This window comes from Citrobacter sp. U14242 (assembly GCF_046555775.1).
Taxonomy (GTDB): Bacteria; Pseudomonadota; Gammaproteobacteria; order Enterobacterales; family Enterobacteriaceae; genus Citrobacter.
Genome location: NZ_JBKGLW010000010.1, coordinates 1 through 57,407, shown reverse-complemented (window position 1 = coordinate 57,407; position 57,407 = coordinate 1). Strand labels below are relative to the sequence as shown.

General features: G+C 51.0%; 56 protein-coding genes, 1 pseudogene and 1 riboswitch (1 of these 58 running past the window's edge). Of the genes and pseudogenes, 30 read left to right on the top strand and 27 right to left on the bottom strand.

Going from position 1 to position 57,407, the window contains the following annotated elements; translation table 11 throughout:
* The 19 genes and pseudogenes from pduV to pduA all read right to left on the bottom strand — a co-directional run.
* Positions 1-180, bottom strand: a pseudogene (gene pduV, locus ACLJXE_RS17320) (propanediol utilization protein PduV) (it extends 272 nt beyond the left edge of the window).
* A 4-nt stretch (positions 181-184) separates the two neighbouring features.
* Positions 185-535 (bottom strand): propanediol utilization microcompartment protein PduU, encoded by a 351-nt coding sequence (gene pduU, locus ACLJXE_RS17315; RefSeq protein ID WP_048212006.1) that lies wholly within the window; start codon positions 533-535, stop codon positions 185-187.
* Positions 535-1,089, bottom strand: coding sequence for a propanediol utilization microcompartment protein PduT (gene pduT, locus ACLJXE_RS17310; protein ID WP_040231922.1), 555 nt, complete (start codon positions 1,087-1,089; stop codon positions 535-537). Before pduT ends, pduU begins: the two co-directional genes overlap by 1 nt.
* 2 nt (positions 1,090-1,091) lie before the next feature.
* Entirely contained in the window at positions 1,092-2,447 is a 1,356-nt protein-coding gene (gene pduS / locus ACLJXE_RS17305; protein ID WP_410751509.1) for a cobalamin reductase PduS, read from the bottom strand.
* A complete protein-coding gene (locus tag ACLJXE_RS17300; RefSeq protein ID WP_410751508.1) occupies positions 2,444-3,556 on the bottom strand; it encodes a 1-propanol dehydrogenase PduQ in 1,113 nt (370 codons plus the stop codon). The genes pduS and ACLJXE_RS17300 overlap by 4 nt, the downstream gene beginning before the upstream one ends.
* 10 nt (positions 3,557-3,566) lie before the next feature.
* Positions 3,567-4,952 (bottom strand): CoA-acylating propionaldehyde dehydrogenase PduP, encoded by a 1,386-nt coding sequence (gene pduP, locus ACLJXE_RS17295; RefSeq protein WP_410751507.1) that lies wholly within the window; start codon positions 4,950-4,952, stop codon positions 3,567-3,569.
* Positions 4,949-5,956, bottom strand: a complete 1,008-nt coding sequence (gene pduO, locus ACLJXE_RS17290; protein WP_410751506.1) for a two-domain cob(I)yrinic acid a,c-diamide adenosyltransferase PduO — start codon at positions 5,954-5,956, stop codon at positions 4,949-4,951. The genes pduP and pduO overlap by 4 nt, the downstream gene beginning before the upstream one ends.
* Positions 5,953-6,240 (bottom strand): EutN/CcmL family microcompartment protein, encoded by a 288-nt coding sequence (locus ACLJXE_RS17285; protein ID WP_410751505.1) that lies wholly within the window; start codon positions 6,238-6,240, stop codon positions 5,953-5,955. Before ACLJXE_RS17285 ends, pduO begins: the two co-directional genes overlap by 4 nt.
* A gap of 3 nt (positions 6,241-6,243) precedes the next feature.
* Positions 6,244-6,735: a microcompartment protein PduM gene (gene pduM, locus ACLJXE_RS17280; RefSeq protein WP_410751504.1), complete on the bottom strand. Its 492-nt coding sequence runs from the start codon at positions 6,733-6,735 to the stop codon at positions 6,244-6,246.
* A complete protein-coding gene (locus ACLJXE_RS17275) occupies positions 6,732-7,364 on the bottom strand; it encodes a phosphate propanoyltransferase (RefSeq protein ID WP_410751503.1) in 633 nt (210 codons plus the stop codon). The genes pduM and ACLJXE_RS17275 overlap by 4 nt, the downstream gene beginning before the upstream one ends.
* Positions 7,364-7,828 (bottom strand): BMC domain-containing protein, encoded by a 465-nt coding sequence (locus ACLJXE_RS17270; RefSeq protein ID WP_410751502.1) that lies wholly within the window; start codon positions 7,826-7,828, stop codon positions 7,364-7,366. The genes ACLJXE_RS17275 and ACLJXE_RS17270 overlap by 1 nt, the downstream gene beginning before the upstream one ends.
* 24 nt (positions 7,829-7,852) lie before the next feature.
* Positions 7,853-8,128 (bottom strand): propanediol utilization microcompartment protein PduJ, encoded by a 276-nt coding sequence (pduJ, locus tag ACLJXE_RS17265; protein WP_001057752.1) that lies wholly within the window; start codon positions 8,126-8,128, stop codon positions 7,853-7,855.
* 19 nt (positions 8,129-8,147) lie between these two features.
* Positions 8,148-8,498: a glycerol dehydratase reactivase beta/small subunit family protein gene (locus ACLJXE_RS17260; RefSeq protein WP_410751501.1), complete on the bottom strand. Its 351-nt coding sequence runs from the start codon at positions 8,496-8,498 to the stop codon at positions 8,148-8,150.
* Entirely contained in the window at positions 8,488-10,320 is a 1,833-nt protein-coding gene (locus ACLJXE_RS17255; RefSeq protein WP_410751500.1) for a diol dehydratase reactivase subunit alpha, read from the bottom strand. Before ACLJXE_RS17255 ends, ACLJXE_RS17260 begins: the two co-directional genes overlap by 11 nt.
* 15 nt (positions 10,321-10,335) lie before the next feature.
* Positions 10,336-10,854 carry a propanediol dehydratase small subunit PduE gene (gene pduE, locus ACLJXE_RS17250; RefSeq protein ID WP_410751499.1) on the bottom strand — a complete coding sequence of 173 codons (519 nt, stop codon included), beginning with the start codon at positions 10,852-10,854 and terminating at the stop codon, positions 10,336-10,338.
* A 14-nt stretch (positions 10,855-10,868) separates the two neighbouring features.
* Positions 10,869-11,543 (bottom strand): propanediol dehydratase medium subunit PduD, encoded by a 675-nt coding sequence (pduD, locus tag ACLJXE_RS17245; protein WP_410751498.1) that lies wholly within the window; start codon positions 11,541-11,543, stop codon positions 10,869-10,871.
* A 10-nt stretch (positions 11,544-11,553) separates the two neighbouring features.
* A complete protein-coding gene (gene pduC, locus ACLJXE_RS17240; protein WP_286628075.1) occupies positions 11,554-13,218 on the bottom strand; it encodes a propanediol dehydratase large subunit PduC in 1,665 nt (554 codons plus the stop codon).
* Between the two features lie 18 nt (positions 13,219-13,236).
* Positions 13,237-14,049: a propanediol utilization microcompartment protein PduB gene (gene pduB, locus ACLJXE_RS17235; protein WP_410751497.1), complete on the bottom strand. Its 813-nt coding sequence runs from the start codon at positions 14,047-14,049 to the stop codon at positions 13,237-13,239.
* Complete coding sequence (gene pduA / locus ACLJXE_RS17230; protein ID WP_003030255.1) at positions 14,049-14,330, bottom strand: propanediol utilization microcompartment protein PduA; 282 nt, start codon at positions 14,328-14,330, stop codon at positions 14,049-14,051. Before pduA ends, pduB begins: the two co-directional genes overlap by 1 nt.
* 525 nt (positions 14,331-14,855) lie before the next feature.
* On the opposite strand from pduA, the gene pduF reads away from it, so the two are divergent.
* The 23 genes from pduF (at position 14,856) to ldtA (ending at position 34,910) form a co-directional block, all read left to right on the top strand.
* Positions 14,856-15,665 carry a propanediol diffusion facilitator PduF gene (gene pduF / locus ACLJXE_RS17225; protein WP_410751496.1) on the top strand — a complete coding sequence of 270 codons (810 nt, stop codon included), beginning with the start codon at positions 14,856-14,858 and terminating at the stop codon, positions 15,663-15,665.
* A gap of 202 nt (positions 15,666-15,867) precedes the next feature.
* A complete protein-coding gene (pocR, locus tag ACLJXE_RS17220; RefSeq protein WP_202038924.1) occupies positions 15,868-16,779 on the top strand; it encodes a transcriptional regulator PocR in 912 nt (303 codons plus the stop codon).
* Positions 16,780-17,111: 332 nt separating this feature from the next.
* Positions 17,112-17,287, top strand: a riboswitch (cobalamin riboswitch).
* An 87-nt stretch (positions 17,288-17,374) separates the two neighbouring features.
* Positions 17,375-18,754 (top strand): cobyrinate a,c-diamide synthase, encoded by a 1,380-nt coding sequence (locus ACLJXE_RS17215; protein WP_410751495.1) that lies wholly within the window; start codon positions 17,375-17,377, stop codon positions 18,752-18,754.
* Complete coding sequence (gene cbiB / locus ACLJXE_RS17210; RefSeq protein WP_410751494.1) at positions 18,751-19,710, top strand: adenosylcobinamide-phosphate synthase CbiB; 960 nt, start codon at positions 18,751-18,753, stop codon at positions 19,708-19,710. The genes ACLJXE_RS17215 and cbiB overlap by 4 nt, the downstream gene beginning before the upstream one ends.
* Positions 19,711-19,720: 10 nt before the next feature.
* Positions 19,721-20,353 (top strand): cobalt-precorrin-8 methylmutase, encoded by a 633-nt coding sequence (locus ACLJXE_RS17205; protein WP_286628069.1) that lies wholly within the window; start codon positions 19,721-19,723, stop codon positions 20,351-20,353.
* Positions 20,350-21,489, top strand: coding sequence for a cobalt-precorrin-5B (C(1))-methyltransferase CbiD (gene cbiD / locus ACLJXE_RS17200; RefSeq protein ID WP_286628068.1), 1,140 nt, complete (start codon positions 20,350-20,352; stop codon positions 21,487-21,489). Before ACLJXE_RS17205 ends, cbiD begins: the two co-directional genes overlap by 4 nt.
* The gene (locus tag ACLJXE_RS17195) at positions 21,483-22,088 is read left to right on the top strand and encodes a cobalt-precorrin-7 (C(5))-methyltransferase (protein WP_286628067.1); all 606 of its coding nucleotides are present in this window, start codon (positions 21,483-21,485) and stop codon (positions 22,086-22,088) included. The genes cbiD and ACLJXE_RS17195 overlap by 7 nt, the downstream gene beginning before the upstream one ends.
* Positions 22,078-22,647 (top strand): decarboxylating cobalt-precorrin-6B (C(15))-methyltransferase, encoded by a 570-nt coding sequence (locus tag ACLJXE_RS17190; protein ID WP_410751493.1) that lies wholly within the window; start codon positions 22,078-22,080, stop codon positions 22,645-22,647. The genes ACLJXE_RS17195 and ACLJXE_RS17190 overlap by 11 nt, the downstream gene beginning before the upstream one ends.
* Positions 22,640-23,413, top strand: coding sequence for a cobalt-precorrin-4 methyltransferase (locus ACLJXE_RS17185; RefSeq protein ID WP_005123046.1), 774 nt, complete (start codon positions 22,640-22,642; stop codon positions 23,411-23,413). Before ACLJXE_RS17190 ends, ACLJXE_RS17185 begins: the two co-directional genes overlap by 8 nt.
* Complete coding sequence (gene cbiG, locus ACLJXE_RS17180; RefSeq protein WP_410751492.1) at positions 23,394-24,449, top strand: cobalt-precorrin 5A hydrolase; 1,056 nt, start codon at positions 23,394-23,396, stop codon at positions 24,447-24,449. Before ACLJXE_RS17185 ends, cbiG begins: the two co-directional genes overlap by 20 nt.
* Positions 24,449-25,174, top strand: coding sequence for a precorrin-3B C(17)-methyltransferase (locus tag ACLJXE_RS17175; protein WP_048211983.1), 726 nt, complete (start codon positions 24,449-24,451; stop codon positions 25,172-25,174). Before cbiG ends, ACLJXE_RS17175 begins: the two co-directional genes overlap by 1 nt.
* Positions 25,171-25,956, top strand: coding sequence for a cobalt-precorrin-6A reductase (locus ACLJXE_RS17170; protein ID WP_286628064.1), 786 nt, complete (start codon positions 25,171-25,173; stop codon positions 25,954-25,956). Before ACLJXE_RS17175 ends, ACLJXE_RS17170 begins: the two co-directional genes overlap by 4 nt.
* A gap of 10 nt (positions 25,957-25,966) precedes the next feature.
* Positions 25,967-26,761: a sirohydrochlorin cobaltochelatase gene (cbiK, locus tag ACLJXE_RS17165; protein WP_410751491.1), complete on the top strand. Its 795-nt coding sequence runs from the start codon at positions 25,967-25,969 to the stop codon at positions 26,759-26,761.
* On the top strand, positions 26,758-27,471 hold the full coding sequence (locus tag ACLJXE_RS17160; RefSeq protein WP_410751490.1) for a cobalt-factor II C(20)-methyltransferase: 714 nt from the start codon (positions 26,758-26,760) through the stop codon (positions 27,469-27,471). Before cbiK ends, ACLJXE_RS17160 begins: the two co-directional genes overlap by 4 nt.
* The gene (gene cbiM / locus ACLJXE_RS17155; protein WP_271441833.1) at positions 27,468-28,205 is read left to right on the top strand and encodes a cobalt ECF transporter S component CbiM; all 738 of its coding nucleotides are present in this window, start codon (positions 27,468-27,470) and stop codon (positions 28,203-28,205) included. Before ACLJXE_RS17160 ends, cbiM begins: the two co-directional genes overlap by 4 nt.
* Positions 28,206-28,207: 2 nt before the next feature.
* The gene (locus ACLJXE_RS17150; RefSeq protein ID WP_137382353.1) at positions 28,208-28,489 is read left to right on the top strand and encodes an energy-coupling factor ABC transporter substrate-binding protein; all 282 of its coding nucleotides are present in this window, start codon (positions 28,208-28,210) and stop codon (positions 28,487-28,489) included.
* Complete coding sequence (locus tag ACLJXE_RS17145) at positions 28,476-29,153, top strand: energy-coupling factor ABC transporter transmembrane protein (protein ID WP_410751603.1); 678 nt, start codon at positions 28,476-28,478, stop codon at positions 29,151-29,153. The genes ACLJXE_RS17150 and ACLJXE_RS17145 overlap by 14 nt, the downstream gene beginning before the upstream one ends.
* Before the next feature lie 8 nt (positions 29,154-29,161).
* Positions 29,162-29,977 carry an energy-coupling factor ABC transporter ATP-binding protein gene (locus ACLJXE_RS17140; RefSeq protein ID WP_005123032.1) on the top strand — a complete coding sequence of 272 codons (816 nt, stop codon included), beginning with the start codon at positions 29,162-29,164 and terminating at the stop codon, positions 29,975-29,977.
* Positions 29,974-31,494 (top strand): cobyric acid synthase, encoded by a 1,521-nt coding sequence (locus ACLJXE_RS17135; RefSeq protein WP_286628061.1) that lies wholly within the window; start codon positions 29,974-29,976, stop codon positions 31,492-31,494. The genes ACLJXE_RS17140 and ACLJXE_RS17135 overlap by 4 nt, the downstream gene beginning before the upstream one ends.
* On the top strand, positions 31,491-32,036 hold the full coding sequence (gene cobU / locus ACLJXE_RS17130) for a bifunctional adenosylcobinamide kinase/adenosylcobinamide-phosphate guanylyltransferase (protein WP_410751489.1): 546 nt from the start codon (positions 31,491-31,493) through the stop codon (positions 32,034-32,036). The genes ACLJXE_RS17135 and cobU overlap by 4 nt, the downstream gene beginning before the upstream one ends.
* Entirely contained in the window at positions 32,033-32,776 is a 744-nt protein-coding gene (gene cobS / locus ACLJXE_RS17125) for an adenosylcobinamide-GDP ribazoletransferase (protein WP_286628059.1), read from the top strand. The genes cobU and cobS overlap by 4 nt, the downstream gene beginning before the upstream one ends.
* 24 nt (positions 32,777-32,800) lie before the next feature.
* Positions 32,801-33,865 carry a nicotinate-nucleotide--dimethylbenzimidazole phosphoribosyltransferase gene (gene cobT, locus ACLJXE_RS17120; protein WP_410751488.1) on the top strand — a complete coding sequence of 355 codons (1,065 nt, stop codon included), beginning with the start codon at positions 32,801-32,803 and terminating at the stop codon, positions 33,863-33,865.
* A gap of 118 nt (positions 33,866-33,983) precedes the next feature.
* Complete coding sequence (ldtA, locus tag ACLJXE_RS17115; RefSeq protein ID WP_286628057.1) at positions 33,984-34,910, top strand: L,D-transpeptidase; 927 nt, start codon at positions 33,984-33,986, stop codon at positions 34,908-34,910.
* Positions 34,911-34,933: 23 nt separating this feature from the next.
* Here ldtA and ACLJXE_RS17110 read toward each other — a convergent pair whose 3' ends face one another.
* The 4 genes from ACLJXE_RS17110 to ACLJXE_RS17095 form a co-directional block, all read right to left on the bottom strand.
* On the bottom strand, positions 34,934-35,623 hold the full coding sequence (locus ACLJXE_RS17110; RefSeq protein WP_410751487.1) for an ABC transporter ATP-binding protein: 690 nt from the start codon (positions 35,621-35,623) through the stop codon (positions 34,934-34,936).
* A 10-nt stretch (positions 35,624-35,633) separates the two neighbouring features.
* Positions 35,634-37,322, bottom strand: coding sequence for an ABC transporter permease (locus tag ACLJXE_RS17105; protein WP_410751486.1), 1,689 nt, complete (start codon positions 37,320-37,322; stop codon positions 35,634-35,636).
* A complete protein-coding gene (locus ACLJXE_RS17100) occupies positions 37,306-38,343 on the bottom strand; it encodes an extracellular solute-binding protein (protein WP_410751485.1) in 1,038 nt (345 codons plus the stop codon). The genes ACLJXE_RS17105 and ACLJXE_RS17100 overlap by 17 nt, the downstream gene beginning before the upstream one ends.
* Positions 38,344-38,578: 235 nt before the next feature.
* Positions 38,579-39,451 carry a LysR family transcriptional regulator gene (locus tag ACLJXE_RS17095; protein WP_410751484.1) on the bottom strand — a complete coding sequence of 291 codons (873 nt, stop codon included), beginning with the start codon at positions 39,449-39,451 and terminating at the stop codon, positions 38,579-38,581.
* Positions 39,452-39,558: 107 nt separating this feature from the next.
* Between ACLJXE_RS17095 and ACLJXE_RS17090 the strand changes: the two genes are divergently transcribed.
* The 4 genes from ACLJXE_RS17090 (at position 39,559) to yiaA (ending at position 45,442) form a co-directional block, all read left to right on the top strand.
* Entirely contained in the window at positions 39,559-40,746 is a 1,188-nt protein-coding gene (locus ACLJXE_RS17090) for an MFS transporter (RefSeq protein WP_410751483.1), read from the top strand.
* 149 nt (positions 40,747-40,895) lie between these two features.
* Entirely contained in the window at positions 40,896-41,105 is a 210-nt protein-coding gene (locus ACLJXE_RS17085; RefSeq protein ID WP_286628051.1) for a 4-oxalocrotonate tautomerase family protein, read from the top strand.
* A 617-nt stretch (positions 41,106-41,722) separates the two neighbouring features.
* Complete coding sequence (locus ACLJXE_RS17080; RefSeq protein WP_410751482.1) at positions 41,723-44,530, top strand: inverse autotransporter beta domain-containing protein; 2,808 nt, start codon at positions 41,723-41,725, stop codon at positions 44,528-44,530.
* A gap of 462 nt (positions 44,531-44,992) precedes the next feature.
* Positions 44,993-45,442, top strand: coding sequence for an inner membrane protein YiaA (yiaA, locus tag ACLJXE_RS17075; protein WP_410751481.1), 450 nt, complete (start codon positions 44,993-44,995; stop codon positions 45,440-45,442).
* A gap of 1,043 nt (positions 45,443-46,485) precedes the next feature.
* Here yiaA and brnQ read toward each other — a convergent pair.
* From brnQ to ACLJXE_RS17055, 4 genes are all read right to left on the bottom strand, one after another.
* Positions 46,486-47,655 (bottom strand): branched-chain amino acid transport system II carrier protein, encoded by a 1,170-nt coding sequence (brnQ, locus tag ACLJXE_RS17070; protein ID WP_410751480.1) that lies wholly within the window; start codon positions 47,653-47,655, stop codon positions 46,486-46,488.
* A 130-nt stretch (positions 47,656-47,785) separates the two neighbouring features.
* A complete protein-coding gene (locus tag ACLJXE_RS17065) occupies positions 47,786-48,592 on the bottom strand; it encodes a PhzF family phenazine biosynthesis protein (RefSeq protein ID WP_410751479.1) in 807 nt (268 codons plus the stop codon).
* The gene (locus tag ACLJXE_RS17060; RefSeq protein WP_410751478.1) at positions 48,582-49,235 is read right to left on the bottom strand and encodes a transcriptional regulator; all 654 of its coding nucleotides are present in this window, start codon (positions 49,233-49,235) and stop codon (positions 48,582-48,584) included. Before ACLJXE_RS17060 ends, ACLJXE_RS17065 begins: the two co-directional genes overlap by 11 nt.
* Before the next feature lie 10 nt (positions 49,236-49,245).
* Complete coding sequence (locus ACLJXE_RS17055; protein ID WP_286628043.1) at positions 49,246-49,611, bottom strand: RidA family protein; 366 nt, start codon at positions 49,609-49,611, stop codon at positions 49,246-49,248.
* 775 nt (positions 49,612-50,386) lie between these two features.
* Here ACLJXE_RS17055 and ACLJXE_RS17050 point away from each other — a divergent pair.
* The 3 genes from ACLJXE_RS17050 to ACLJXE_RS17040 all read left to right on the top strand — a co-directional run bounded on the left by ACLJXE_RS17050 (position 50,387) and on the right by ACLJXE_RS17040 (position 57,199).
* Positions 50,387-54,637, top strand: a complete 4,251-nt coding sequence (locus ACLJXE_RS17050) for an autotransporter outer membrane beta-barrel domain-containing protein (protein ID WP_410751477.1) — start codon at positions 50,387-50,389, stop codon at positions 54,635-54,637.
* A gap of 99 nt (positions 54,638-54,736) precedes the next feature.
* Positions 54,737-56,191, top strand: a complete 1,455-nt coding sequence (locus ACLJXE_RS17045; protein WP_410751476.1) for an EAL domain-containing protein — start codon at positions 54,737-54,739, stop codon at positions 56,189-56,191.
* Between the two features lie 252 nt (positions 56,192-56,443).
* On the top strand, positions 56,444-57,199 hold the full coding sequence (locus ACLJXE_RS17040) for a response regulator transcription factor (protein WP_410751475.1): 756 nt from the start codon (positions 56,444-56,446) through the stop codon (positions 57,197-57,199).
* Positions 57,200-57,407 lie beyond the last annotated feature (208 nt).

The window sequence follows — 57,407 nt, the reverse complement described above, 5'->3', positions numbered from 1 at the left end:
GCTGGTCAGCAACGCACTGTACAGGCAGCGGTTCTCAAGATATTCACCCGGCGTGTCTATTGTCGTTGGCGACCAGACAATTGCCTGAGTTTTCTGGTAATGAAGTGCTTCTCCACGCAAACATTGTGTGAGTGATGTTTTACCGCACTGGCTGGGGCCAATTAGCATGATGCGTTTCATGTGGTTACGTCCGGGTAATAGGGCACGCAGTAAAACGCATCATTTCGCCAAGCGTTCTGGTTACCTGTTTCAGCGCGTACTCAACGGCTGAAACATCACCCGTCAGTACGACGGCACCGGTAAAACGATCGAGAAATCCAATCTCTACCGCACCAGATTTCGTGGCGATATCACAGGCGATAATTGAGGCTTCACTGGGCGTAATGGTTAAAATACCAATGGCCGAGACTGAATCCTGCAACCCCAGCTTTTTGAATAAATCCTTACCTGGATTCGCAATAAGGTGCGCCAGCGTGACCTGCTTGCCGGGTACGTATTCCTGGATCATGCGATCCGTCGGCGGTTGTCTGTCCATTATCCCTCCACTATTTGCCGCCACATGCTTTCATGCGGGCGTGGTATGACGGAGCGATAAACCAGCAGACCTTTTTCCCCGGCGCTTTCGCTGGCGACGGTCACGGCGTTATTGACATCGGAAACATCGCCAGCGACAACCATGTAGCATTTACCACCGATACCGAATGCCATATGTACCCGTACCAGCGTGACATTGGACGCTTTAACTGCACGATCGGCGGCACAGATACAAGCCGCTACGCTCCAGGTTTCAACAATCCCGACGGCCTGATGCTTATCCACACTGTTAAGTCCGCTAATTGCCGGGAGAACGCTGGCATGAATGTTTGGGAGCACCAGACTGTCGACGAGCATATCGCCTGCAAGAGACGTCCCTGTTGCAATGGCCTGCTGTACTGCACCTACGTCCCCCCCGAGCATCAGTAAAAACTTTCCAGGGCAAATGGTTTTGCTGACCAGCAAATTCACATTTGCGCTTTTTAGCATCGCATCACCGGCTTCCATCCCTTTGGCGATGCTGGTGAGTTCTAAAATCCCTATAGCCTGAGACATGATTAACCTCTTATTACCGTGATGGATTGCCCGGTTATCTCGCTGACAAGACCGTCAATACTGGCGTGGACAGGTGCGCCTAACGCGCCCTCGGGTACATCAGCAACACATTGGCCGCGAACAACACGTTCACCTTTTTGCACGCAGGGGATAGCGCTGGCGCCAATATGCTGGCGTAACAGCAGTGTTGTTTCGTCTGTGGGGTAATCTGCCTCAGACAAGGGCGCGTCGTGATACCAGTCGCTGAGGCCAAGTTTGGTGATAAGCCGTTTAACCGGAATCAAACGGTACTTCGCCATTTCGTCTTCAGGATTTAGTGGTCCCTCATAACGATGGTTAAGCGCCCGTAGTTCACGTTTGAGCATACGGTTGATACGCATGGGCGAAATGCCTACCGGACAAGCCACACTTTCACAGACATTGCATTCTGAACAGGTCAGGGCAGTGAGCAGCAACTGCGGTGTGGCTGCCTGTTGGTAGTTCACTGCGCGAACCAGCAGATGCGGTGAGAGTTCATGACCGATTAAGTGTCTTGGGCATAAATCAGTGCACAGACGACACTGCTCGCAAACGGTTTTTGCAACCGAAAGCACGGTGCGTTCGTCCTGCATTCGTCGTTGGATCAGCGCGTGGGATTTGGGTAATACCAGCAGCCCCCCGGTAGTCTTGCTCACGGGGGTATCCAGCGAAGTAATCAGGCCACCCATCATCGGACCGCCGTTGATAAAACCTGGATCGTCAACGGTGGCGCCACCCGCCAGTGTCAGGACTTCGCGTAACGACATACCGATGGGAACACTCAGCGTTAACGGTCTGGCGACCGCACCGTTGACGGTCAGAGTGCGACGGGTGACGGGATACTGCTGTTCAACCGCTCTGGCGATATTGAGTACGGTCTGGACGTTATTGACCACCACGCCTACGCTAACGGGCAATGCGGCCGGAGGAACCCGCCGTCCCGTTGCCATCCAGATGGTCAGCACCTCGTCACCAGCCGGATACACATCGGGTAAAATATGTAACCTGATGTTGGCGGGTAAAAGCGGTGTTAACGCATTGATGGCCTTCTGATACTTTTCTTTGAGGGCAATAATGCCTGTATTGGCCCCTGTTGCTGTCATGGCATACTGAACGCCACGTACCAGCCTCGCCGCTTGCACCGCCATTAATTGTTGATCGACTTTCAGCATTGGCTCGCATTCTGCAGCGTTTACCAGAAACGTATCAACCTGCGCCTGAAGCTTAACATGTGCAGGAAATCCCGCACCGCCGGCCCCAACCACGCCCGCTGCACGCACGCGATCGCGTATCGTTTGTGCGTCATAAAGAACATGTTCTGCCGTCATGGCTGTATTCATAATAATTCCTCAAGCAGTTCCTGAATGGCACTGGCATCAGCTACGCGGGGATTGGTTTGCAACGTGACATCAGCCAGCGCGGCCTGAACCATCGACGGTATACGTTGCGACCAGGTATGCTTCTCGTCTTTCAGTGCATCAATAAATGTCGGTAATGCACACTGTTTTTTGAGTTGTTCAATATGATGAATGAGCGCATTGAGTGCCGCCGTATCATTCGCACTATCCGGGCATAAATGGCAGGCTTTCGCGAAACGGGCGTAGCGCTTTGCCGCCCGCGGGTCGCGTGCATTAAACTGAATGACACGAGTGAGTAACAGCGCGTTAGCCAGTCCATGGGGTAAGTGAAACTGCCCACCGAGCTGATGGGCAATGGCGTGATTGATACCCAACCCCGCCTGGCTAAATGCCATCCCTGCCAATGTAGAGGCATTGTGCATTTTCCCCCGAGTTGCCAGGCAATCGCCTTTGCGAACCGCAACAGGTAGGTACTGGAAGACAATTTGCGCGGATTTTTCCGCCAGAGCATCCGTGAAATCACTGGCTTTCGTCGATACATAGGCTTCCAGTGCATGCGTCAGGACGTCCAGTCCGGTATTCGCAGTAATGGCGGGGGGAACGCTGACAACCAGCATAGGATCAAGAATGGCCATGTCAGGGTAGAGCGCGTTATTAAATAGTGGATATTTAATACCTTTCTCTGGATCGCTGATCACGCAGGCACTGGTCACTTCCGAGCCTGTACCGCTGGTGGTGGGAATTGCCACACAGGTTTCGATTTCAATACCAAACTGACGGCTGAACCAGACGATAGCTTTGGCGGCGTCAAGTGCGGAGCCACCGCCAAAGCCAATCACGACATCCGGTTGCAGGGACTGCATTTGTGCAATCCCTTGAACTACCGTACCAATGGTTGGATCGGGTGTGATATCACTGAAAATACTGATGCGGTTATCCGCGGGCAGAGCATTTCGCAGCTTTTCAATCAGGGGTGAACGTGCGAGAAAACCGTCGCAGATAATCCAGATATGCTTACTGGAGAAACGCTTGAGCACATCCAGACTTCCCTGGCCGCTGTACAATTGTGTTTGCAGTGAAAAGCTATTCATAACGGCCTCATTAGCGAATAGAAAAACCGTTGGTTAGCACGCAACGACGAGAGCGCGCGAAAGTTCGCGCTGACGTTGTGCCTTCACCGGTTGGTGTGGCAATAGTAAAGGTGGTAAAGCCTTCTCCACCGACACCAATACCGGCGTAAGAGGGGCCATTCTTCACAAAGATGGAGGTCTGAAGGGTGCGGGCGGCAAGATTCAGACGTGACACGTTTTGTGAATGCATAATGGCAGTGTGATGCAATCCCTCTTCAACTTTCAGTGCCAATGCCAGTGCACTGTCAAAATCCTTTACGCTCACGATGGGCAGCATTGGCATCAACTGTTCGCTGGTGACCCACGAATCGTCAGCATTGACGATGCCAATCAACAGGCGAGGTGTTTTTGCCGGAACCGGTATGTCCGCAGCTTCAAGCAGGGCTGCCGGGCTCTTTCCAACCAGTTTTTTATTGGCTATGCCTTCAGGCAGACAGACGGCGCGCAGTTTGTTAATGTCTTCGTCGTGCAGAAGTAACGCGCCAAAAGACTGCATTTGTTGGACCAGCCGTTCAGCAACAGCATCGACAACAATCAGGCTTTTCTCAGCAATACAGGGCAGGTTGTAATCAAACGATGCGCCGTTGATGATATCTTCAGCTGCTTTAACCAGATCGGCAGTTTCATCAACAATACAGGGCGGGTTTCCTGCGCCAGCACCAATAACTTTTTTCCCGCTTTTCATACCCATAGCAACAATGCCAGGGCCGCCGGTAATCGCCAGAACTGCGATTTTAGGGTGAGCCATCATCTGCTGGGTAGCTTCAAAAGTAGGTTCTGTGACCGTGACGACAAGATTCCGGATCCCGCAGCAGCGGAAGGCAATATCTTCAATCATGGCAATCAGTTTCAGTGATACCGCTTTTGCGCCAGGGTGCGGACTGAAGTAAACGCTGTTTCCCGCAGCCAGCATACTGATGCTGTTATTGATGATGGTTTCCGTGGGGTTCGTACTTGGTGCAACGGAGCCAATCACCCCAAATGGAGAGTATTCAAACAACACCATGCCACCGTCACCGGTAAGTGCAGTGGTGGTGAGGTCTTCGATGCCTGGGGTGTTGTCGAGCGCGGCTTTATTCTTAAGAAATTTATCCTCTTTGTTACCCATTCCCGTTTCTGTTGCGCTTTCAGCGGCCAAAGAAGCCAGATGAGGCGTCAGCTCTTCCCGAAGGGCATTAATGATGGCGCTGCGGGTTTTTAGCGGACATTGTTGATAGCGCAAAAAAGCCTGATGAGCCGCATCGATTGCTTCACCGACGGACGGAAAGATACCCTTGCCTTTAACGTCTGTTTTTGCCGGGGCGAGTTGCTCAGTCAAAATGTTGCGGATAAGGGTTTCAAGTTCTGAAGTATTCATTGATGTGTTCTCACGTTAATCGCCGCAATGGCCGTTTCTGCAATGTCCATATCCTGCTCAACGCTTCCTCCGCTGATGCCAAGACCCCCAAGGAGTAAACCTTCGCGCCATAATGCGTAGCCGCCTCCAAAGGTGACGATTTTTCCCTGCATATGGCTTTCCAGACCGTAAAGTGCGGCGCCTGGCTGAACCGCGGACGTCAGTTCGTGCGTGGCAGTTTTCATGGCGACGGCGGTCCAGGCTTTTTTCGGCGCCAGTTCACTACTGACGAGTAAGGCATCTGGCATGCGCCAGGTCACTGTAGGCGTACCATTGGTATCCACTATGCTGATAACGACAGGGACCTGGAGCTCTTCAGCGCGCGTTACTGCCGCGCGTGTCAGTTGATGGAGTTCATGAAAAGACAAAGACATAGTCGACTCCCTGGTGACTGCTGTGCGAGTGGCTGCAAGATAGCGCTCGGCGACTTTATGAATGATGTCGTTTTGATGAGTGTCATGATCTTCGGCGCGTGCAAGTGCATATAAACAGTCGGACAGGCGGTTGATATAACGCATCAACACATGTCGGATGGAGACATTGGCCGAGAGTTCAACCAGCCGCCTTTCTGCGCGACGAGCCAGCGTGCGGGCGAAGTGTAGTCGGCTGGCGGCTTCGCTACGGCCAGGTAAAATAAAACTGCGCTGTGGAGGAATTCGCCCCATGGCGGTATCGATAGCGGCTTCCAGAGCCGCAATTTCTTCCGAGCTGATGTATCGCTGATCGGGCGTTGGCTGCTCGCTTTCGCTGGCCAGTTCGGCACTGAACCAAAACAACTGCAACTGAATATCTTCAAGTAAGAGACGATGTTGCTGACTTTTTACCGCGCAGGCACACAGGCTCAATGCAGCATTGAGTTCATCCAACGTACCGTAGGCCTCAACGCGCGGATGTGATTTACTCACGCGTTGTCCGGTAAAAAGCGCTGTCGTGCCAGCGTCGCCCGTTCGGGTATAAATCGTCATAGTTTCTCCTGGTAAGAAAGCGTGTCGACAATGCCGACAATGGCCAGATCGATAGCTTCATTAGGACCGGAAAAAACGTGCCTGGCGCTGGATCCGCTACTGAGTAGCACCAGTTCGCCAGTTCCTGCACCGACAGAGTCAACCGCGACTTCATCTCCGGTGGCGGGGGAGGCGGGGAGCTCTCCGTCAGTGCTTACTCGACGTACCAGCAACAGTTTTTTCCCCACCAGTGATGGCGACTTTTGCGTAGAAACCACAACGCCTGTAACCCTTGCCAGATACATGGTTCACTCCTGCTTAATTAATTGAACATTTCGCGCACTAACGGCTTCCCTGGCCAGTACCGTCACGACACAGCGACGACGCAGCACCAGGATGCCACCGTTAAGTTTGGCAACATCGGCATAACTTAAGAGCGTTTCGGGATGCAGCATGACGATGAGCCCCTGTTCATTACTGAACTCCAGCGGCAGCCGTGCGAGCTTTTTCACGGGGAGTGCCGGTAACAGCTGATGCTGTAGAGATATTTTTACGCGAAGCCCGCATGCCAGCGCCTCGTGGATTGTTACCACCGCGACACTGGACGGACTGCAATCTGCAATTTTCTCCAGTAAAGGCAGGTCTGCCTGCAGGAGGTGCAGTGACGAGTACTGACAACATAAGGTCCGGGAATCGATATCCCGTAACTGTGCGACGCTCAGCGTGATGGTACTTTCCGCGCGTTTTTTGAGCCGGGAAACAACTTCCTCAATGATGCGTTGCAGCAGTTCGTTGTTCATCGTGGGGCCACCAATGTGGCAAATGCCTGCGGATTATCAGCGCCTGCTGCATTGGCTTCGTCTGTATCGATATGCATCTCAAGGCGCATATTCGGTGAAACGCGTACGGCGACATTATCGAAAATCAGTCGGCGTTCATCGCCATTGATTGCCACGGAGACTTTATCTCCATGAGATACGCGCAGTATCAGCGCATCCAGCGGTGACATATGGATATGTCGCTGAGCAACAATAACCCCGGAGGGTAAGTCCAGTTCAGCAAAGGGGCTGATAAGACGAATGCCAGGTGTTCCCTGAATATTACCGGACATGCGCAGCGGTGCAGCGATGCCTAATGTGCGGGCGTCGGTTCGAGATATCTCCACCTGGCTAGTACTACGCAGTGGACCAAGCAGACGCACATTCTTTAACTGACCTTTCGGTCCGACCAGTGTGACGGTCTGATCTGCGGCATATTGTCCGGGCTGCAACAGGCCCTTTTTCTCGCTAATCGGCTGATTGGGGAACAGGCGAGTGTAGTCCTCGGCGCAAAGGTGGATGTGACGGTTCGAAATCCCGAGAGGAATAGGGCGTTCACGCATTTCATCCAGTACTTTACTGACCGTTGTTTCCAGTTGCTGTTTATCCATTACGCTTCACCTCGTTTTCCCGAATGCAGGCAGAGCGCGCGTGGCTCACCTTTCTGGCGAGGGCAGGCAGGGTCAAGACACAGGTTGCAGCTAATCAACTCTGCCTGTGGCGCTGCTTCAGGTAATGCAATTTCTGTAGCCATCTCTTCTTGCTCTTGCGATACATCAGGTATCGCTGCTGGCTCAGGCTGCACGGGGACACTGTGGGAAAGAATGCCTTCTCCGGGCCTGGAAATGACCCTGTGCGCGACCAGTCCATTTCGTAGTTCTGCTAAACTGGCACCGGTGGATATAGCCGCCTGAACGGAGGCCACATCCCCGATGATTTTGATCACCGTCCAGCCTGAGCCGTTGGTTTTTTCGAGGCCCACCAGCGTGATGGAAGCGGCTTTCGCCATGACGTCCGCGCAACTGATGGCTAATGCCAGACCACTAACTTCAAGTAATCCCAGTGATTGCTTCACGCTGTGCTCCTTGTTTACGGCGATTTATGCGGATTTAGGTAAAATGGCTTCAACGTCGCTGTGTGGACGTGGAATAACGTGACAGGATTTCACCTCTCCAACAGCACTCGCTGCTGCGCTTCCTGCATCTACTGCTGCTTTTACTGCGCCGACATCTCCGCGGACCATTACGGTGATAAGTCCTGAGCCAATTTTTTCGTAACCAACCAACTGCACATTTGCGGATTTCACCATGGCATCAGCGGCTTCAATAGCGCCGACAAGCCCTTTTGTTTCAACCAGTCCCAGTGCGTTATTCATACTGCTTTTCTCCTGTGGATTATGAGTGGCAGTCCCGGAAGGGGATGCCTTTTACCAGCCGCGCAGCGTTATTACCAATGCTCCGGCGAGCGTGGCTATTTTGTTGATATTTCAGCGTAAAAAGTGGCGCTGAGGTGGGTAGATTCTTATAGTGCACAACCAGCTTTTCCCGGTCGCATCCAATGCCGACCAGCAACGGTGACTGACAGGCGGCCAGCCATGCGTTGTGGATAATGTCAGTCGAGTGAGTCTGTTGAATCACGAAGGGGATACCTTCTTCTTCAATGCCCAGCAGAACGTCATTCCAGATGTTTGCGCAGTCACCCATGGCGAAGATCACGATAGCGGGTACAGTGAGGTTACTTTCCATGAGCGAATGCCTTGTACCAGGAGATAATTAACCCCGTCGCAACTGCGTTTCGCGGGCCTTCCGAACCCCGAATATTGCCGCGACCCGCGACCAGGCGATAATGAGCCAGCGCATCAGTAACCAGTTGCGGAACTTCGAAGTCCAGAGAAGAACCTCCAACCAAAACGACAAAGGGAATGTCCCGAATGTTCCCGGTCGGGCTAACCTGTCGCAACGCTCTCAGCGCGTTGGTAACAAAAACACGCTCTTTAGCGCTGCGACGAACAGCCCGAACTTTTTCCAGCGTCAGATCGCCTGGCAGTGGCACCAGTTCAGCAGGTTTTACAACGCATACGCGAGCGAAGACGGCAGGAGAGAGAGGCGTTGGGAAGAACTGAACGCTGCCATCTTCGTGACGCAGGTGGAACAAGCTCTCCACTTTCGCCAGCGGGTACTTCTTGATCTCTTCCGCCAAATAGCGGTCATCCAGACCCAGTTCACGGGCAATAATCATCGTGACCATATCGCCTGCGCCCGCCAGGTGTGTGGCAATAATTTCGCCCTGAGGATTAATGATAGAGGCGTCAGTTGATCCGGCCCCAAGATCCAGAATAGCCAGTGGACGTGTGGTCCCCGGTGTGGTTAAGGCTCCCAGAATAGCGGCTTCGGCTTCAGCCCCACCAACCTGTACATCAATGTTGAGTTTTTGCGTGATTTCCTGGGCAATCATCGCCATTTGCAGACGATCTGATTTCACCATAGAAGCAATACCAACGGCTTGTTCCAACGAAAACTCGCCGGCAAGTCCCCCGGTCACGCTGACTGGAACTGAAGTATCAACTGCCAACAGATCCTGAATAAAGATTTCATGGCTGGGTTTGTTGGTTAATTCAGCCATTGTCTGGCGAACGTGCTCCAGCATGCCGCCAATATTGGTTCCCGCCTCTCCGATGACGTTATCCAGTTTCGGGCATTCGCCAACCGCTTTCATAATCGCGTCTGCACCTGCCGCGACATCGACGCGTACGGTTCGTCCTTGCGATTGCAGTTCCAGGTTTCCGGCTGGTATTGCACGAGCCTTCACATCACCAGATGGCGTTTTCACCACAACCGCAGAGCGGTTGCCAATCAGTGCGCGGGCCATGGGGACAATGTTTTTGGTCTCTTCTGCGCTAAGGCTAAAGACAGTCGCGATTCCGTACGGGTTAGAAAGGGTTTCGATAACTTTGCCAGGAACAGCGACCTCAATGGCGGCCAGCATGCCCAACGGGATACGATCGATATGGCGGACTTCATCAACGATGGGCAGAGGCGTGTTCAGCCGGTTGCTAACCAGCACACCGTCGTCCTGTTGCAAAATAACGCCAGTCAACTGGTATCCGGCGCGTGCGGAAGCATTAATCATCGTGGCGACATCGGCAAAATCGAAAGCCGATGACACCACCAGAATATACGGTGTATCCGCCGGACGGGTCAGGAGCTCTTCCGGCGTAATGGTTACACCAACGCCTAACCCGACACCGCCAGGCGTTTTGGGGTTATGACCGATCATGGTGGATTCTGTGATGATGGTTTCGGTGATGGTTTCCATCGCCACGTCACCGATAACCGGTGTGGCTTCGTTAATACGGATGAGCGAAATATCGCTGACATTAATTCCGGCAGTTTTTGCCGCCTGTGCAAGTGCCTCCTGAATACCAAACACATTACGCAATGTGCCTTTAATTCCGGTGGTTTCCGCCAGTGCGCTGCCGGAAATGCTTAGCGCGCCAGTCTCATCCAGGGTTGCCAGTGCGACTTCCGTTGATGAGTTGCCTATATCAATGCCAGCTATATATCGCATCGTTTCACCCTGACGTTAGTCGTCGCCTTTAAGTTTCTTACGCTCTACATACAACGCTGCTGCTTCACGAACGAACGCGGCACAGATCTTCGCCTGATAGCGATTCTCCAGATCGTCGGCGATGGCCATCAACTCGTCTTTCGTTGAGCGATAAGGACGTAGCGCGTTGTAGATCTCAAGAATGCGGTCGTCAGGTACAGCAGTCAGTTCGGCTGCGCGTTCGAAGTTCATCGCCAGTCTGTCACGGCCGGCGTCTTTGGCGATGTCCGCCTGAATACGCAGCGTTTCAGGTGTGATACGCATATCCTGCGCGGTCACTTTATTGCTCAAAACATTTTCGAGCGTGAAGTCATCCAGCGTTTTGTTGGTTGCGGTTTTGACCCACTCAGGATGCTTATTCGCCAGGGGGTAATCCGTGACTTTTGCGGTATGTGCCGGAGCTGCCGCCGTAATGGGAGAGGGTGTTTCTCCTTGCAGGCTATTCATCCGGCTCAACACATCCCGAACCATCGATTCAATTGCGTCGGTATTCATGGAGTTATCCTTTATCAAAGCGCCACGCGCAGTTCCTGCGGGTTTTTGCCTGTTACGACGTATTTGGTCTCTTTAATGTGCAAAATGGCTGATTTCGCCTGATACTTCGGACGCGCCATTTGGTCATTCAGCGTCGGGACCGGTTGCGGAGACTCACGCTTGGCATAACGCGCGGCGTTCTTACCAATCTGACGGTAGGTTTCCAGCGTCAGCAACGGTGCCTGTGGGAACAATTCCAGGTTAGAAAGCGGTGGTAACCCTTGCTGGTGGATAACCGTTGTGCCTTTGGACTGGATGCCAATTGAGATCCCGGAACCACTCAGGCGGTTACCTTCCACGGCTACAAACGCCACGTCGGAAGATTTAAAGCAACGGATCACGCGTGCTTTAATTCCCTCTTCTTCAATACCGGCTATCACTTCGCGCAAAATATTTTTGTGCGGAATACCGACGATATTGACAGTTTGTGAGAGGCCAAACGCCGGACCTACGGCAATAATGACTTCGTCCTGCTGCTGACCTTGTTTGGCTTCGCCAATTTCGGTCAGAAAGCCGTCGCCCTGTACCGTTGCAGCCTGTGGTGCACTGGTTGCGGTCGATGCGCGAAAAGAGACGGGTTTATCGCTGGTCTGCATTTCAGCCAGCACATCCTCAATTATCTGACGCAGCAGTTTTTCATTGATTTCCATTGTTCACCCCTTAGCCAAGCTCGTTGGGATCAAGTGCGCCAGGGATGTTTTTAATTTCCTCCCAGCGTTCGCCTTGCAGGCGATAACCTGTTGCCGGACCGGCATAATCGTTGACGTCATTCACTGCGGAAAGCACTTGTCCGTCGCCGACGATAATGGCGGAGGTATGCAGATAGTCTCCGGTTAACTTGGCTTTTTGGATGTTGAGCATGTCTTGAGCAACATCGGTAAACCCACCCTGGGCAAGGGCTTTCACCACTTCCAGGCCGTTACGGTTTTTATTGATGATCTCTTGCGCAAATTTGATGTCTTCAACAATGTTACGCTCTGGCATATCTTTCGAACCGTGGGCGTAAGTCGCGGCTTCGACTTCTTCGTCGGTGATTGGCGGTAACCCCATTCCGGCAAATACGGCCTGCAGCGCACGAGCCGCTTTATTGCGAATGGCGATAACGTCTTCTTCCCGAACCGGACGCAGACCACCGTCTACTTTCAGATCACGCTGGATGACGTTGTAATCGTCAAAATCTTCGGCATCCTCGTTGGAACCAGCGAACATGTTGTCGTAGTTCGGAACAGCGGAATATCCAGAAGAAATGAAATCTGTACCCGGCAAGAATTGCATCAGCAGACGAGCAGTACGACGCATATCGGAGTGGGTAAAGGTCTGGTCATTGCTGGAGGCGCACTCCAGATCCAGTGACGAACAGATCAGGTTTTCTGCCAGCACAGCACGAATGCCTGATGGCACGGCTGAAGGTACGCCAATGCAACTTACGGAACCGTTTTGCAAACCCTGAACGCCAGCCGCCTTGGTGATGTAAATGCAGCGTGCTTCCAGATAAAGCATCGATTTGCCTTCGGCGTAGCCCATCTGAACTTCTGAACCGGAGCCAGAAGTAAAGCGCATTTTCAGGCCGCGTGAGGCGTAAGAAGAGGCCAGAAAACCTTTTGACCATGGCGTGTCGTCACCGTCTGTAAAGACGGGTTCAGTACCGTAGACGGAGATGGTTTCTGCATAACAGGTGTGGCCCAACATGCCGAGTTTCAGTTCGGTGGCTTCTTCCAGGGAACACTGAGTTAACACACCAGGGCGTCCAACCTGCGAACCTACCAGCAGAGCAATCGCGTTAAACGGCGCGTAACGTGCAACAGCAACGGTCGTTTCCTGCTCATCAAAGCCACGCCAGGCACCTTCTGCTGCATCGGCGGCAATCTGTACCGGGTTGTCTTTGACGTTAGTCACGTGCGCTTGTTGAGATGGGGTACGGCGGGCACGCATTTTCTGCATTGCCATCATCATCTCAACGACGTTCATGTGCGAAACCACTTCCACAATTTTCGCTGGCGTCATTGCAGTGGTCAGAGGAACAATGTCCATACGCTTGACGTTGGGGTCGCAAAGCATATTGGCGAGTTTAACCGAGTCCATCGCCATCACCTCTTCAGCGCGTGCCAGGTTAATGCCGTAGCGCGCGATGAAGTGGTCAATCAGATCAAATTCACTGACGGATTTGCCGTCCAGTTCAGTGACCATACCGTTGACGATTTTAATCGACGGCTTAGGGTCGTTCGGGCTTTCCATCGCAATGAAGCCTTCTTCGATCCACTCCTTAACGAAGCCGTCCTGATTCACAGGGCGTTTCGCCAGTGCTTCAAATCTTTTCGATCTCATGAATCAGCCTCACTGATATCAGATATAGGACGGACGGTCGTTTTTGGGTTCTGAGCCGAGGGTCGCCAGCACGGTTTTACCGATTTCACGGGCTGAGATGACGGCCTGACGCACAGCCCCAGAGTCACCGGAAATGACCAGAATGGCTTCGTTGCTGAAACTGGTGCCATGCGCGGGGGAACTGTAGGCCACCACTTCAACATTGGCGGATTTCAGCGCTGTATCGGCCATCAGTACACCAACGGAGGCCGGGGCACCGACGATAACGCCACAGGCACGACCAATTGGCGCACCAAAGGCTTTTTCCAGCGCGTAGCTGGCGCGCGCCGTGTATTGCATTTCGATGTGTCCGGCTTCGTTGGCATATACATCGCCAAAGGTGCGATCCAGTTCTTTCAGCGCAACTTCAATCCCGCGCTTCACGTCAGAAACGTCGTTACCGCCTAAGATAATCAGCGAGCCGTGACCTGCGCCGCCTTTGGTATCACGAGGAAGCTCAATACTCACGACTTCAGTGTTTGTGGCTTTTACCGCTTCATCGGCGGCCATGATGTGTGGGCCTGCGCCTGTGCGCGCGCCGAGGATACCGATGGAGCGATAGCGTTTTTCAAGTTTCATCGCGTCCAGTAGGGCACTGTCTACGTTGGCGATTACCAGACCGACGGTGTCGCCAATCGCAGTACCGACAAATTCCGTTAAACTGCAGCTCTTCTCTGCCATAGCCGTTTCTCGTGTTGGGTGAGTATTTTCAGGGGTAGCTTGTTGTTCTGGCGTTGCCACACGAGCAATCACCTGCGCCATGATCTGTTCAACCAGCTCATTGCTGCTCATTAGCTAATTCCCTTCGGTAAGATTTTTTCGACATCGGTGTGAGGGCGTGGGATCACATGTACGGCTTTCACTTCTCCCACGTTGCGTGCGGCGGCGGCACCGGCATCTGTTGCTGCTTTAACCGCGCCTACATCACCGCGAACAATGACTGTTACCAGCCCTGAACCAATTTTTTCGTAGCCGACCAGCATCACATTGGCTGATTTCACCATTGCGTCTGCGGCCTCTATGGCTGCAGTTAAGCCTTTGGTTTCTACCATTCCTAACGCTTCTTGTTGCATAAAGACCTCGCCTGGGTTGTCCCGATTTTCATGACTATAAAAAGAAGCGAGGAAAAAGAATGGCTGACTTGAAAGTGTGAGTGAAAAAATAGTGAGGATATGGTGATATAAAATTGCCATGATCTATCGTAATGCATTGTTTTTTAATGGGTTATAAAATATTGTTAATATGACAAATTGGTTTTGTTAATTCCATATTTACACTTTTAAAGGTGACAATATAAATATCATTTGCTATGCGATGAAAATGAAATTGTGATGGTTGTTTGAAAATGAAAATCTGCCATGAGCAATATTTTATTATTTTATAAATATGCTTTTAATAAGGTTTCACTCCATTAGTCGGCATGTTTTTATAAAGGTGATGACAAGAATTTGCTATCACAACACGATTTTGACGTACATACCGCCCTCAGGTTGCCAACAATTTGCCGACATCGCTTTTTATAGTAAGTCTCGAAGTATTCTACGAGCCAGCAAGGAGACCGCTGGTAAAGACACGAACTCTGCTTAGAAGGTGTCACAATGAACGATTCACTAAAAGCGCAATGTATTGCCGAGTTTTTGGGTACCGGATTATTTTTGTTTTTTGGCATTGGATGCCTGAGCGCCCTGAAAGTAGCCGGTGCCAGTTTAGGGTTGTGGGAGATCTGCATTATATGGGGGCTGGGGATCTCACTGGCAGTCTATCTGACAGCAGGGATCTCGGGTGCGCATCTCAATCCCGCCATCACCATAGCACTGTGGCTGTTTGCCTGTTTTCCTGGTCGTAAAGTGTTGCCTTACTCTATTGCTCAGGTGGCTGGTGCCTTTGGTGGCGCTCTGCTCGCCTATTTATTGTATGGCAGTTTGTTTATCGAGTATGAAACCGTCCACCATATGGTGCGGGGGAGCCTCGAAAGTCTGCAGCTTGCCAGCATATTTAGTACTTATCCTGCCGCCGCACTCAGCGTCTGGCAGGCTGCACTGGTGGAAGTTGTGATTACCTCCATTCTGATGGGGATGATCATGGCGCTCACCGATGATGGCAATGGGATTCCCCGGGGGCCGTTAGCACCGCTACTGATCGGTATTCTGGTTGCTGTTCTTGGGGCATCTACCGGGCCGCTTACCGGATTCGCCATGAATCCGGCTCGTGATTTTGGACCTAAATTGTTCGCATGGATGGCGGGCTGGGGGGATGTCGCGATGACTGGGGGGCGTGATATTCCTTACTTTATTGTCCCGATCGTGGCACCTGTCATTGGTGCTTGTGCGGGGGCGGCAATTTATCGTTACTTTATTGGCAAAAACTTACCGTGTAATAGCTGTAAGCTTGAGGAAAAGGAGCGTTAGCTTCACGGAAAATGTTTATTTTTGAAATGTGATAACTGTTTTCGTGATCAGGTTTCCTGAACCGCTTAAAAAGTCTCCCAAGAATGGGAGACTTTTGTTATGTTCGAATACGCCTTTTATCATTGCTTTGGATAGCGAGATGAAAAGCGAGTGTAAATGATATGTTTTATTTATAACAATAAATTAACTGAGAGGTTTTATCATGATTTCTGCGAGCGCCCTGAACTCAGAACTCATTAATAAAATCGCACAGGATTTTGCGCAGGCCACCAGTCTGGCTGTTGTGGTTGTCAATATTCACGGTGATGAAATTTCTGAGCTTTTTAATTTCACTCCTTTTTGCCAGTTGATGCGCCAGCATCCTCAACATAGTACGCGATGTCGTATGAGCGATCGCTGTGGGGGGCTGGAAGCTTCAAAATCCGATCAACCCTGCATTTATCGCTGCCATGCCGGACTTACCGACTTCTCTATTCCGCTGGTCATTGCGGGACATCTGGTAGGGTTTGTCTTATGTGGTCAGGTGCGCTTAAGTAATGACGTGGGGCTGGTGGATATTCTGAACGTGGACGACCGTTGGCAAGCCGATCCCGAACTGGTGAGTGAATTTCGTAATGTACCGGAAATGGACTATTCGCGGGTTATTGCCTCAGCTGATTTGCTGAAGCTCATTGTAGAAAATTGTCTTAAAAAACAACTGAATTTCGTCGTAATCAAAGACAATCCGCAACAATCAGAGCCGGTGCGGGCTAATCGTAGTCCGAACCCTCATGACAGTAAAATGAAGAAAGCCTTGCGTTATATTGATGCGCATTTATCAGACGAGCTTCGTCTGGAGGATGTTGCCTCTCACGTTTATCTCAGTCCTTACTATTTCAGCAAATTGTTCAAAAAATATCAGGGGATAGGATTTAACGCATGGGTAAATCAACAGCGAATGGCGAGTGCCAAAGAGTTGCTTTGTCATAGCGACTGGAGCATTGCCAGTATTGCGCGAAATTTAGGCTTCTCACAAACCAGTTATTTTTGCAAAGTTTTCCGTCAAACGTACCAGGTTACGCCGCAGGCTTTCCGTCAGCAAATAAATGTCATCTCATCTGAAGATACAGCTTAAATAGCAATAATTTGCTATTGCCGATTTTTGATATCGTACGCTATGTCAGTCATTATAAAATGAAAAATAACTACAGCAGTCAATAAATTGTCATAGCGCAACAAAATAATAGTATTTGAGGGATAAACTGCACCAGTTTTTATTTTTGTGATGAGATACAGTGTCTGTGTGAAAGACTTTCTTTATTCTTTAATGACGCTTTCATTCAAAAAATGAACATGTGAATAAACGGGGTGAGGCCATAACATTGGTTGAATGTACCCGGCAAGATATTAATTTGAATTATTGTCATGAGGTCGTGAATTTGCCTCAAGACACAGAGCCAAATTAAATCGGCTCTTGAACTGACAGGTTTGCCACATTTGTGGTAGGGAAGGGGGTGAGAATCCCCCGCAGCCCCCGCTGCTGTGATGCTGACGACCCCGTATAGACCACTGATCGCAAGATTGGGAAGGGCGGGCGAGGACGACGCTAAGCCAGAAGACCTGCCTGTCGGTGACTACCAACAACTTCGGTGGGAAGTGGGTTGCGCAGATGCATACAGTCGAGAGACTGGGTATCTATACACCCCTACCACCCTGAACAGGATCAGGGTATGGCGGCCAGTTTTCACGCGTTTGTTCTTGCAGGTACCGGTAGCGGCTGTGGCAAAACCACGGTGACGCTGGGCTTGTTGAGCCTGATGAAAAAGCGCGGGTTACGCGTCCAGCCATGCAAAGTCGGTCCTGATTACCTTGATACCGGCTGGCACACCGCGGTGTGCGGCACGGCTTCCCGCAATCTTGATAGCTTCATGCTACCCACCTCTACACTGAATGCCTTATTTTGCGAGCAGATGCAGCACGCGGATATTGCCGTTATCGAAGGCGTTATGGGGTTGTATGACGGCTATGGAACGGACCCTGATTACTGCAGTACTGCGGCGATGGCGAAACAGTTGGGTTGCCCGGTCATCTTGCTGGTTGATGGCAAAGCGGTTTCCACTTCGATAGCTGCCACGGTGATGGGGTTTCAGCATTTTGATCCCAGTCTGAACATTGCAGGCGTGATTGTTAATCGGGTCAACAGCGAAACACATTACCAGCTACTCAAAGTTGCGATTGAGCGTTATTGCTCCGTGCCTGTATTGGGCTATGTTCCCCGCATGGAGGGCGTCGCACTCCCGGAGCGTCATCTGGGTCTGGTTACCGCTCGTGAGTCAGTTATCAACCAGCAGCCATGGCAGGATTTTGCCGCGACGCTGGAACAGACGCTGGATATCGACGCGCTGCTGAACTTAAGCATGTTAGACAACCTTCCTGTCGGTCAATGGCCCGCACTGCCTGCTGCAGACGCAGGTGCAGGATTAACGCTGGCCGTTGCTGATGACGAGGCGTTCAACTTTTATTACCCGGATAACATGACGTTACTGGCGCGTACGGGCCTCAATATTGTTCGTTTTAGCCCGCTGCATGATACCTGTTTACCAGACTGTCAGATGATTTGGTTAGGCGGTGGGTATCCGGAACTGCATGCTGCGGCCCTGGCCCGTAATGTCACCATGCTGGAGCAATTGCGAGCAGCGCATCAGCGTGGCGTCGCTATTTATGCTGAGTGTGGTGGTCTGATGTACCTCGGTAGCTCTCTGGAAGATAGCAATGGCGATATCTGGCCGATGGCGGACATCATTCCCGGCCACAGCAAAATGGGCAAACGGCTGACCCGGTTTGGCTACTGCGAGGCGCAAGCCACGCAGCAAACATTGCTGGCAACGGCCGGTGAAGTCCTGCGCGGACATGAATTCCACTATTCCGATTTTACCCCTGAAATCCCGGCAGTGATGAATTGCCGCAAGGTGCGTGATGGCAAAACGCTGCAGGCCTGGTCAGGCGGATGGCAGGTCGGAAATACCTTCGCCAGTTATCTGCACGTTCATTTTGCCCAGCGCCCCGAAATGCTCAATCACTGGCTGGCCGCTGCGAGGAACACGCTATGACGATACTTGCATGGTGCGTTGCCTGGCTGCTGGATTTTATCATCGGCGATCCGCAGAACTGGCCTCACCCGGTGCGCTGGATCGGCAACCTTATCTCCGCAATCCAGCGAGTCATTCGGCGTTATTGCCATAGTGATAGCACGCTGAGAATCGGTGGTGCCGTGATGTGGATCGTGGTGGTCGGTGTGACATGGGGCGTTTCCTGGGGGGTGTTGACGCTGGCGAGTTCTATTCACCCGTGGCTGGGATGGGGCGTAGAGGTGTGGATGATCTTTACCGTGCTGGCAGGGCGTTGTCTGGCGAATGCTGCGCTGGATGTCGAGCGTCCATTGCGTGCCAATAATCTTGCCGAAAGTCGGGAAAAACTCTCCTGGATTGTGGGACGTGATACCTCGCAGCTGCAACCAAAACAGATTAACCGCGCCGTGGTGGAAACTGTGGCGGAAAACACCGTTGACGGCATCATCGCGCCACTGTTCTTCCTCTTACTGGGTGGTGCGCCGCTGGCGATGGCCTACAAAGCGGTGAATACCCTCGATTCAATGGTGGGGTACAAACATGAAAAATACCGTGCTATCGGCATGGTTAGCGCCCGTCTGGACGATGTCGCTAATTTTATTCCGGCAAGACTGAGCTGGTTGCTGCTGGGTGTGGCGGCGTTTTTATGCCGCCAGGACGGCGCACGTGCTTTGCAGATTGGCTGGCGTGATCGCTACAACCATAGCAGCCCAAACTGCGCATGGTCGGAAGCTGCCGTGGCAGGGGCATTAGGTATTCGTCTGGGGGGGCCTAATGACTACTTCGGCGAGCGCGTTGAGAAACCGTGGATTGGCGATCAACAACGAGACATTTCTGTAGACGACATTTCCCAAACGATTCGATTGATGTGGGTAGCATCGACCCTGGCACTGGCGCTGTTTATTGCGCTGCGCTGGCTGTGGGTCGGTGTCGCCTGAGGACAACAAAATGCACTATATCCAGCAACCTCAAGCGATTGAGGCCAAAAGTTTCGACATCATTGGCGAGATTATCAGTGAAACTCGCCCGGATTATCAGTTTGCCAGTCCGTTGCATGAAGCCATCATCAAGCGGGTGATCCACACAACCGCGGATTTTGACTGGCTGGACATTCTGTGGTTTTCCAGCGGTGTACTGGAACAGTTTTGCGCTGCATTGAGTCGCCCGAGCGTGATTTATACCGATACCACGATGGCGCTTTCCGGGATCAACAAAACCCTGCTGGCAAAATTCGGTGGCGAATGCCGCTGTTACATCAGCGATCCACGTGTGGTACGGGCAGCAAAAGAACAGGGGATCACTCGTTCAATGGCTGCAGTCGACATTGCCGTGAAGGAAGAGGGCGAAAAACTGTTTGTCTTTGGCAACGCGCCAACCGCGTTGTTCCGACTGTTGGAACATGATGCAGCCGTCAGCGGTGTGGTTGGCGTACCGGTAGGATTTGTTGGCGCGGCGGAGTCGAAAGATGCACTGACACAAAGTCATCTGCCCGCCATTGCCGCATTAGGTCGCAAAGGTGGCAGCAACGTCGCTGCCGCTATCGTCAACGCCATGCTTTATCACATGCAGGGGGCGCGATGAGCGACCAGTCCTTCGATACGCCAGTGTGGCACAACGGTAAAGCGCTGCGTAAAGGGTACACCACGGGATCGTGTGCGACGGCGGCGGCAAAAGTCGCTGCGTTGATGGTGCTGCGCCAGCATCTGATCCATCAGGTTTCCATTGTGACGCCTTCCGGGGTGACGTTATGCCTGAACGTGGAGTCACCGCATATCGAAGGGCAGCAGGCGATTGCCGCCATCCGCAAAGACGGTGGTGATGACGTGGACGCCACGCATGGGATGCTGATCTTTGCCCGCGTGACGTTAGACGATAGCAAAGACATTGTCTTACAGGGCGGTGAGGGTGTTGGTACGGTGACCCGTAAAGGGATTGGTTTGCCGGTGGGCAGTTCGGCGATTAACCGGACACCTCGTCAGACCATTGAGTCCGCAGTACGTGAAGCGATTGGACCAAATCGCGGGGCAAAAATTGAGATTTTTGCGCCTGAAGGTGAAGAAAGGGCGCAAAAAACCTACAACTCGCGCCTGGGGATTCTGGGCGGTATTTCGATCATAGGTACCACGGGCATTGTTACGCCGATGTCGGAAGAGAGCTGGAAACGTTCGTTATCGCTGGAACTGGAGATCAAACGCGCGGCAGGGCTGGATCGCGTAGTGCTGGTACCGGGTAATCACGGCGAACGTTTTGTGCGTGAACAGATGGGGCTCGACACACAGGTTGTGGTCACTATGAGCAACTTTGTCGGTTACATGATTGAAGAAGCGGTGCGCCTGGGATTCCGCCAGATCGTGCTGGTGGGCCATCCCGGCAAACTTATCAAAATCGCGGCAGGGATCTTCCATACCCATAGTCATATTGCGGATGCCCGCATGGAAACGCTGGTCGCTCACCTCGCATTACTTGGCGCGCCGTTGGAACTGCTGACGCTGGTCAGCGACTGTGACACGACCGAAGCTGCGATGGAACATATCGAAGCATACGGTTTTCAACACATTTACAACCATTTGGCGAAGCGTATTTGTATGCGCGTCCTGCAAACCTTGCGTTTTACGAAAAATCCTCCGACCTGCGACGCCATCATGTTCTCTTTTGATAATCAGGTCCTCGGCAGCAATCGTCCGGTCGCGGAGATCGCAGAGGAGATGGAATGTTAACGGTTGTTGGGATGGGGCCCGCTGGGTTGCATTTGATGACGCCAGTGGCGCGCGACGCGGTTGCAATGGCCGATGTGCTGGTCGGTGGCAAGCGACATCTGCAGCAGTTCCCGGATTTTGCCGGTGAACGGTTTGCTCTTGGTGCCAATATTCCGGAGCTATTGAATTGGATCGGCGAACATCAGGAGCGAAATGTGGTGGTACTGGCCTCAGGTGACCCGCTGTTCTACGGCATTGGCACGCGGATGGTGGCGCATTTTGGTATTGAAAATGTGCGCATTATTCCTGGTATTAGCGCCGTTCAGTATCTGTGTGCGCAAGCGGGTATTGATATGAACGACATGTGGCTCACCAGTAGCCATGGTCGCAGTGTCTGTTTTGATGAACTGGCGCGACATAACAAGGTTGCGATGGTGACCGACGCGCTGTGTGGCCCGCGTGAAATTGCGCAGCAGTTGGTTGCCAGAGGCAAAGGACATCGCTGGATGGTGATTGGCGAAAACCTGGCGATGGACAATGAGCGTATCCACTGCCTGCCTGTGAGCAAAATTACAGCCGACTATGACATGAATGCAGTGGTGATCCTCGATGAAAGATGAGCTTTTTCTACGTGGAGAGAACGTGCCGATGACCAAAGAAGCGGTACGTGCACTCGCCCTCTCAAAACTTGAATTACACCGCGCCAGCCATCTGATTGATATCGGCGCGGGAACCGGCAGCGTGTCGATTGAGGCGGCGTTGCAATATCCAGGGCTGCGTATCACGGCGATCGAGCGTAATCCGGATGCGCTCAGATTGCTGGACGAAAACCGTCAGCATTTTGCCTGTGCAAACATCGATATTTTTCCAGGTATCGCGCCGATGACGATTGCGGAAAAAGCCGATGCCATTTTCATGGGCGGTAGCGGCGGCCATCTGACCGATCTGATCGACTGGTCAATGCGTCAGTTACATCCCGCAGGGCGACTGGTGATGACATTTATCCTTCAGGAAAACCTGAACACCGCTCTGGCTCATCTGGACCACCTTGGCATACAGGGTGTGGATTGCCTGCAACTGCAGGTTTCCTCACTTTCCAGGCTGGGTAGTGGTCACTATTTCAAACCGAATAACCCCGTATTTGTTATCGCCTGTCAGAAGGAAGGAACCCATGTCTGAGATTTTTGATCCCCGTAGTGTGTGGTTTGTTGGTGCAGGTCCTGGCGATCGTGAACTGATTACCCTCAAAGGTTACCGGTTGCTCCAGCAGGCACAGGTGGTTATCTATGCCGGATCGCTGATTAACACTGAATTACTGGAGTATTGCCCGGCCGGAGCGGAATGTCATGACAGCGCCGAACTGCATCTGGAGCAGATCCTTGATCTGATGGAAGCGGGTGTGAAAGCCGGTAAAACCGTCGTGCGTCTGCAAACCGGTGACGTTTCTTTGTATGGCTCTGTACGTGAACAAGGCGAAGAGCTGACCAAGCGAGGGATCGACTGGCAGGTGGTGCCTGGCGTTAGTGCGTTCCTGGGCGCGGCGGCAGAGTTGGGCGTCGAGTATACCGTACCGGAAGTGTCGCAGAGTCTAATCATTACCCGTCTGGAAGGTCGCACGCCGGTACCGGAACGTGAACAACTGGAGTCGTTTGCCAGTCACCAGACATCGATGGCGATTTATCTTTCCGTCCAACGCATCCACCGGGTTGCTGAGCGTCTGATTGAAGGCGGTTACCCGGCGGCCACGCCAGTGGCGGTTATCTACAAGGCAACCTGGCCGGAAAGCCAGACCGTGCGCGGTACCCTGGCAGATATTGGCGACAAAGTTCGCGACGCAGGGATCCGTAAAACGGCGCTCATTCTGGTCGGTAACTTCCTGGGCTCGGAGTATCACTACTCCAAACTCTATGCGGCGGATTTTAGCCATGAATACCGTAAAGCCTGAATCACTTGCGCTATTTTGCCTGACCCCCGGCGGCGTTGTGCTTGCTAAACGTCTGGCGGCGATGCTGCCGGTGACCTGTTTCACCAGTGAAAAACTGCTGGAGGAGGGGTTTATTCCTTTCGACAACGGTTTTGCTAACACTGCGCGCGATGCGTTTGCGAATTACTCAGCGCTGATTTTTATCGGTGCAACTGGCATTGCAGTGCGTGTGCTGGCTCCGCTGGTCAACGACAAATTTTGCGATCCGGCTGTGGTGGTCATTGATGAACGTGCCCAGCATGTCATTAGCCTGCTCTCCGGTCATGCGGGGGGGGCTAATGCACTGGCGCGTTATCTGGCGGGGATGTTGGGGGCCGACCCGGTCATTACCACCGCGACGGATGTTAACGATATGGCGGCGCTGGACACACTGGCGTTTCAGTTAAATGCCCGCATGAATGATTTCCGCTCGGCGGTCAAAATTGTTAACCAGATGCTGGTCAGCAACAAACGGGTTGGTCTGTGGTGGGACGACGAACTGGCACAGGACGTCAGCCATTGCGACCGCCGTGGATTTATCACGGTGACCGATCTCAATCAGCTTCCTGAACTGGATGCGCTGATTTGTATTACCTTGCGCAACAATCTGCCTGAGCTGCCAGTTTTGCACTGGAAGCTGGTACCGCAGCGAGTGGTTGCCGGAATTGGCTGTCGTCGGGATACGCCGTTCCCACTGTTAGCCGCGCTGCTGGCACGCCAACTCGAAGCCCAGCGCGTCGACCCGCTGGCGTTAAAAGCCATTGGCAGCATTACGCTGAAAAAAGACGAACAGGGGCTTATCCAGTTGGCCTCCTGTTGCCGCGTGCCTTTCGAAACCTTTACCGCTGACGCGCTGCGTGAGCATGAACACCGTTTTCCAGCCTCATCGTTTGTTCGCAAAACGGTGGGTACAGGAAGCGTTTCCGGTCCTGCAGCCTGGCTGCTGAGCCACGGACAACTGTTAGGCGAGACCCTGCGCGAACAGGGCGTCACGATCACTTTGGGAGTTTCACACTGATGTTAAGCGTAATTGGAATTGGCCCTGGCTCGCAGGCAATGATGACCATGGAAGCCGTTGAAGCTCTCCAGGCGGCAGAAATCATTGTTGGCTATAAAACCTACACCCATCTGGTAAAGGCGTTCACCGGCGATAAGCAGGTGATCAAAACCGGAATGTGTAAAGAGATTGAACGCTGCCAGGCCGCAATTGAACTGGCGCAAGCTGGCCACAACGTGGCGCTGATTAGCAGCGGCGACGCCGGGATTTACGGTATGGCTGGGTTGGTACTTGAGCTGGTCAGCAAGCAAAAACTGGATGTTGAGGTTCGGCTGATCCCAGGGATGACGGCAAGTATTGCCGCCGCATCATTGCTTGGCGCACCGCTGATGCACGATTTTTGCCATATCAGCCTGAGTGACCTGTTAACGCCGTGGCCGGTAATTGAAAAACGCATTATTGCCGCAGGTGAAGCTGACTTCGTTATCTGTTTCTACAACCCGCGCAGTCGCGGTCGTGAAGGACACCTGGCGCGTGCATTTGAACTGCTTTCCGCCAGCAAGAGCGCACAAACACCAGTAGGTATCGTGAAGTCGGCCGGTCGTAAAAAGCAGGAAAAATGGCTGACTACGCTCGGTGATATGGATTTTGAACCGGTGGATATGACCAGTCTGGTGATTGTCGGCAACAAAACCACCTATGTACAGGATGGGCTGATGATTACACCGCGGGGTTATGTGCTGTGAATTACGGTGAAGTGCTGGTTATGGGCGGCACCAGCGATGCACGCATGCTGTGCCAGCAACTTGATGCGGCAAATGTCGCTTACACCCTGTCGGTGGCGACGCCGACAGGTAAGCAACTGGCAGGTGACATCAAAGGTCAGGTTCGCTGCGGGCGTCTGGAGCGCGAACAAATGATTGCCTGGTTGCAGGAAAACCGGACGCGCTGGGTGATTGATGCTTCACATCCTTATGCCGAGGTGGTGAGCCGCAACATCATGAACGCCTGTGAAGCGGCCGGCGTGTTGTTGAGCCGCTATCAGCGACCTGAACAGTTGAGTGATTTAACTCACCCGCATCTGCACACCGTACAGAGTATCCAGCAAGCATGTGAAACAGCTCGTCGTTTTGGCGAACGCGTGTTGCTGACGACCGGCAGTAAAGATTTGGCTATCTGGCGTGCAGGTTTGCCGGAAAAAACGCTGCTGGCACGCGTACTGCCTGTGCCAGAGGTGATTCAACAGTGCGCGGATCTGGGCTTTGGCGTGGGCGAAATCTTCGCGCTGTGTGGGCCGTTTAGCGCCGAGTTCAATGCCGCGTTTTATCGCCAGTGTCGGGCGGATGTGATGATCACCAAAGCGTCAGGCGCGGAAGGGGGTTATCAGGAAAAAGTTCAGCCCTGTCTGGATGCAGGTATTCCCTGCATCGTGATTACACGCCCGGCACCGCTGGTGACGGGAGAAGAGTTACTGGAAAGCCAGGCCGCATTTGGGGCGCGTTTAACGCGCTGGCTGGCCGCTGCTTAAGGAGTAAGAGATGAAAAAGGCGCTTCTGGTGGTCAGCTTTGGCACCAGCTATCACGACACCTGCGAGAAGAATATTGTGGCCTGCGAGCGCGATCTTGCGGCCAGTTGCCCCGACCGCGATCTGTTCAGGGCATTTACCTCCGGGATGATCATCCGCAAGCTCAAGCAGCGGGACGGCATTGAGATCGACACGCCGCTGCAGGCGCTACAAAAGCTGGCGGAGCAGGGGTATCAGGATGTGGCTATTCAGTCGCTGCACATCATTAATGGTGACGAATACGAGAAAATTGTTCGTGAAGTCCAAAGTATGCGCCCGCTGTTTTCACGCCTGACGTTGGGCGTGCCGTTGTTGAGCAGTCACGATGATTACGCACAACTGATGCAGGCGCTGCAACAGCAGATGCCGCAGTTAAGTGAGCGTGAAAAAGTCGTGTTTATGGGCCACGGTGCCAGTCATCACGCCTTTGCTGCTTATGCCTGTCTCGATCACATGATGACAGCGCAGCGCTTCCCGGCTCGTGTAGGTGCAGTAGAAAGCTACCCGGAAGTTGAGGTGCTGATCGAAAGCTTAAGCCAGGAAGGTGTGACGGCGGTTCATCTTATGCCGCTAATGCTGGTTGCCGGCGACCACGCTATCAATGATATGGCCTCTGATGAAGAGGATTCGTGGAAAACGTTGTTTAACGCAGCAGGCATTCCGGCTACGCCATGGCTCAGCGGTCTGGGTGAGAATCCGGCGGTTCGTGCCATGTTCGTCGCGCATTTACAGCAAGCGCTGAGCGTAGCGCTGGAGGAAGCAGCATGAGTGGTAAATTGTATGCACTGAGCACCGGGCCCGGTGCGGCCGATCTGGTAACCGTGCGTGCAGCACGTACCCTTGGGACGCTGGATATTCTCTATGCGCCGGCCGGGCGTAAAGGTGGCGATAGTCTGGCGCTGTCGATCGTGCGTGAATATATCGGTGAGCAAACGGACGTTCGCTGTTGCCATTTCCCGATGAGTGCCGACAGTGCTGAAAAAGAGGCTGTCTGGGATGAGGTCGCCGCTGCGTTGGTACAGGAAGTGAAAGCGGGTAAACAGGTTGGTTTTATTACCCTCGGCGATGCCATGTTATTTAGTACCTGGATCTTTTTACTCCAGCGTATTGGTAATCCAGACTGGTTAGAAATTGTCCCCGGCGTCACCTCGTTTGCCGCAATTGCAGCACGTTCAAAAACGCCGCTTGCCATGGAGCAACAGTCCCTGGCGGTGGTCTCCTGTACCGCGCCGGAAAGTGAAATCCAGCACGCATTAAAACAGCATGACAGCCTGGTGTTGATGAAGGTGTACGGTCGTTTTGCGCGCATTAAAGCGCTGCTGCAACAAGAAGGCTTGCTGGACTGCGCATTGATGATGTCTGAAGCCACGTTGCCAGGTGAACAGTGCTGGCGCCATCTGAATGACGTGAGCGACGATCAACCGCTACCTTATTTCTCAACCATTCTGGTTAATAAACAGTGGGAGTATGCACAATGAAGCTTGAACAACAGCTCAAACAGCTGTCTTTCAGCGGGTTAGCTGCGGCACTATTATTGATGATTGTTCCTGAACAGGCGTTTGCGATGCACATTATGGAAGGCTTTTTGCCACCGATGTGGGCGCTGGCCTGGTGGCTGCTGTTTCTACCTTGCCTGTGGTACGGGTTAGTGCGTCTGCGCCAAATCGTGCAGGAAGATAACCACCAGAAAGTCCTGCTGGCCCTGTGTGGCGCCTTCATTTTTGTCCTGTCGGCGCTAAAAATTCCTTCCGTTACCGGGAGCTGCTCACATCCTACAGGGGTGGGGCTGGCGGTTATCCTGTTCGGGCCGGGGGTGGTGGCTATTCTTGGGGCAATCGTCTTGCTGTTCCAGGCGCTGTTACTGGCCCACGGCGGTTTGACAACGCTTGGCGCTAACGGTATGTCGATGGCGGTAATCGGTCCAGTCGTTGGGTATATGGTGTGGAAGATGGCCTGTCGCGCGGGGTTCCGTCGTGATGTTTGCGTATTCCTGTGCGCGATGCTGGCGGATCTCGTGACCTATTTCGTCACCTCTGTGCAGTTGGGCGTCGCCTTCCCGGATCCCTCTGCGGGGGCGATGGGATCAATTATCAAGTTCATGGGCATTTTCTGTCTGACGCAGGTTCCAATTGCGATCGCAGAGGGGCTGCTAACCGTGATGATTTATGACCAGTTAACCAAACGCCAGTTGATTACCGCACAAGGACATTAACGATGAAAAAGACGCTGATTTTATTAGGGATGGTCGTTGCGCTGGTGGTCCTGCCGTTTTTCATCAACCACGGGGGCGAATACGGCGGTTCAGACGGTGAAGCGGAAAGTCAGATTCAGGCAATCGCGCCACATTATGAGCCGTGGTTCCAGCCATTGTATGAACCTGCAAGCGGCGAAATTGAAAGCCTGCTGTTTACGCTACAGGGTTCGCTGGGAGCTGCCGTGATTTTCTATATCCTGGGTTATACCAAGGGCAGGCAGCGCCGTGATGACCGGGCTTGACAGGCTGAGCTACCAGAGCCGCTGGTTTCATGTCTCACCGCAGCGAAAATTCTTGCTCTGGCTGGTGATGATGATTCTGGCCTTTACTCTGCCCCCACTGGGGCAGGGTATCGAGATGTTGCTGGTAGCGGCGCTCAGTTGCTGGCTGCTGAGGGTTTCTTTCTGGTGCTGGTGTCGTTGGATGGCGTTACCGTTTGGTTTTCTGCTGGTGGGCGTTGTGACGATTCTGTTTAGCGTCAGCCGCGACCCGCATACCTTACTGGTCAGCGTACCCGTGGGCAGTTTCTGGCTGGGGATTACTTCATCGGGCATTCACACGGCCAATGAAACGTTCTGGCGAAGCCTTGCAGCGCTGGCTGCAACGTTCTGGCTGGTGCTGAATTTACCGTTTCCGCAGTTAATTATTCTGCTCAAACGTGCACATGTTCCACGACTGATGACAGAGCTTATTCTGCTGACCTGGCGATTTATTTTTATCCTGTTAGACGAGGCACTTGCCATTCATCGCGCACAAACGCTGCGTTTTGGTTATCGTAGCTTGCCGTTGGGCTATCGCTCTCTGGCGATGCTGGTGGGATTATTGTTTACCCGCGTGTTGATCCGTTATCAGCAAATGACCACCACACTGGATATCAAACTGTATCAGGGTGATTTTCACCTGTAAGGAAAAGTATGCTTGCCACCTCAGCGCTTTGGTTTCGCTACCAGGATGACCCGATTCTCAAAGGGCTAACGCTGGACTTTTCTCAACATGCTGTCACCGGGCTGGTGGGGGCCAATGGTTGCGGGAAGTCCACGCTGTTTATGAACCTGAGCGGTTTACTGCGCCCACAACAGGGGGCGGTGATGTGGCAAGGAAAACCACTGGATTACAGCAAGCGCGGACTGCTGGCGCTACGTCAGCAGGTGGCAACGGTATTTCAGGACCCCGATCAGCAAATCTTTTATACCGACATCGACAGTGACATCGCGTTTAGCCTGCGTAATCTGGGCGTGGACGAAGCTGAAATTGCCCGTCGGGTGGACGATGCCTTGACGTTGGTCGATGCGCAACATTTTCGCCATCAGCCCATTCAGTGTCTCAGCCACGGACAAAAAAAACGCGTGGCGATTGCGGGGGCGCTGGTGCTGCAGGCGCAGTATTTGTTACTGGATGAACCCACCGCCGGTCTCGACCCATCAGGGCGTACGCAGATGATTGAAATTATCAAACGTATTGTGGCGCAAGGAAATCATGTGGTTATTTCCAGCCATGATATTGATCTCATCTATGAAGTCAGCGATGCGGTGTACGTTTTACGTCGCGGAGAAGTGCTGACGCACGGTACGCCGGGTGACGTGTTCGCCCGTACCGATCTTATTGAACAAGCCGGATTAACTCAGCCATGGCTGGTGAAATTGCACACCGAGCTGGGTTTCCCGCTGTGTAAAACAGAGGCTGAATTTTTTAGCTGTATGCGAAAGAACGCACTGAAGGAGGCGTCATGACGCAGGCAATAATGTTGCAGGGAACGGCATCTGATGTTGGCAAAAGCGTACTCGTCGCCGGGCTGTGTCGTATTTTTTATCAGGATGGATTGCGTACCGCGCCGTTCAAATCGCAGAACATGGCGTTGAACTCGGGCATCACGCCGGAGGGAAAGGAGATGGGGCGCGCGCAAATATTTCAGGCTGAGGCGGCAGGGATAACGCCGGATGTGCGCATGAACCCTGTGCTACTTAAACCGACCAGCGATCGTAAAGCTCAGGTCGTGTTGATGGGCAAAGTGGCAACTGATATGGATGCGGTCAGTTACCACGAGTACAAACCGCGGCTGCGTGAACAGATTATTTCAGTTTATAACAGTTTGGCACAGGAGTTCGATGTTGTCGTGCTGGAAGGAGCGGGAAGCCCGGCAGAAATCAACCTGCGCGATCGCGATATCGTGAATATGGGGATGGCGGAGATGGCGCGCTGCCCGGTCGTCCTGGTGGCGGATATCGATCGTGGTGGGGTGTTTGCCTCCATTTACGGCACACTGGCGCTGTTGCACGACCATGAGCGCGCCAGAGTCAAAGGGGTCATCATCAACAAGTTTCGCGGTGATGTGGCGTTGTTGTACTCCGGCATTGAACAAATTGAGGCGCTGACCGGCGTTCCGGTGTTGGGCGTGATGCCATGGCTGGATGTGGACCTCGAAGATGAGGATGGCGTCGCACTGCAAAAAGGGAAGTACGTACGCACGGATAAGCGAGATATTGAGATAGCCGTAGTCCAACTGCCACATATCTCTAACTTTACTGACTTCAACGCGCTTGCTGCTCAACCGGATGTTCGTGTGCGCTATGTGCGCCACCCGGAGGAGCTGGCGGGAGCCGATCTGGTGATTCTGCCGGGCAGTAAAAATACGCTGGGCGATCTGGTCTGGTTACGTGAAAGCGGTATAGCCCACGGCGTGTTGCAATTACACCGTCAGCGTGTACCGGTAATCGGAATTTGCGGTGGCTATCAGATGCTCGGAGACACCATCATTGATGATGTGGAGTCAGGACTCGGCACGCTGCCGGGGCTCGGACTGCTGAATATCGTGACCCATTTTGCCCAACATAAAACGACGACCCAGGTGGCAGGGGTGATGTCTTCCACACTGCCTGACTGGCTGGCGGGTGTGGCGAAGTTATCCGTACGCGGCTATGAAATTCATATGGGTGAAACGCAATTAACAGATGACTGCCAGCCCGTCATGACACTGCATAAAAACGGTGGTGTTATGGCTGACGGTGCGGTGAGCTCTGACGGACTGGTATTGGGTACCTATCTGCACGGTCTGTTTGACAGTGATGAATTCACCCGTGCGTTGGTCAACGGCCTGCGTGAACGCAAAGGGTTAACCGCGCTGGATTCCACCTTCCAATACGCGCAATATAAATCGCAGCAGTTTGATCTGCTGGCGGATGCGATGCGGCAACACATCGATATTGAGAAAATTTATACCATCATGCATCAGCACCGGGAGTCCGTATGATGATTCTGGTGACGGGCGGTGCCCGTAGCGGCAAAAGTCGACATGCGGAAGCGTTGATTGCTGATTCCCCGCAGGTGCTGTATATCGCCACATCGCAGATTTTTGATGAGGAGATGGCAGCACGGATTCAGCACCATCGCGATGGGCGTCCCGCGCACTGGCGTACTGCTGAGCGTTGGCAACATCTTGATGAGCTGATCACGGCGGCGAACAATCCGCATGAGGCGATTTTGCTGGAATGCATCACCACGATGGTGACCAATCTGCTGTTTGCTTTGGGTGGCGATAGCAATCCTGACGGCTGGGATTACGCGGCGATGGAACACGCCATTGAAGAGGAGATCCGTACGCTGATTGAGGCCTGTCAGCGCTGTCCGGCAACGGTCGTTTTAGTGACAAACGAAGTGGGGATGGGGATCGTTCCGGAGAACCGTCTGGCTCGGCATTTTCGCGATATTGCCGGACGTGTTAACCAACGCCTGGCGGCGGCAGCTGATGAGGTCTGGCTGGTGGTATCAGGAATTGGAGTCAAAATTAAATGAGTAAGTTGTTCTGGGCAATGCTCTCTTTTATCAGTCGTTTGCCCGTTCCAACGCGTTGGTCGCAAGGTCTGGATTTCGAGCATTATTCACGCGGCATCGTTATGTTCCCCCTTATAGGTGTTGTACTGGGTGGGCTGACGGGACTGGTCTTTATGGTGCTGCAATCCTGGTGTGGTATTCCTCTGGCCGCCCTGTTTGCTGTGCTGGCACTGGCGCTGCTGACTGGCGGTTTTCACCTTGATGGACTGGCGGATACCTGTGACGGCATTTTTTCTGCACGTCGACGCGAACGGATGCTGGAAATCATGCGCGACAGTCGACTCGGGACCCATGGCGGGCTGGCACTGATCTTTGTGCTACTGGCCAAAGTGTTGGTGGTGAGCGAACTGGCGCTGCGCGGAACACCGATGCTGGCAGCACTGGCTGCAGCCTGCGTCGCTGGGCGGGGTACCGCTGTTTTGCTGATGTATCGACACCGTTATGCCCGCGAAGAAGGGCTGGGAAATGTCTTTATTGGCAAAGTTACCGGACGACAGACATGTGTCACGTTGGGGCTCACGGCGATCCTTGCGGCCGTCCTGCTTCCTGGCATGCGCGGTGTGGCAGCACTGGTCGTTACGTTGGTGGCGATCTTCATTCTTGGGCAGTTATTAAAACGCACGTTAGGTGGGCAAACCGGCGATACGCTGGGTGCGGCCATTGAACTTGGCGAGTTGGTTTTCCTGCTGGCTCTTCTTTGAGTCAGTCAACATACTGGAACCCTTATGCAGACTTTATCCTCTTTACTTCACGCGATCCCTTCACCCGATAGCGCTGCAATGCTGCGCGCGCAGCAACATATTGATGGCCTGCTTAAGCCGCCGGGAAGTCTTGGGCGACTCGAATCTCTCGCTGTGCAACTGGCCGGTATGCCAGGCCTGAAAGGCGTGCCACATGTTGGGGGGAAAGCGATGCTGGTGATGTGCGCCGACCACGGCGTGTGGGATGAAGGTGTTGCTGTTTCGCCTAAGATCGTTACGGCGATTCAGGCGGACAATATGACGCGCGGAACGACCGGCGTCTGCGTGTTGGCCGCTCAGGCTGGCGCAAAGGTGCATGTGATTGATGTGGGAATTGACGCCGAACTCATTCCTGGCGTAGTGAACATGCGCGTAGCGCGCGGTTGCGGCAATATTGCGCAAGGGCCGGCAATGCGTCGCTCACAGGCCGAAGAGCTACTGCTGGAAGTGATTCGGTATACCCGAGAGCTGGCGAATGATGGTGTCACGTTGTTTGGCGTCGGTGAGCTTGGCATGGCAAACACCACTCCTGCGGCGGCGATTGTCAGTGTGTTAACCGGTAGCGATGCAGAGGATGTGGTGGGTATTGGTGCTAACCTTCCGCTCTCGAGGGTAGGAAATAAGGTCGATGTTGTTCGCCGGGCCATTGCCGTCAACCAGCCGGACAGCCGTGATGGTATTGATGTGCTGGCAAAAGTGGGTGGGTTTGATCTTGTCGGTATGGCGGGGGTGATGTTGGGGGCGGCGTCTTGTGGTCTGCCGGTCATCCTGGATGGTTTTCTGTCTTATTCAGCGGCACTGGCTGCTTGTCAGATAGCGCCGGAGATTAAACCTTATCTGATCCCGTCGCATTTCTCCGCCGAGAAGGGCGCTCGTACTGCACTGGCGCACCTGGAACTGGAGCCGTATCTCAACATGGGAATGCGTTTAGGCGAAGGCAGTGGTGCCGCGCTGGCGATGCCCATTGTTGAAGCAGCCTGCGCGATGTATAGCAATATGGGGCAGTTAGCTGCCAGTAATATTGTATTACCGGATGGCAAAGAAGCGTAGCCGCTCACGACCCCGCTTTATGGCGGGGCTTTTTATGTGCATTCTCGTCGTAACCCCCTAAAACAGATAAAAAAGCTATACTTAACGGATATCTGTTGCGACGAAGGAAAGGAAAAAGATGCGTCGTGTAAAACTGCTGTGTGCTCTTGTTATGCTGCTCGCGAGTCAGGGATCGCAGGCGGTGAGCTACCCCTTGCCTCCTGAGGGCAGCCGCCTGGTCGGAAGCCCTCTGACGATAACGATTCCCGCTGGTAACACGCAGCCCCTGGAGGCTTTTGCCGCACAGTATGGACAGGGATTGAGCAATATGCTCGAAGCCAATCCTGGTGTGGATGTATTTCTGCCGAAGCCGGGCTCCACACTGGTGGTGCCACAACAATTGATATTGCCTGATACCATACGCGAAGGCATCGTTATCAACGTCGCAGAAATGCGGCTGTATTATTACCCTGAGGGTGCTAATACGGTAGAGGTGTTACCTATTGGTATTGGGCAGGCCGGGAGGGAAACTCCGCGCAACTGGGTCACGGCGGTCGAACGTAAACAGGAAGCACCAAGCTGGACGCCCACGGCAAATACCCGACGGGAGTATGCTGCTCGTGGGGAAAGCTTACCGGCATTTGTGCCTGCCGGGCCAGACAATCCGATGGGACTGTACGCGATCTATATCGGCAGGTTGTACGCCATTCATGGTACTAACGCCAACTTCGGTATTGGGTTACGCGTGAGCCAGGGCTGCATCCGTCTGCGTAATGACGACATCAAATACCTGTTTGATACTGTGCCGGTTGGCACGCGTGTTCAGATTATTGACCGACCGGTAAAATTCAGCACTGAGCCAGACGGTAGCCATTGGGTTGAAGTTCATGAACCGCTGTCCCGCAATCGCTCCGAATATGAATCTGACAGAAAGGTTCCGCTGCCCGTCACCCCCGTTTTGCGTACATTTATCAGCGGGAATGACGTGGATGTAAATCGTGGGAATCAGGCACTGGAACGCCGTTCCGGGATGCCGGTAAATATCAGTCTGATGCAGACACATTAGCGATGTCACTACGCGGCTCTTTCTTAGCCCTGGCTATGGTGGGCCGCCTTTTTAACCTGATACTGACCCATTTTCACAAAACCGATATGGTCCGCCATCAACTGAGCTTCGTGCTCGCTGTGGGTAACCAACAGAGCGGTCTGGCCGGCAGCCCGTAAAATATCCCGAACCTCATTACCAAGGCGCTCGCGTGTGCGCTTATCCAGGCTGGAGAAGGGCTCATCCAGCAGTAAAATTTCTGGGTGTGGTGCCAGCGCGCGGGCTAATGCGATGCGCTGCTGCTGCCCGCCAGAAAGCTCATGAGGGTAATGGTTAGCATGACTGTGCAATTCCACCATTTTCAACAGCTCCGTCACTCTGGCCTGTTGCGCTTCACGTGGCATACGCCGTAAACCGAAGGCAACGTTTTGCTGTGCTGTCAGATGGGGAAATAAGGCGTATTCCTGAAAGACCATGCCGACATGACGTTTTTCCGGCGGCAAATGAACGCCGGGGCCAGCGATACGCCGCTCTGAGACATAGATCTCTCCACACTGCAGTCGTTCAAAACCGGCAACTGCACGCAATACCGTTGTTTTCCCACAGCCTGAAGCGCCAAGCAGGCAGGCAATCTCCCCTTTGCGTACCGACATTGAGAATCCGTTCAGAACCGGTTGCAGGCTGTTGCCGTAGGCAACGTGCACGTCCTGGAGTCGTAATGCGATTTCTGACATTGTTGCTCTCTTAACCACGGCGAGTCATCTGGTGACGCACCAACAATATAACGGGCAGTGTACCTGCTAAAACAATCAGGAGCGCGGCGATTGCGCCTTCTTCATAGGTTCCACGGGCGGCTTCTGCATACAGCAGGGTGGCCAGCGTTTCGAAATTTACCGGGCGCAGCAGCAGCGTTGTTGGCAGCTCTTTCATCGCATCGGCAAACACCAGCAATGCGCTGCTCACTAATGCCGGACGCAGTAACGGAAAATGAACGCGGGCAAATGTTCCGGCACCGTTTTCGCCGAGCAGGCGTGAAGCCTGTTCGAGTGACGGCGGGATGCGCCCCAGACCGGAGTCCAGCGCACCGATGGCAATTGCCTGGAAGCGCATCGCGCAGCAAATGACCAACAAAATACCAGCAGACATCAGCGGTAACCCACGAATATCGAGTAAGTCGGCCAGCCAACGATCGACAGCCATCGCTGGAGGCAAAAAACCAATCGCCAGAATCGTTCCGGGAACGGCATAGCCGAGGGAGGCCAGACGCATCACGCCACGACGAAAGCCTGGCATCGCGTTGTCTGCAGCGCTATGGCGTGCGCTCCAGGCCACCAGCAAGCTGACGCAAATCACCACCAGCGTGGTGCCTGCTGCCAGCAAGAGCGTATTTTGTAATGCTGAAAGCAACGAGGCAGACAGTGGGCTCGTGTCCCCTAAGCGTTTGGCACTTTCCCACATCAAAAAGAGAACCGGGGCCACAAAGCCCAATATAACGGGTAGCGAAATGACCGCGCCGAGTAGCCAGCCACGCCAGCCGTGCACACGAGTGGGTTGGATTTCCCGCAGGCTGCGGCTGCTGAATCCTTGCTTTCTGCGCCCGTAAAATTCCAGCGTCAGAATGAAGAAGATAAACATCAGCATCATGCAGGCGATTTGTGCGGCGGCGGATAAATCAGAACGAGAGATCCATGTGGTGTAGACGGTAACGGTTAACGTTTGTACGCCGAGGAATTCCGATGCACCAATATCGTTGAGCGTTTCCAGAAGTGCCAGGCTGATGCCGACAGCCAGTGCCGGGCGCGCCATCGGCAGGGCGACACGGAAGAACGTCCCGGCAGCACTGCATCCCAGTGTACGGGCAGCCTCCAGTAAATGGGCCGGCTGACTGATAAAGGTGGCTCGGGTCGTCAGATAGACGTAAGGATAGAGCACTAAACCGAGCAAAATAATCGCTCCGGAAAGCGAACGCAAATCCGGTAGCCGGAACTGTCGTGGACTGTCAAAGCCCAGCAGGAAGCGGATAAAGGTTTGCAGAGGGCCGATCGGATGCAGCAGATCGAGCCAGGCAAAGGCGACGATGTAGGTTGGCATCGCCAGCGGCAGCAGCAACGCCCAACTGAGGATCTTACGGCCAGGAAAGTCCCATGCTGTGACGGCCCAGGCGCTGCCTACGCCAATCACGCCCACCAACACGGCAACACCGGCTAACAGCAGCACGGTGTTTTTTAATGCTGCAGGTAGCACAAACGTAATGAGATTGTCCCAGTGCGATAAATCCGACTGGGTAGCTTGCCAGATAAGTGCAATGATGGGAGTCAGGACGCCAAGCGCAATGCAAAGTGCCCCAAGGTGCAACGGCGTTAATAATGACTGCGGCCCGGAAATCAGGCCGCGTAACGTCGGAAACTGCAGAAGTTTATTGATCGAATCCAACTTTATCTACCAGCAGACTTGCTTGTTTACGGTATTTCACGATTTCGGTTAACGGAATTTTATCGACGTCGATCTCACCAATTGTGGCGTTGATCACTGGGTCGAGAGTGACACCTTTCAATACCGGGTATTCGAAGTTCGCTTTCGCGTACTGCTGCTGGGCAGGTGCGGAAACCAGATATTCCATCAGCTTAACGGCATCGGCTTTATTGGGGGCATAGCGTGCTACTGCAGCGCCGCTGATATTGACGTGCGTGCCGCCATTTTCAAAGGTTGGCTTGACGACTTTAATTGCATCGCCCCATTGGCGTGCATCGCTGCCTTCTTTGGCGTTTTTCATATGGCCGACGTAATAGGAGTTCGCCAGGCCAATATCGCAAATACCCCCGAGGATATCGCGGGCAACGTCACGGTCGCCGCCAGTCGCTTTACGTGCCAGATTCGCTTTCACGCCACGCAGCCATTCTTCCGTTTTTGCTTCGCCGTGATGCGCGATCATGGCGGCAATCAATGCCGTGTTATACGGGTGTTGTCCGGCACGGATGCAGACTTTACCTTTGTACTCAGGGTTGGCGAGTTGCTCGTAATGCCAGTTATCGATTGGCATTGACTTCTCGGCGTACAACACACGCGCACGCATTGACAGCGCAAACCACTGGTTATCTGCACCGCGGAGATTGGCCGGAATAGCCGCTTTCAGTGCTTCTGACTCTACGGGTTGTGTCACACCCGCTTCGACTAAATCAATAAGGTTCCCGGCGTCAACGGTCATCAGCAGGTCGGCAGGGGAGTTTTTACCTTCCGCTTTAACACGCTCAAGCATGCCGTCCTTGATATAGACCGTGCTGACTTTTATACCGCTGGCTTTAGTCCAGCTATCAAGCAGGGGCTGAATCAGGCCCGGTTCACGAGTGGTATACAGCGTTAACGTATCCTGGGCGAAAGCCGGCAGGCTGACAGAGAGGACCAGAGCAGAAGCAAGCGTGATACGGCGCAGTCCAGCGCGAGGCAGAGCATTCATCGTTTATATCCCGGCGTAATTGGAACGTACAGTGACCCGAGCAGGGGCTCATTTTTTGCCTGCGTACAATAAATGATAATCACTAGCAATTACAATCATTGCAAAGTGTAAACAATTTGCATTTACATAACTTTAATCAACGGTGTGAAGTTGCCTGTCCCTGTTATGGATAAAATTTTTAACATCCATGAATACACTGGGTTGCCGTCCGCCTGGCGTTACCAGGCGCAATCGCTTAAGCCTGTGTAATAAACGAGACAAAGCGATTAAGTACCCGGCTGACTTCGCGGCTTTTTAGCCATATCATCATGGTGTTCACTTTACCTATCTGTGGCGTAATCGTATGACTTCGGATAGGGAAGTTATTTTCATACTGTCTGACAACACTCTCCGGCAACAGCGCAATCCCCATTCCGGCACTCACGCAACCAAGGATCGCCTGAAAAGAGCCAAATTCCAGAGGATCGGCGTAATCGACCCCCTGTAGGCGCAGCCATTCCCCCAGGCGGGAGCGATAGTTGCACCCTTTAACAAAGACCAGCGGCCTTGTCACCCGGAGATCTGCGCCTGTAATGACATTCTGGTGCTCTGCCGCTGTTACCAGTACCAGTGTTTCCTGACATAACACGTGTGATTGCAGGGGTGAATTTTCCATATGCAGTCCCTGATGATCGGCAACGAATGCGATTTCCAGTTCATTGTTCAGAATGTGTTGCACCAGCGCCTCAGTAGGGGAGGTTTTCAGGTTTAACTCAATGGAAGGCATTTCGCGGTGGAAATTCGCCAGTATCGAAGGGAGACGTACCGCTGCGGTCGTTTCCATTGCACCAATACGCAATGGCCCCGCCACTTTTGTTCCCAGCATGGACAATTCCGCTTCCTCTAACAACGCCAGAATTTTGTTGGCGTAGCGCAGTAGCAGCTCGCCCTCAGGAGTAATGTAGAGTCGATTTTTCTCGCGCACAAACAGAGAGACATCAAGGCTGGCTTCCAGCTGTTTAAGGCGGGTTGTGACATTCGAAGAAACGCAATGCAGACTGCGTGCAGCAGCGGATATGGAGCCCGTTTCCGCAACCGTTTTAAACAAGTTCAGAGAGGTACTGTTCATAGAAGCATCACTCAAAGTGAATGTTTTCGTTATTTTTATTAACTTTTTATCATCATTTCCTTGTGTAAGATAACAATCAAACTTAATTCGTCTTTTGAGGCCAAAATATGGATCTCGATCACAGTGCTGTTGGCCTCCGTCAGTTGAGTACGGCTGTATTTGGTATGATCGTCTTGACCTTAGGAATGGGCATTGGGCGCTTTTTATACACACCTATGCTCCCGGTTATGCTTCATGAAGGACTGTTTACCTTTTCACAATTATCTCTAATTGCCAGCGCCAACTATGCTGGTTATCTTGTCGGCAGCCTCCTTTTTTCTTTTGGTATTTTTAGCGCTGTCAATAAGTTAAGAGTGTTGTTACTGGTCTCAGCACTACTTACCGTCATGCTGATTTTTTTGATGGCAAAAGTGACCCAGCCAGAAATTATTTTGTTAATCAGGTTTCTCGCGGGTGTGGCAAGCGCGGGAATGATGATATTTGGTTCAATGCTGGTCCTTCAGCATACCCATCATCCTTTTGTTATCGCCTCTTTGTTTTCGGGCGTAGGAGTGGGCATTTTTATCGGCAATGAATATGTCATTGCCGGCGTATTCTACGCTTTAAATTCACGTGTGTTGTGGATTGGCGCAGCCATAATTTCAGCGATACTTTTCGTCATACTGACGATGCTATTGCCGAAAGATAATCATATGATCTCCCCAGTAAAAGCTGCCGTAGGCGTGGAGTCGGATATCCAGTGGTGGAATTTAGCCGTACTGTATGGACTGGCGGGGTTCGGCTATATCATTGTCGCCACGTATTTGCCGTTAATGGCCCGGGGGGGTGGCAACACTTTTTTAGCCGACCATATCTGGTCTATTGTCGGTCTTGCCATTATTCCCGGCTGCTATGGTTGGCTATGGGCCGCCCGCAAATGGAATATATTATTCTGCCTGAGCGCTAACTTAATTGTGCAAGCGAGTTGTGTAGTCATGGCCATATTTATTAACTCGCCACTGCTGTTAACCATTAGCTGCATTGGATTTGGTGGCACATTTATGGGTACAAGCTCGTTAGTCATGCCGCTGGCTAGAAAAATAAGCGCGCCCAAAAAGATTAATCTCCTCGGTCTCGTTACGCTGACATATGGGATAGGGCAAATCCTCGGCCCATTAGTTGTCAGTGTCTTTCAGAGTAATAAAAATGGAATGACCTATTCCATATTGTTGGGTGCCGTCTCGTTATTTATCGCAGCAGCGATTAGTTATTTACAATACAACAAAGCTAAATATTCTGGTTGTTCTGGGAAATAATGACAATCGTTATATTTCAGCTAGTTTTCTTAATAGTTCCTCCGGCAGAACTCGTTTTCAAAAACATTATGACTTTGTTCTGCTGTTTAATGTGCGTGCTGTTCTGTCTGTGCGCATTTCCCATAATTATCTGATTTGCAGGAGTTTTTATGCCCTACGTAAATATTAAGATCACCAAAGAAGGTGCTACCGATAAACAAAAGAAACAGCTGATGGAAGGTGTTACTCAGCTACTGGTGGATGTGCTTAACAAAAATCCCAAGACAACGATTGTGGTTATTGACGAAGTCGAAACCGATAACTGGGGGATTGGTGGCGTACCGGTGACCGAATTGCGTAAAAAAGCCAGTAAAGAGTGAATCTGATGGCGGGGAGCGTGGGTTCCTCGCCCGATATCAGTTTGTGATTGAACAATCGGCCTGGAGAGGGCGTCGATGAGAGTATTGGCAGGTATTATCCTCTGTTTCTTGTCGGGCAAGGGGTCACTTTCTGTCATGTTCCACTGAGTATGATGTTTGGTGCCCTCTTTACCGTAATTATACTTTAGCGGGTTGGGCGCTCTGTAGTTATTATTCGGAATCACCTTAATTTCATCATACAAATTGTATGTTAACATTCCCTTAAAAATTCTATGGACTTATCCTGCAGCCATAACTTGGTTAAGTAATAGTTAAATTTATTTCCAGTATGTTTCATGCTATTGCATGTGCCTTATTTTATATGGTGCAGCTAGCGGAAATAGCTCTCAGTCTCATGGGATATTAGTGAATGCGTCCCTTTACAGGGAGCACCGATGATATCAAAACAATAGTTAAAAACAGCACTATAACTTCCCTGGACGATGGAGCTTATCTTGTTGGTGGTTATACCCAATTTGATAGCTCTAAATTTCTATTATGACGTTGTATCAGGTGCTAATTAACGTCAACTTTTTACATCAACCCCATCAATTCAGTGTGAGTCAATCAATGTGAACATGTCAAAAACAATTGTGACACCAGGGATTCGTCGCCAGATCTGGTTCAACATCACCATGCAGGCAGCCTTTCCCCTGGCGGTGGCATTCGCCCCGGTGATGGCCGGAGCCGGCGAACAGCATTTCCTGCAGCAGCCGGCGCCGTTGTCTGCGCAGCGCAAGCAAGTCTACACACTGGGCGCCGGTGAGAGCGTTGCCTCTGTCGCAAAAAAATATAACCTGACCGTTGCGCAACTGCGTAATTTCAACCAGTTCCGCACATTCTCACATGGTTTTGACCACCTGCAGCAGGGCGATGAGCTTGACGTCCCGGTGATACCCCTGCCGGAAGTGCGCTGGGGGAATGACGCTTCCGTTGCTGATGCGGCAGAACATAATAATGATGAACAGACGCAGAAAGTTGCCGGGTATGCTTCGCAGGCAGGGAACTTTTTGAGTTCAGGCGCAAGTGGGGATGCCGCTGCGTCCATGGCCCGCGGTATGGCTACGGGAGAGGCGGGAGGGGCTCTTCAGCAATGGCTGAGCCGTTTTGGTACCGCCCGCGTCCAGTTGGATGCGGATGAACACTTCTCTCTTAAGAACTCTCAGTTTGATCTGCTTCTTCCTTTGTATGAACAGCAGGATCGCATTGTCTTCACTCAGGGCAGCCTGCACCGGACTGACAGCAGAACTCAGGCCAATCTTGGGGCTGGCATCCGCCACTTTTACGATTCCTGGATGTTCGGTGCCAATAGCTTTGTTGACTACGATCTGTCACGGGACCATGCGCGGGCCGGGGCTGGTCTGGAGTACTGGCGTGACTTCCTCAAGCTGGGATTTAATGGCTATACCCACCTGACGGGCTGGAAGGATTCTCCGGACCTGGATAATTATCAGGAACGCCCGGCTAACGGCTGGGACATACGTGCTCAGGCCTGGTTGCCTTCACTGCCTCAGTTAGGCGGTAAACTGACGTACGAGCAGTACTACGGAAATGAAGTGGCTCTCTTCGGGGTGGACAACCGCCAGAAGAACCCTCATGCCATCACTGCCGGGGTTAACTATACCCCGGTACCACTGATTACCCTGGGGGCGGAACAGCGTCAGGGAGAGTCAGGAAAAAATGACACGCGGCTAACACTGGATATGAACTACCAGCTTGGCGTGCCATGGCGCAGCCAGTTGAACCCGGACGCGGTGGCGGCGATGCGCAGTCTCATCGGCAGCCGATATGACCTGGTTGAACGCAATAATAATATTGTACTGGAATATCGCAAGAAAGAGGTACTCCGGCTGCATACGGCAGACTTGATTACGGGTAAAGCGGGCGAGCAGAAGTCACTTCAGGTGTCGGTAACCAGTACATATGGATTGTCCCGTATTGACTGGGATGCTCCAGCTCTCAACGCAGCCGGCGGAAAAATAGTACAGAACGGAAGCGAGTATGCGGTGGTGCTGCCGCCGTACCTGTCGGCCGCTCAGGCGGTGAACACCTATACCGTTAGTGGCATAGCGGTGGACACAAAGGGCAACCGTTCTGACCGGAGCGATACCCAGGTGACGGTGCAGGCGTCAGAAGTGAACAAACAGACCTACACCTTCACGCCGGTAAGCAGTGTGCTGCCGGCGGACGGAAAGAGCACACAGATACTGACCCTGACGCTCCTGGATGCGAATAATCAGGCGGTGGATATTGATGTGAAGGACATCAGCCTGAAAAATAGCGCCCTGAAAAGCGCCACTGTATCGGCACTGACCCGAAATTCCGCTGGGGTCTATACTGTCACCGTGACGGCGGGCACGGATGTTGAGAATATAACCCTTACGCCGACAGTCAGCGGCACCACGCTCACTTCAGCGGAGGTGACTATCAACAGTGACGCACCAGTACAGGCACAATCAGCCATCAGCACCGATAAAACCCGCTACGCGTCCGGCACGGATATGACGGTGACGGTCACGCTGAAAGATGCGGCCGGTAGTACAGTAACCGGAGCCACAGCATTACTGACGGCGGACACGGTGAAAGTAACCAACGCCACTCTCAGGGCTGGCAGTACCTGGAAGGATAATAACGACGGTACTTACAGTGCGACCTACACCGCCGGTATGGCCGGTGACAATCTGAAGGCAACAGTAAAACTTGCTGGCTGGAGCAATGCAGATGAATCACAGGTCTATGATATCTATCAGCAGATAGAAGCCCCTGGTACCATTGAAACCCAAATAAATCCTTATTCATACAGCGTAAATAAAGTAGAGGGGGACTTCCCGACAGTCGGTTTTATGGGGGCGACCTTTACTATTAAGCCTAAAAACAATGCCAATGCCTCGGACTATGTCTGGAGCACGGATACCTCCTGGGTCGCTGTTACAGATGGTGTGGTAGAACTTCACAATCTTAGTGCTCAAAGTAAAGGAGACAAAGTGACCATTACGGGGAAGCCAAAGACGAATATAGGTAATATTATTGAGTATTCGTTTACCCTCAAAAGCTGGTTTATTTTTCACCACGACCTGCTGCGTTGGGCAGATGCAAGCGCAGCCTGCAACAGCGAATCTGGGAACTATAATCTGTCTACGGTGCAGCAGTTAAATGGTAGCGCATCACAAGGCTCCGGCACCCGCGGAACCTTAGGTGGATTGTGGAGCGAATGGGGGAATCCTGGTAAATACAATTCAGTAAACAATAATATCGCAGATTCCTGGTCTTCAGACCAGGCAGGCAGCGGCAGCCACTATGGCGTTTATATGTTGGATGGTAAAATTGGACCCGCTAATGATGACGTCCGCTATAAAGGCGCTTTCGTATGTCATACAGCACTTTAATTCCTAATACTTTGACGGTTGGCGTTCAGGCGTAAATCGCTATTTCAAAAGGTGGCCATCAATTTGGCCACTAAATTTATTCAGATGGGTAAACGTGCTGTGAACCGATCTTCTAATAGTCTTTTGGAACGTTAGTATCGGTTATCTCTGCAGCTATTTTGCTGTTGAGGAAAGAAATCGATGCAGCAACGAAAACGCTAAACAGTCAATAGCAGACGAGGAGTTAAGCCCCAATATAATGAAATAGATCCCGGATTAGGGGCGTCAATTGATAGTTCTGAGCTATTTTTTACTGCACTGATGGCCTGGCAATACCCTGAATTGTCGACTGACAAGGAGGCTGACACCTTCCAGAGGGACTGCTGGTTTAATTTACCAGACGTCCACGTTGAAACGAATAAACTAATGAACGATTTAATCATGGGGTTCACCCAATCTGAAAAATAAGGACGGAAATTGTTTATGAAATCTAACGTAAAAACATCTTCGCCAGCATTTAATATCATGTCCTGGATGGCACTGGTCGGTGGTATTCTGGTGTATCTGATTGGGCTGTGGCGTTCAGATATGATGCTGAATGAAAAAGGCTATTATTTTGCGGTCATGCTGCTGGGTGTATTCTCTTCCATTTCGTTGCAGAAAACAGTGCGGGATCGTATAGAAGGGATCCTGACGAGCCAGATTTATTATGTTTCCTGCGTGGCTTCCTTCGTCATCTCCATTATTTTGTTGGCAATAGGTCTATGGAATGCGGATTTATTACCCAGTGAAAAAGGATTTTATGCGATCGCTTATTTTCTGTGCCTGTTTGGCGCAATCGCCGTACAGAAAAACGTCCGTGATAATCAATGTGAGTCAGATGGGATTTCTTACAGCGTCTTGAGTACAAAAGACACTATCGAGGAAGAGTAATGAGAATGCGTGCAGGTATAACTGCACGCCATTAAACTGATGGTGATGTCATCTGACGTCATAGCTACCATCGTTAAAACGTGCAGAAATGAAATTTTGCTACATCTTATCAATGGCAATGAATATTGAAATGTCAGATAGTGGATTTTTTACTGATAAATGGACTGTCAAATAAAAATATGACTCTTTACGATATTAAACCGGTACTGATTAGCTATGCCATTCCGGTTGAAGGCCACTGGCGGGGCGGAGCATACCACATTGCTTCATTTTGCTGTGGCCTGCTACGGCAGTATTGATGGTAGCAGCGGGCTATGCCGGACTTGGCGTGTCGGTGTTCCAGAAAAATAACCACGGCGATGTATCCCTCTCAGCCCGTTGGCTGCTGTTCCCCTATTTAACCGGGGCATGACTTGCCAAAAAATGGTTTTCCAGACGAATATCGCTGAGCAACGTTATTTATGACGGCGTGGCACTGGGCCGCTTTCCGGATTGAACCGTGGCGCAGGATGCAGTCCTCGATCTGACGGCTGAATTTCATAAAGGCCGCTGCAAAGCAGGGCATTGAGAAGCTTACCCGCTGATGGATTTGGTGGCGCCGGATGTACGGGATATCCGCCAGGCCGTGATGAAGCTCAGCCGGATGCAGCAAGGACATGAAAGTGTACTTGTATGCTGTGCTTTAAGTGTATCCCGCAGTACAACGGTCGAGGCTGCCCTCGCACTCAGGGCGTTTTCCCCATTTATTGGTTGAATGACAATAATACCCAAAGTGATGAAGCGGTAAATGTGAAACGAGCTTATTACTGTATACGCAGTGTTTGCCACCGGAGGTTTATCCTCCGGTGAATATTGTTAATGGGATTTTTATTTACCGCAAAGAAATTGAAAGAATGCCGAACACTATAAAGCGGTGGCGTATTTCCCGCGGTGATGTGACCTTTTTGTGCAATAGATTAACCGGGTTTTCTACACTCTCATTCTTTTATATATAGTTCATGTAAATCAATAAACAACTATTTTATTAAATGTGGAGACTGCTTTTATCTTATTACAAATAAACTGAGAATACCTACGCCAAGCGCACTGTAGAAACATAATCCGTATAAATTATCAGGAATATTGATCCATCGACGAATGATTCCTAAAACGACCACCATCAGTACTGCTGGGTATATAGCGTTCAATACAGGAATCGCCAGTGTTGTCAGAGAATTTAATCCAAGAATAGCAATTGCTGCTGAAGATATAAGCGATATCGCAACAAAGACGCTGTAAGGTATACCCGTATTCTGGCTGAAAAATTGTGCTGTGCCGCTCGTCAGACCAATCGCTGTCACAAGGCAGGCCAGAGTGATAATGGCTGCCAACAATTCCCGGCCATATGTTCCAAATACGATCTCAACATATGCACTCATAATTTGCATACCGTTTGTTGCACCCGTCTCTGGTGTATGTGCTCCCATTGATATGTAGCAGATATAAATTAGAGTCAGACCGGTCGCAGCGATAAATGCTGATGAAGCCGAATATCGGAAAATGTCTTTAGTCTGCGTCACGCTACGTTGCTTAAGTGTGTGTGAGATAATCGCCCCAAAACAAAGCGCGCTGATCACGTCTAATGTTTGATAGCCATTTACAAAACCTGCTTTGAACGCCTGTTTTTCATATATGGTCGTCGCCGTAGTGATCTCACCGATAGGGTGAAACCATGCGCAGATACCAATGAAAATCAACACGCTAATTTTGACCGGCGACAGGATGAAACCAACCACCTCAAGTAACTTACCGGGTCTGGACAAAATAGCACCTGCCAGACCAAAAAAAACGACAGAAAAAATAAGTTTTTTCCACCATATATCGGCGGTTCCATTCGTTATCACTTCGTAACTAATGGTAGCTGTGCGCGGAGTGCCAAATAACATACCAAGAGTCAAAAAACAAATTCCGATAAATACAAAGCTGGCCCATTTCCCTAATGGTCTGGTGAGCTCATTGATATTACCTTTATTAATCGCCAGCGACAGAATTGCTAAGGCAGGAAATAACACTGCTGTAATGATAAAACCAAAACCAGCGTTGAAAGAGTTTGTGCCAGCTTGCAAACCAACTAACGGTGGGAATATGATGTTTCCGGCACCAAGAAAAAGAGCCAGTGTCATTCCGCCAAGTGCCATTATTTCTGGAAAAGATAGTTTTGTGTTTGCTGTCATTTATAAATTCGCATTTATGATATTGCCATCTTTATTGATTATGCGATCAATATCAATGGAGGGATGAATGTTATTATTTGGGCATGAGTAATGGTGAATATTCTCACCATTACATATCAAGGCTGTAATATTACAACTGAAACATTCCTTCAATCATCAGGCGGGCGGTACCGTATAATTCTACACGCTGATTATCGCCTACAACGCAACGCAATGTGCCCTTCCTCGCGCCGCCTTGTTGCGCCGTCAGTTCTGTTTTGCCTAACCGTGATGCCCAAAACGGGGCAAGAAACGTATGTGCTGATCCAGTAACGGGATCTTCATTTACGCCGACTTGCGGTCCAAACCAGCGAGAGACAAAATCAAACTCTTCATCCCCGGCAGTGACAATGACGCCACGGGTGTCAAATAAAGCCAATTTATTGAAGTCCGGCGTTAATTTATCAATGATTGCTTTATCGTCCACCAACACAATCAGATCGTCTGATTGCCATACGCTAATCACACCGGTGGTGATCCCGAGTGCTTCAAGTAACCCTGCAGGTGCTTCAATTTCTGTGGCAGACTTTGCCGGAAAGTCCATGCAATATTCACTACCCTGCTGAGTCACAGTAAGAATGCCACTGCGCGTATGGAAACGAATAGATTTGCCAGGATGATTTAGTTTATTGAACATTACCCATGATGTTGCCAGCGTTGCGTGACCGCATAAATCAACTTCTGTCGCCGGTGTGAACCAGCGAAGATGATACCCATCTTCAACAGGTACGAAAAACGCGGTTTCTGAGAGATTATTTTCTGTGGCGATCGATTGCAAAATATCATCATCCAGCCATGCCGTCAGTGGGCATACAGCAGCGGGATTGCCGCCAAAGGGTAGCGATGTGAAAGCATCTACCTGGTAAAAGGGCAGGCTGGTTGTCAAATTATTTATCATTGATTTTGTCCAGATAGTTATAGATTGTATATCGCGTTACGCCTAATGCTTTTGCTACATGGTTAACGCTGCCTTTAATTTTAAAAAATCCCATTGCATGTATTTCAGATACAACCCGCTTTCTAAAATCGGTTTTGCTTTCTGAGCCTGTTGGTCGATATTGAGCAAGGACTTCGTCCAGTGACTTATCTTGAATATCTCTGGGGATACTGTCAGTGCTTTCTGTCTCGACAGGTGTTGGCAGAAGGTAATCAAGCTCGCGCTTTAACCGTACCACTGCTTCAATATCAACATTTATACAAAAGGCCACCAGGGGACTACCTGATTGACTGTAGTAAATGGTTGATGCGCTATTCAGCTTTGTTCCTGCGATCGTTGTTGTTGTGTATCCACTGAATACACGGGTTTGGACGGGCTGCGAAGTATCGAGTAGCCCTAAAAAGCCCGCGTCATCATCCGGTCCTGATAACAGGGCATCTCCAACTTTCCGACCACTTATATGCCCGTTGACAATACTGATAACTGATTTTTCCGGTTGTGTAAGATCGTGCAATACGGCTTCAGTATTGGAGGGGAGAGTTGTGCGCAGAGCTTCCAGTGAAGCGCTCAGTACAGTTATTAAGTGATCATGTTCTTTTTTCATTATGGTCTCTTTACGAGGCGACAGCCTGTACCTCAATCTCAACATCCAATTCAAAGGCAAGGCGGCTGGTTGTTACTGTCCTTGCAGGGTAACCATTTGGGAACCACGTGCAATATGCTGCGTTAAACTCAGCAAAATATTTCATATCACTTAACCATACCTGTACTTTGACGACATTATCTTGCGAAATACCTGTACATTTCAGCGTTTCTACAATGGTATGCATGATCCTCTGCGTTTGTTCCGTCACAGAACCATACAATGGTTCACCCTCCTCAGTCATAGACACCTGACCTGAAAGAAATACCATGCCATTCCCTTGAACCGCATCGGAAAAAGGGAAGGGTTTACTGGTGGCATAGCGCTTGATACTCATACTTTAGTCTTACTCATCGGGGAGGGGGGATTCCATAACGTTACCACAGTTCAGACTTGAATTAAACAAAATTGTAATTATCAACAAATGTTTGTTTTTGGGCGTGAAATTTTGTCTAAAGATCGCAGGAATTAAGCAACGTGTTGGTATAAAAGCAAGCACGTGAATAATTTTTAGTGTGATTATTGGGTGGGAAGTAGTTTACTTTTAGAATTTTTGAGCAGACAAATCCTATTTATACGCGTGCTGATTTTTCTTATGTCATTGTTTATGAAAGTAAATGTTGCAAAATACAAATTCAACAAAAATATTATTTTCAAATGTTGTTGAATTTGGTTTTGGGTGTCGATAAGATGTCCGTGCTCTGAGATATTTTACCTGATTTGAACCAGGTGTGTTCGAAGGCATTTTGGGGCTAATCTTTTACATCAAAGTAAAAGTCGATTAATTCAGGAACAAGAGAATTATCGTTAGATAATCACGGACTGGATTTAACTTTTCTGGTTCAGGAAAAGAGGATGCTTTTACATTTCGCCATATTCTGGCTTTACTATTGTATGAAAAGTAGTACCTAAGGATGCTTCAGTGGATGCATTAATCATAAAATATAGCTAATCATAAAACGCCTGATTAATGGTGCCACTCAGATATTTTTTTCCGGATTTGCTAGCCAGACTACTGGCTATACCATCGTTAATATATGGCGTGAATATTGATCAATATCACTGATGGTCAATATCCGTCATAGTATCTATTCTAATGTAAGGCTGTGCCGATGCAATTAAGCAAAGTGTTTATCGCTGTTATATCTGCGCTGTGTACCACAAGCGCAATAGCGAATGATATTAATAATAACCAGGAAGTTACAATTGATTCCGTATGGGATGATACTTCTAACAAGCCGAGTCGCATCCGGGTTGGGTATGAATCAGATGGTGTACTGAATATTGTTCAGGGTGGTGATGTTTTAACTGAGTACTTCCATATTGGCCAGGAAGATTCTACCGGTACAGTAAATGTTATTAATGGCGGGAAATTGACAGTTGGCGGAGGATCAACGTCCTATCCCTTTGATATTGGAGGATCCAGAGATGGACAAAACCATAAAGGGACTGGCACTCTTAATGTTTCCGGGCAGGGAAGTCTCGTCACCCTGTCCTCCGCTAACGGCGTAGCTCTCCAGGTAGGTGCCGGAGACGGAAACGGATTTATGAATATTTCTGATGGCGGAAAAGTTCACTCTGAATCCGATGGTGGAATATGGATTGGTGGCAGGACATCTTCATCCGGAGAAACATCAGGTGTTGTGAGTGTTGATGGTACGGACAGTGAAATATGGAGTGCGGGCAGTATTCATGTCGGAACATATGGCTCCGGAAGCCTCACCACGTCCAATGGAGGACATACCCATAGTGAAGCCACAATCTCGGTAGGCAATATGGAGGAGACCAAAGCCTACGATAATCTGATGAGCGTAAAGGGTGCTGATTCAATAATATCGTCGAACGATAAAATGGCTGTTGGACTTCAGGGAAAGGGAACGGCGGTTGCTTCCGATAGTGGAACACTCAGTGCTCCAGAGATTGTTATCGCGCAAGAGTTAGGGTCCAGCGGTGAACTGGCAGTAGGAGCCAGGGCAGGTGCTGACGCGGCTGTTGCAGGAATTATTGATACTAAGAAAGTTATTTTTGGTGTTGGTGATGGTGTATTAACACTTAATCATACCAGCACGGATTTTGTCCTTGATGCGGATATAAGCGGTACAGGCTCAGTAAATGCTGAAAGTGGGGTTTCTACCTTGTCCGGTGATAACTCCGCTTTGCAGGGGCGTTTTAATATTTCCTCTCCTGCCACGCTGGTTATTTCAGAACAACAAAATATCGGCACAAATGAAATTACCATGACGGGTGGCAAACTGGAGATTGACGCAGATCATGACTGGCAGTTTATTAACACGCTTACTGGGCAGGGCGTACTTCAGATTAATACAGCGGGAAATACTTTTGGTTTCAATTCTTCCGGCGTGACCGAGAATTTCAACGGCACGCTGGCGCTTAAAGACACATTATTTTCTCTGGCAGGTACGAACACTGCTGCGCTGAAAAATATGTTGCTGAGCTTAGGTGAAGGAAGTGTGGTCAGTGTTGGGAATGGTCAACAGGTTATTGACGAGCTTGCGTTTGATGGTGGCAAGCTGGTGTTCGGAGATGTTATCCCCGGTCAGACAGAAAGCACGGCAACAGTTCATACCACCGGAGATCTGGATGTTTCAGGAAAGGGAACGATACAGATAACCACGGGGGGAATGATGAATAACGATACTCCCACACCGAATACCCATATCACTCTTCTGGAGCAGGATGATGGAAACAGCCTGATTCAACTCGTTTCCAGTGAGGGGGACACTATCGGCAGCGCAGGAAATTTGCTACTGACGGATCAGAACGGAAAGGTTATCAGTGACGCCGTCGAATCCTCTATCAGTCAGAACGGCGAGGTTGTCGCTGAAGGGACCTATGATTACCGTCTTACCAGTGGTGAGAATAATGACGGATTGTATATCAGTTACGGGCTGACGCAGGTTGAACTTCTTGCGTCTGGCGATAATGCGCTGGCCCTGGGGGCGAATGGTAATAGCGGAAATGCAGCAGACCTCAGTGCCCGTGTTACGGGTAATGGCGATCTGGCAATTGACAGTCAGAAAGGGCAGACCGTTTCGTTGTCTAATACTGATAATGATTACACCGGGATCACCGATGTTCGTGGTGGTAATTTGTTGATGCAAAACGACAACGTTCTTGGGCAAACGAGTGAACTTCGTCTGGCAGCAGAAACCGGTTTTGATATGAATGGTCACAGCCAGACAGTCGGTCAATTGTCTGCTACGGCGGATTCGTTGCTGAATATCAACGGTGGAAGCCTGACGCTGCAACAGGGTGGTTCTGTTGACGGCGTGCTGGCCGGCAACGGCGAGCTGAAGATTAACGGCGACACGCTGAAGGTAACCGGTGAAAACAGTGCGCTGACGGCTAAAACAACCATCGCAAAAGATGCAAGTGTGTTGATGAATAATACTCTTGGGTTGGGTGTGGGTGATATCGTCGCAGCGGGCACGCTGTCTCTGAGCAAATCTACGGGCACGCTATATAACAATATCAGTGACGCTGGGTTGGTAGAACTGAGCGGCAGCGATGTGGTGTTGGCAGGGAATAACAGTGATTTCTCCGGACAGTTCACCATTGATGCAGACTCCCGGCTTACGGCTTCGACGGCGGAAAATCTGGGCGATGCGCAAGTCAGTAATGTCGGTTCACTGGTACTTAACAGTGAGAGCACATGGCAACTCGACAACGAGATCTACGGTCAGGGAAGTGTAACCAAAACAGGCGCAGGGACCATTACCATAGGCGATAACGCGGCCTGGACCGGCCAGACTGTTATCGAACAAGGTGGACTGGAACTGGGCCTCGCAGACTCTCCGGTGGTACTTGCCAGTACGCAGGTCACTATTCGTGACGGGGCGATGCTCTCCGGCTCTGGCGGAGTAGCAGGCAGCATCGATAACGATGGTATGTTGCTGGTTGGGTCGGTGGTGAGTGACAACCCTCAGCTGTTTACTGTCGGTGGTGATTTGTCGAACAGCGGTGACCTTGTTACCGGTATTCATGGTCAACTGGCGGGTAATCAACTGGTCGTTAAGGGGAACTACACCGGTAACGATGGCCATCTGTCATTAAATGCGGTGTTGGGTGACGACAGTTCCGTTACGGATAAGCTGGTGATTAATGGCAATACGAGCGGCAAAACGTCTGTCAGTGTGACGAATGCGGGTGGTAAAGGGGCTGCGACTGTCGACGGAATAGAGGTGATTCACGTTGATGGACAGTCAAACGGTGAATTTACCCAGGCGGGACGTATTGTCGCGGGTGCCTACGATTATACCCTGGGGCGTGGTCGGGATGAGAACAGCGGCAACTGGTACCTCACCAGCGGTAAAACCAATCCGGATCCCGATCCGAAACCCAATCCAGATACCGGGAAGGACCTGCGTCCGGAAGGTAGCAGTTACACCGCTAACCTGGCAGCAGCGAACAATATGTTCGTCACACGACTTCACGATCGTCAGGGTGAGACCCGGTACACCGATGCACTTACCGGGGAGCAGAAAGTTACCAGTATGTGGATGCGTCATGTCGGAGGACACAATAGCTGGCGTGATGGCAGCGGGCAGTTGAAAACCCAGAGTAATCGCTATGTGCTGCAACTAGGGGGAGATATTGCTCAGTGGAGTCAAAACGAGATAGATCGCTGGCATCTTGGCGTGATGGCGGGCTATGGCAATGAACACAATAATACTCGCTCTTCACGTACTGGATACGATGCTAAGGGATCGGTGAATGGCTATAGCGTCGGCGTGTATGCGACATGGTATGCCAATGATGAGTCTCACAACGGCGCGTATCTGGATAGCTGGGCACAGTACAACTGGTTCGATAACCATGTGAAGGGTGATGATCTGCAGGGTGAATCGTATAAATCCAGCGGAGTAACGGCCTCACTGGAAACGGGCTATACCCAGAAACTGGGCGCGTTCAATGGCAGCAAAGGGACGCTGAACGAATGGTATGTACAACCTCAGGCGCAGGTTGTGTGGATGGGCGTGGAGGCTGACGACCATCTTGAAAGCAACGGGACGCGTGTCAGCAGCAACGGCAGCAGTAATCTTCAGACGCGTTTGGGTTTGAAAACCTGGATTAACAGCCATCATCAGATGGACAACGGTAAAGCGCGCGAATTCCAGCCTTTTGCTGAGATCAACTGGATCCACAATAGCCGAGATTTTAGTACAACAATGGATGGTGTGAATGTCCGTCAGAATGGTGCGAAAAATATCGGTGAAGTTAAGGTCGGTGTGGAAGGTCAGGTAACTTCCCATCTGAATCTGTGGGGTAACGTTGGCGTTCAGGTGGGCAATAAAGGCTATAACGACAGCGCCGCAATGGTCGGTGTGAAATGGAATTTCTGATGCTGTTGGATTGATGCCGCTTGTAAGGCTTTCGCCTTAATTTCTTAACTATACCGTAAGCACCCCGATGGGGGCTTTGCCCGACAAAACGAGTTAATTATGCTTATAACCAAGAAAGCTGCGCCCACAGTGATGGTGTTACTTTTTCTTCTGACCGGAATGCTGGCCTCATGGCTGCAATGGAATAAAGAGGAAGAACTCATCAGGGAGAACGCAGTAGGTAATTTGGTAGAAGAAATTAATCGTGTTTTTAATGGCGCGCGGACACTGGCAGTACTTGCCAGCCCACATATTCACAAAGACTGTACGGACGATTTGCTGCGAACACTGAACCGTCTGACAGCATCAGAAGACAGTATTCGCTCGCTCAATATTATCGAAAACGGCGAATGGACCTGTTCATCTCTTGAAGGCAGGGAATCGCTGGGAATTCATTCGCCAGGTACAACCACGCGCTCTTTGATGATTGAGTTGGTTCATCGTCAAAAGACGGATATGTACATGGTTTATTTCCCCGCTGCAGGGCAAGTGGTTGCGGTTGCGGTCTATAAGGCAGTCATCGATAATATTTTACAAAAATTTTCCCATGATAAAAAAATAGAAGCATTGTTCTTACTGCATCCCGATAGCAAATCTATGCTCCCCGCGGCTTCACATAATTATCCTTTCTGGATTGTGGATAAATCCAATCGGCAGGTCGGTGATTATTTACAAGATAATCGCTATATCATTATTTTATTTTTCATTCTGTTGATAGCATCATGTGTTCATCTGCGTTATATACACCGATTATCATCGATTGAAATGCTGGCACGGGCGATCGATAACGACGAATTTATCCCATATTATCAACCTGTCGTCGATCTCATGTCTGGAAAAATTGTGGGGGCTGAAGTTCTTGCCCGATGGAACCATACGGAGCGGGGGATTGTTACACCTAATGAGTTTATTCATGACGCGGAACAACATGGGTTGATTAATGCAATGACGCTCAGTTTACTGGAGCGGGTAGAAGTGGATATGCAACAAATAAGTTATCGGAGAGAAAATCCATTTCATATCGGAATTAACATTCCACCGGAATCCCTGGAGTGCAATAAGTTTACAGATGCCTGTATTCGATTTATTCAACGCATGAGTCTGATCGATATCGGTGTGATGCTGGAAATCACCGAAAGACAGCTGAATTTAATCCCGGAAAATGTACTTAACCGATTGAAAGACGCAGGTGCATCGCTGGCTCTGGACGATTTTGGTACTGGCTATTCGAACCATGCTGCTTTGCAGAGAATTTCTCCTCACTATCTGAAAATAGACAAGATGTTTATTGATTCACTGGGCAGAGGCGGAGTCGAAGAGTCTATCGTCAGCAATATTGTTCATCTCTCTGAACTGATACAGATCCCTTTGGTCGCTGAAGGTATTGAAAATAAAAAACAACAGGAGAAACTCCAGCAGATGGGGGTTGCTCTAGGACAAGGGTATCTTTTTAGCAAGCCCGTTCCTTTTAGTATTTTTTACACCAGGTTTGATAATTTTGTTCAAGAAAGATAAACGTGTTAATTATCGTTTTTTGTTAAGTTGATATTTGGTTAAATATACCTTCTGCTCCTGTGTGATGTATATTACAGAAGGGTTTGTTTATTTATAATCTGGTTATAACTAACGAAAGTGTCGTGCAAAATGCAGTCTGTAACGGTTGTGTATTACAGTCATTATTTCTAACTAATTTCGTCTTCGATTATTGCCAGGTGTTTAACCCAGCGATAAATCAGGAATGCACAAATAAGTAGCAGGAATAAATTAATGAAATTAAAACCTTCAAAATTGCTGGTGACATTTAATAATGATAACCAGATATATTGTCATGGAATGTGGTCCTTACTGGAAGATATATTTACCAATGGAATGGGGATTCCATTAGCACGAATGACTGGCTCGCCAGGCAATTCTTCCATCCACGTTGCGGATATCTATGTTGAACATTGTGCCGCGGGTGTGCAGGCAATATGTCGTCCTGAATACAGATTACGTAAGCGGGGCAGTCTGATGATTGTGGTCAGTTCAGCACGGGGAAAGATTCCGCTGAACACGATACTACCGTGTCAGCATAACTGTGTGTTTCTGCGCAGAACGGATACTCTTGCGGAAATTCGGCGTCAGATAATGTTGGCCTGGCATCGACGGTTCCAGATGAAAGAGGTTAGTTGTCATTCCTGCTGTCCGATGCTATTGACTAAATCTGAAATACGAGTCGCCGACTACTTGAGCCAGGGAATCTCATTATCAGAATTGGTGGACAGGCTGGCTCTCAGCCCTAAGACGGTAAGTGCACAGAAACATAGTCTCATGCGAAAATTAAATTTGAGCAATAATGTCGAGCTGATGGATTTTATACTGTGGTGGAAGCGTTATGAGCTAACTTGCAGACTGACAGCAGCTGTTCAACTTGTATCAGCCATTGCCAGTACTCTGCCTAAAATAGGCATAAATAATCGTGAGTGCATCATGCCAATTTTTACAGAAAAACCTGGCAGGGACGAAAAACACGCACGCGACTGAAAGTGACTGAATAACCAGGTTATCGTCGGGTATTACAGCTCGCTCAGGCCACATGAATATAATGGTGGATTATCACCAAACGAATCGGAAAACCGATACTGGAAAAGCTCTAAAACGGTGGCCAGTTTTAGTTGACCATATATGGACGCCCCGGGTGATGCAAGTACTGGTTCGATACGGTTTGCGACCATATATCCGGCGTCGTTAG

Coding starts and splice junctions, on each gene's coding strand:
- ACLJXE_RS17260 (WP_410751501.1), bottom strand. CDS start 8,498: ATGGAAAGTAACCTCACTGTACCCGCTATCGTGATCTTCGCCATGGGT.
- cobS (WP_286628059.1), top strand. CDS start 32,033: ATGAGTAAGTTGTTCTGGGCAATGCTCTCTTTTATCAGTCGTTTGCCC.
- ACLJXE_RS17185 (WP_005123046.1), top strand. CDS start 22,640: ATGTCTGAGATTTTTGATCCCCGTAGTGTGTGGTTTGTTGGTGCAGGT.
- ACLJXE_RS17300 (WP_410751508.1), bottom strand. CDS start 3,556: ATGAATAGCTTTTCACTGCAAACACAATTGTACAGCGGCCAGGGAAGT.
- yiaA (WP_410751481.1), top strand. CDS start 44,993: ATGAAATCTAACGTAAAAACATCTTCGCCAGCATTTAATATCATGTCC.
- pduF (WP_410751496.1), top strand. CDS start 14,856: ATGAACGATTCACTAAAAGCGCAATGTATTGCCGAGTTTTTGGGTACC.
- pduM (WP_410751504.1), bottom strand. CDS start 6,735: ATGAACAACGAACTGCTGCAACGCATCATTGAGGAAGTTGTTTCCCGG.
- pduP (WP_410751507.1), bottom strand. CDS start 4,952: ATGAATACTTCAGAACTTGAAACCCTTATCCGCAACATTTTGACTGAG.
- ACLJXE_RS17085 (WP_286628051.1), top strand. CDS start 40,896: ATGCCCTACGTAAATATTAAGATCACCAAAGAAGGTGCTACCGATAAA.
- ACLJXE_RS17135 (WP_286628061.1), top strand. CDS start 29,974: ATGACGCAGGCAATAATGTTGCAGGGAACGGCATCTGATGTTGGCAAA.
- cbiB (WP_410751494.1), top strand. CDS start 18,751: ATGACGATACTTGCATGGTGCGTTGCCTGGCTGCTGGATTTTATCATC.
- ACLJXE_RS17215 (WP_410751495.1), top strand. CDS start 17,375: ATGGCGGCCAGTTTTCACGCGTTTGTTCTTGCAGGTACCGGTAGCGGC.
- ACLJXE_RS17150 (WP_137382353.1), top strand. CDS start 28,208: ATGAAAAAGACGCTGATTTTATTAGGGATGGTCGTTGCGCTGGTGGTC.
- pduC (WP_286628075.1), bottom strand. CDS start 13,218: ATGAGATCGAAAAGATTTGAAGCACTGGCGAAACGCCCTGTGAATCAG.
- ACLJXE_RS17160 (WP_410751490.1), top strand. CDS start 26,758: ATGAGTGGTAAATTGTATGCACTGAGCACCGGGCCCGGTGCGGCCGAT.
- ACLJXE_RS17100 (WP_410751485.1), bottom strand. CDS start 38,343: ATGAATGCTCTGCCTCGCGCTGGACTGCGCCGTATCACGCTTGCTTCT.
- ACLJXE_RS17255 (WP_410751500.1), bottom strand. CDS start 10,320: ATGCGATATATAGCTGGCATTGATATAGGCAACTCATCAACGGAAGTC.
- cbiG (WP_410751492.1), top strand. CDS start 23,394: ATGAATACCGTAAAGCCTGAATCACTTGCGCTATTTTGCCTGACCCCC.
- pduT (WP_040231922.1), bottom strand. CDS start 1,089: ATGTCTCAGGCTATAGGGATTTTAGAACTCACCAGCATCGCCAAAGGG.
- cobT (WP_410751488.1), top strand. CDS start 32,801: ATGCAGACTTTATCCTCTTTACTTCACGCGATCCCTTCACCCGATAGC.
- pocR (WP_202038924.1), top strand. CDS start 15,868: ATGATTTCTGCGAGCGCCCTGAACTCAGAACTCATTAATAAAATCGCA.
- ACLJXE_RS17145 (WP_410751603.1), top strand. CDS start 28,476: ATGACCGGGCTTGACAGGCTGAGCTACCAGAGCCGCTGGTTTCATGTC.
- ACLJXE_RS17195 (WP_286628067.1), top strand. CDS start 21,483: ATGTTAACGGTTGTTGGGATGGGGCCCGCTGGGTTGCATTTGATGACG.
- ACLJXE_RS17090 (WP_410751483.1), top strand. CDS start 39,559: ATGGATCTCGATCACAGTGCTGTTGGCCTCCGTCAGTTGAGTACGGCT.
- ACLJXE_RS17140 (WP_005123032.1), top strand. CDS start 29,162: ATGCTTGCCACCTCAGCGCTTTGGTTTCGCTACCAGGATGACCCGATT.
- ldtA (WP_286628057.1), top strand. CDS start 33,984: ATGCGTCGTGTAAAACTGCTGTGTGCTCTTGTTATGCTGCTCGCGAGT.
- pduA (WP_003030255.1), bottom strand. CDS start 14,330: ATGCAACAAGAAGCGTTAGGAATGGTAGAAACCAAAGGCTTAACTGCA.
- ACLJXE_RS17050 (WP_410751477.1), top strand. CDS start 50,387: ATGCAATTAAGCAAAGTGTTTATCGCTGTTATATCTGCGCTGTGTACC.
- pduE (WP_410751499.1), bottom strand. CDS start 10,854: ATGAATACCGACGCAATTGAATCGATGGTTCGGGATGTGTTGAGCCGG.
- ACLJXE_RS17065 (WP_410751479.1), bottom strand. CDS start 48,592: ATGATAAATAATTTGACAACCAGCCTGCCCTTTTACCAGGTAGATGCT.
- pduJ (WP_001057752.1), bottom strand. CDS start 8,128: ATGAATAACGCACTGGGACTGGTTGAAACAAAAGGGCTTGTCGGCGCT.
- cobU (WP_410751489.1), top strand. CDS start 31,491: ATGATGATTCTGGTGACGGGCGGTGCCCGTAGCGGCAAAAGTCGACAT.
- cbiK (WP_410751491.1), top strand. CDS start 25,967: ATGAAAAAGGCGCTTCTGGTGGTCAGCTTTGGCACCAGCTATCACGAC.
- ACLJXE_RS17275 (WP_410751503.1), bottom strand. CDS start 7,364: ATGGATAAACAGCAACTGGAAACAACGGTCAGTAAAGTACTGGATGAA.
- cbiM (WP_271441833.1), top strand. CDS start 27,468: ATGAAGCTTGAACAACAGCTCAAACAGCTGTCTTTCAGCGGGTTAGCT.
- pduS (WP_410751509.1), bottom strand. CDS start 2,447: ATGAATACAGCCATGACGGCAGAACATGTTCTTTATGACGCACAAACG.
- ACLJXE_RS17055 (WP_286628043.1), bottom strand. CDS start 49,611: ATGAGTATCAAGCGCTATGCCACCAGTAAACCCTTCCCTTTTTCCGAT.
- ACLJXE_RS17175 (WP_048211983.1), top strand. CDS start 24,449: ATGTTAAGCGTAATTGGAATTGGCCCTGGCTCGCAGGCAATGATGACC.
- pduB (WP_410751497.1), bottom strand. CDS start 14,049: ATGAGCAGCAATGAGCTGGTTGAACAGATCATGGCGCAGGTGATTGCT.
- ACLJXE_RS17205 (WP_286628069.1), top strand. CDS start 19,721: ATGCACTATATCCAGCAACCTCAAGCGATTGAGGCCAAAAGTTTCGAC.
- pduU (WP_048212006.1), bottom strand. CDS start 535: ATGGACAGACAACCGCCGACGGATCGCATGATCCAGGAATACGTACCC.
- ACLJXE_RS17110 (WP_410751487.1), bottom strand. CDS start 35,623: ATGTCAGAAATCGCATTACGACTCCAGGACGTGCACGTTGCCTACGGC.
- ACLJXE_RS17190 (WP_410751493.1), top strand. CDS start 22,078: ATGAAAGATGAGCTTTTTCTACGTGGAGAGAACGTGCCGATGACCAAA.
- ACLJXE_RS17040 (WP_410751475.1), top strand. CDS start 56,444: ATGAAATTAAAACCTTCAAAATTGCTGGTGACATTTAATAATGATAAC.
- pduD (WP_410751498.1), bottom strand. CDS start 11,543: ATGGAAATCAATGAAAAACTGCTGCGTCAGATAATTGAGGATGTGCTG.
- ACLJXE_RS17285 (WP_410751505.1), bottom strand. CDS start 6,240: ATGTATCTGGCAAGGGTTACAGGCGTTGTGGTTTCTACGCAAAAGTCG.
- ACLJXE_RS17045 (WP_410751476.1), top strand. CDS start 54,737: ATGCTTATAACCAAGAAAGCTGCGCCCACAGTGATGGTGTTACTTTTT.
- brnQ (WP_410751480.1), bottom strand. CDS start 47,655: ATGACAGCAAACACAAAACTATCTTTTCCAGAAATAATGGCACTTGGC.
- ACLJXE_RS17080 (WP_410751482.1), top strand. CDS start 41,723: ATGTCAAAAACAATTGTGACACCAGGGATTCGTCGCCAGATCTGGTTC.
- ACLJXE_RS17060 (WP_410751478.1), bottom strand. CDS start 49,235: ATGAAAAAAGAACATGATCACTTAATAACTGTACTGAGCGCTTCACTG.
- ACLJXE_RS17095 (WP_410751484.1), bottom strand. CDS start 39,451: ATGAACAGTACCTCTCTGAACTTGTTTAAAACGGTTGCGGAAACGGGC.
- pduO (WP_410751506.1), bottom strand. CDS start 5,956: ATGACGATTTATACCCGAACGGGCGACGCTGGCACGACAGCGCTTTTT.
- cbiD (WP_286628068.1), top strand. CDS start 20,350: ATGAGCGACCAGTCCTTCGATACGCCAGTGTGGCACAACGGTAAAGCG.